The following is a 56,698-nucleotide window of genomic DNA, read 5'->3' as shown; positions in this document are numbered from 1 at the left end:
TGCGCGACCCGACCGGCTCGGAAGCGCTGAACGCGCGCAACCTGATGTGCCGGGCGGTCAGGGCGATCAAGGCCGAGGTGCCGCAGATCGGCATCATCTGCGATGCCGCGCTCGACCCCTACACCTCGCATGGCCATGACGGCGTGATGGACGGCGAGCGCATCCTGAACGACGCCAGCGTCGCGATCCTGGTGCAGCAGGCGCTGGCGCTGGCCGATGCAGGCGCCGACGTGATCGCGCCCTCGGACATGATGGACGGCCGCGTCGGGGCGATCCGCGCCGCACTCGATGCGTTGGGCCATGAAGACGTGCAGATCATGGCCTATGCCGTGAAATACGCCTCGGCCTTCTACGGGCCGTTCCGCGACGCGATCGGCACCAACGCGACGCTGATCGGCGACAAGCGCACCTATCAGATGGACCCGGCCAATTCCGACGAGGCCATCGCCGAAGTCGCGCTCGATCTCGAGGAGGGCGCCGACATGGTGATGATCAAGCCCGGCCTGCCCTATCTCGACATCGTCGCGCGGGTGAAGGACCATTTCCGGGTGCCGACCTTCGCCTACCAGGTGTCAGGCGAATACGCGATGATTGTGGCGGCCGCCCGCAATGGCTGGCTCGACGGCGACCGGGCGATGATGGAAAGCCTGACCGCCTTCAAGCGCGCCGGCGCCGACGGCGTGCTGACCTATTTCGCGCCGCAGGTGGCGCAGTTGCTGAAGGCCGCGGGCTGAGCTCTGCCAAGGCGGCATCCAGGATAACCGTCATGGTCGGGCCTGTTCCGACCATCCACGTCTTGGGGCGTCGAGCGCTTCGACGAAGACGTGGATGCTCGCCACAAGGGCGAGCATGACGAGGCGGAGCGACCTCGTGTTCCATAGCGTGTCCTTGCGCGCTACCGTCGCGCAACATGCGCCCTCTCCTACCGACCATCCTGCTCGTTCTGACACTCGCCTCCTGCGGCGAGAGCTTCGACACAGACCAGACACGGCTCTGCCGGCAAGCGATCCCCGCGCTCAACCCGCCAGCGGCCTCGATTGCGATCGATCGCGTGCAGGACGGCGCACGCCCCAACACCCTGAGCATCGGCTACAGTGTCTCGACACCGGGCGGCCCGGCCAGGCGGCGCAGCGTCGACTGCCTGTTCGCTGGGGAGGGCCAGGCACTGACGCGCGGCGCGCTGATCGGCATCGCCGCCGACGGACGCCCGATGAGCGATGCGAGCTTCTACCTGCTGCGGCGCTTCTACCTGGAGAATCGCGAGGAGCCGCCGCCCGATCCCGGCGCCTCGTCGACCGAGGCCCTGCCGGAGCTTGCGCCGGCGCTGGCCTATGGGCTGCAGCAGGGGCTGAGCGCCCTGCCCTCGGCCGCGATCTACGCCTTGCTCGCCTGTGCCTATGCGCTGATCTACGGGCTGACCGGGCGGATCATCCTGAGCTTCGGCGAGTTTGCCGCGCTGGGGGCGGCGTCGGCGGTGGTCGGCGCGGCGCTGCTGGTTTCGGTTGCGGCCGCGACACCGGCGACCGGCCTCGTCGCCGCCTTCGTCGTGGCGATCCTCGTCTGCGCGCTACATGGCTTCGCCATGGGCCGCTTCGTGCTGCGCCCGCTCGAAAGGCGCTTTCGCGACGATACGCTCGGCCGTCAGGTTCCGGGCCAGCAGGTGCTGATCGCGACGATCGGGCTTGCCATCGCGCTGTCGGAATATCTGCGGTTGATGCAGGGCGCCGATCTGCGCTGGCTGCCGCCGGTCTTCAACGAGCCTCTGGCCGTCGCGCGCGCCGGCAGCTTCATCGTCACCGTCACACCGATAGGGCTTGCGGTCGCGGTGGCGGGGTTTGCGGTGACGCTTGGTCTCGTCCTGCTGATCGCCCGCTCGGCCTATGGCCGCGCCTGGCGCGCGGTCTCCGACGATGCCCGTACCGCCGCGCTGTTCGGCGTCGATGCCCGGGCCGTGCACGACAAGGCCTTGATCCTGGCCTGCGCGGCAAGCGGCATGGCCGGCGTTATCGTCACCGCCGTCTATGGCGGCATGGGCTTTGCCGGCGGCTTCTCGCTCGGGCTGAAGGCGCTGGTGGGCTCGATCCTCGGAGGCATCGGCTCGCCCGCTGGTGCCGCGCTCGGCGGGCTTTGCATCGCGCTGTTCGAAGTGCTCTGGTCGTCGACGATGCCGATCGAACAACGCGACATCGCCGTCTATGCGATCCTGGCCGTGGTGCTGATCCTGCGCCCCGGCGGGTTCTTCGGCGACGGCGCGCTGGCGCCGCGTCAGGTCTGACCTTTACCCAACGAGAGCCCAGCCATGAGCGAGCCCTTCGCGATCACGCCCGAGGATGTCGAGGAGGCGGCGCGGCGCATCGAGGGCCATGTCCTGCGCACCCCGCTGGTACCGGCACCGCGCCTCTCCGAACTGACCGGCGCGACCGTCATGGTCAAGCACGAGAACATGCAGGCCACCGCCTCCTTCAAGGAGCGCGGTGCGGTCAACAAGCTGCTGACGCTCGATGATGACGAGCGCGAGCGCGGCGTCATTGCGATGTCGGCGGGCAACCATGCCCAGGCCGTCGCCTATCACGCCCGACGCTTCGGCATTCCCGCGACGATCGTGATGCCCGAGACGACACCGCTGGTGAAGGTCGAGAATACGCGCAGCCATGGCGCCCGCGTCGTGCTGCATGGCGAGACGCTCTACGAATCGGCGCAGAGGGCGCGCGAACTGGCGCAGGCCGAGGAACTCGCCTTCGTCCACCCTTACGACGACCCCGCCGTGATGGCCGGCCAGGGCACGATCGCCCGGGAGATGCTCGACGACGATCCCGACCTCGACGTGCTGATCATTCCGCTCGGCGGCGGCGGGCTGATGGCCGGCAATGCTGTGGCGGCCAAGGCGCTGAAGCCCGGCATCGAGTTGATCGGTGTGGAGGCGGCGCTCTACCCTTCCTTCTTCAATGCCGTGAACGCGGAGGACCTGGCGATCGGCGGGGCGACGCTGGCGGAGGGCATCGCGGTCAAGACCGTCGGCGTCCAGACGCTGCCGATCGTCTCCAGCCTGGTCTCCGATATCGTGCTCGTCGGCGAGGACCTGATCGAGCGCGCCGTCTACGCCTATGCCAGTCTCCAGCACAGTCTCGCGGAGGGTGCGGGCGCCGCCGGCCTCGCCGCCATGCTGAAGGAGCCGGGGCGCTATGCCGGGCGCAAGGTCGGGCTCGTGCTCTGCGGCGGCAATATCGACACACGGCTGCTGGCGGCGATCATGGTGCGCGAACTCGAACGCGAGGACCGCATCGTCGCCTTCCGCCTGACCACCAGCGACCGGCCGGGCCTGCTCGGCAAGGTGGCCAGTCTGCTCGGCGAGCAGGGCGCCAATATCCTCGAGGTCAGCCATGGCCGGCTCTTCCTCGACGTGCCGGCCAAGGGCGTGACGCTCGACGTCACGGTCGAGACCCGCGGCGGGGCGCATGCGCAGGCGATCGAGACCGCGCTGCGCGACGGCGGATTTTCGCCGCATCGTGTCTTGCCGCGCGGCCTTGCGGAACCGGGGCGCTGACCAGACATTAAGGAGGCGGGCGGCGAAGCCCGATCATGACAGGATCCGACACCCAGATGACCGACCAACGCTACAGCCAGCCTCCGATCGTCGCGGCCGGCAGCCGCCCCGTCCAGGACGTCAGCGGCGTGCTCGGCTCACGCATCTTCGCCTGGATCGGCGACATCGTCGTGCTGTTCATCCTGGGTTCGCTGATCTGGTTCGCGCTGTTCCTGCTCGGCATCGTGACCTTCGGCGCGACCTGGCTGCTGATCCCGATCGCCACCGTCGCGACCGCCCTCGGCTACGCCGCCATCACCATCGGCGGCCCCCGCCAGGCGACGCTCGGCATGCGCATGGCGGGCCTGCGGGTCGAAACCGCGAATGGCGGGCGTCCGGACGGACTGGCCGCAGCGGTGCATGCGCTGCTGTTTTATGTCGCCGCCGGCACGGTCGGCCTGTGGCTGCTCGACATTCTCTGCGGCATCGTCCGCAGCGACCGGCGCCTGGGCCACGATCTGCTGACCGGACTGGTCGTGGTGCGCGCCTGAGCGCGACGGCGCTTGTTGCCGCCGCCGCTGCTGCTACACTGGACGGCGAAGCCGTTTCCGGAGCGAACCGAACGTGACGCGCCCGTTGCGGGATGCCCCGCAATTCTATCTGACGTCGCCGACCACGTGCCCCTATCTGCCGGGGCGCGAGGAGCGCAAGGTGTTCACGCATCTCGTCGGCGGGCGGGCGCGCGACCTGAACGACGTGCTGAGCCAGGGTGGCTTCCGGCGCTCCCAGAGCATCGCCTACCGCCCGGCTTGCGAGACCTGCCGCGCCTGCATCTCGGTGCGCGTCGTGGTCGATGATTTCCGGCCGTCGCGCAGCTTCAGGAAGGTCATGTCGTACAACAGCGACCTGATCGGCGAGACCCTGCCGCCGCGGCCGCGATCCGAGCATTACTCGCTGTTTCGGTCCTATCTCGACGAGCGCCACCCGGAGGGCGGCATGGCGACGATGTCGGCGCTCGATTTCGCGATGATGGTCGAGGACACCCATGTCGAGACGGCGCTGATCGAATACCGCCGGCGCGGGCCCGACAGCGGCTTTACCGGCCGGGGTCAGGGCGATCTCTTCGCGATGGCCCTGACCGACACGCTGAGCGACGGGCTCTCGATGGTCTATTCGGTGTTCGATCCGTCGCTGGAAGCGCGCTCTCTCGGCACCTTCATGGTGCTCGATCACATCGAGCGGGCACGGCGGCTGAGGCTGCCTTACGTCTATCTCGGCTACTGGGTCGAGGGCTCGCCGAAGATGGCCTACAAGGCGCGTTTCCAGCCGCAGGAGCGCCTGCTGCCGCAGGGCTGGGAGCGCGTCGGCTGAAGCCGCCGCCCGAGGCCGATGCCCGGCGGCGCTCATGACGATGCATCATGTGGCATTAGATTTTGTTCACGTCATTGCGGGAGAATGGTTGCAGGGCCACGCTCGTTGGCCACAGTCGATCAGGCCTCGCGCAAGCGAAACCTGCTACAGCAAAGGCTCGGGGGCGTCATGCTGCACTCCTTGTTCAAACTCGCTGCAGAGACCTCGTCGGATGCACGGCGGAGGCTGCTGCATGCCGTTACGGACCTGTTCTTCTACGATCCCGAGCCCACGGGAATGTCGAAGCATCACTATGGCGAGATCGCGCTGCGGGCGCTACCGCATCTCGATGCCGAGGCGCGCCAGGGCTATGCCGACGAGGTCGCAGCCGAGCCGAACCTGCCGCGCAGCGTCGCCAATGCGCTGGCCGGCGACGCCGAGAGCGTGGTCGCGCGCCTGGTGCTGCGCCTGTCGCCGGTGCTGACCGATCGCGACCTCGCCGCCATCGCGCTCAACCAGTCGCAGGAACATCTCGCCGCTATCGCCGAGCGCGTCCGCCTGTCGGAGGGCATCACTGACATCCTGGTCGAACGTGGTGACAACGATGTGCTGAAGACGGTCGGCGGCAATGAAGGCGCGGCCTTCTCCGAGGAGGGCTTCGACCGCCTGCTGGAGCGCGGGCGGGAAGAGCCTGCGATTCCGCGGACCGTCGCCATCCGCTCCGATCTGAGCGAAGGGCGGGCCGAGCGCGTCATGCGCATGCTGGTCGAACTCGGCGAGGACGACGATCTCGCTCTCCGGCCCGAGAGCGAGGCGTCCGCCATTGCGCGGCAGGCACGCCGGCAGCGGCTCGAGGTGAGCCAGCTTCTCCAGGATCTGAAGTCGAAGGCGCGCGTCGTCGACGAGGTCCTGATCATGCTCGCGGAAGAGGACCGCGCATACCATCTCGCCCAGGTTATCGCCCGCGCCTCCGATATCGGCGTCGAACAGGCGCTGCGTGCCCTGCTCCGACGCGATGTCAGCGGCATCGCACTGGCCTGCCGCGCGCTCGATGTCGGGTTTCCGGCTTTTGCCACGATCCTCGGCCTGCGCTCGCGCCGCCTGATGTTCGCCAACAAGGACATCGAGGAGGATCTGCGCCGTTACGCCGAGATCGACATGAGCGCGGCGGAGCGCGGCATGCGTTTCATCCGGATCAAGGCAAAGGTCGCCTGAGGACTTTGCACCCGACCGGATCGGCTGCGCGGCAGATTGGACAGACCCATTCCGTCCCGCACGAATTCGCCGTTCTCCCGGATCACGCACGGTCATCTTAAGGTTCGGGCAAGCGCTGTCGCATAAGCTGCGCAGATACTTTCTGTGTGGACCACATTATGCTCAGTTCATTGACCCGGATGCCCGCAGACATGTCGTCGGATTCCCGCCGGCAATTGCTCAACGCCGTCACCGATCTGTTTCTGCTGGACGAGGCTCCCAGCGAGGCCTCGCAGGCCCATTACGGCGATATCGCCGTGCGCTCGCTACCCCATCTCGAAACCGGCGATCGGCGCGACTATGCCGAACGCGTCTCCGCAACGCCGACGCTTCCGCGCGACGTCGCCGTGACCCTGGCCTCGGACCCGGACTCGGATGTCGCGCGCCTCGTGCTGAAGCTTTCACCGGTCCTGACCGACACCGATCTCGCGGCCATCGCGGTCAGCCAGTCGCAAAACCACCTCATGGCCATCGCCGAGCGCGTGCGGTTGTCCGAAAGCGTGACAGACATCCTCGTCGAGCGCGGCGACCGCAACGTTCTGCAAACGGTCAGCGTCAATGAAGGCGCAAGCCTGTCGGAGAAGGGCTTCGACCGGCTGATGGAGCGCGGCGCTGGCGACGCCGGCATCAACCTCGCGCTCTCGACGCGCTCCGACCTGACGCCCGACCGGGCCGAGCGGGTGATGCGCATCGTCGAACAACTGAGCGACGAGGGCGGCCTCTGGTCCAAGCCCAGCAGCGAAGCCCTAACGCTGGCCCGGCAGGCGCGCCATCAGCGCCTCGAGGTCAAGCTGCTCCTGGCCGATCTGGCCGCCGGAACGCGCCCGCTGGACGAAATCGTCACGATGCTCGCCGAGGAGGACCGCGCCTTCCACCTCGCATTGATCTTCGCGCAGGCCGCCAGCCTGAGCACGGAACAGGCGCTGCGGGTGTTGATGCAGCGCGACGCGAGCGGCATTGCCGTGACCTGCCGAGCGCTGGGCCTGGGCGCGCCCGCCTTCGAGGCGCTCCTGACGCTGCGCGGTCGCCGCCTCATCTTCGCCAAGGACCGGGTCAAGGACGACCTGAAGAGCTATGAAGCGCTCGATCCGGCGACGGCCGAGCGGACGATGCGCTTCCTGAAGCTCAAGACCAAGCTCGCCTGAGCACGGTGCGCGCCACAAATCCGCGACATTCGCACGACCTCATGCTAGCGTGACGGGGTTCGGTGCGTGCATCCCATGTGCGAACCGGCGGCGAGGATGGCTTTCGACGTGAGATTTCCGCTTCTTTCCGGCGCAATCCTGTCCAGCGCATTCTGCGCGGCAGCGCTGTTTGCGGGCGACGCCAGGGCGCAATCCTGGCTGCCCTTCACCGGCTTCGCGCCCCTGCCCTCCTTTGCCTGGTCGGAGCCGACGCTCGCGCCCAAATGGGATGGCTCCTATGCCCGCATCTCGACGGGCTTCCAGGTCAGCAGCTCGCGGCGCATGGGAACCAGCGCCGGCCCGACCTTCGGGCTGGAAGCCGGGACGATGCGGCAGGAAGGCAATGTCGTCTACGGCATCGTCGGGGCGCTTGAATACGCACCGGCCCTGGGCGGCTACGGCACGCCGGGCTTCGGCCAGGCCGGCTATACCCGCGATTTCGCCGGCGCCTTCCAGGTCAAGGCCGGCGTGCTGGTGACGCCCGACGTACTCGTCTACACCAAGCTCGGCATGTCCGCCGCCAACGAGACCATGCGCTTCGGCGCAACACCGTGGTCGACACCGTTCTCGCGCAGCGACATCCGGGTGCGGCCGGAAGCCCGCGCCGGCATCGAATGGGCCGTGACCAACAATCTCACGCTCGGACTGGAAGTCGGCGTCGTCGGCGAGGCGATCCGCTGAGAGGTTGATTCAGGCGGCTGAGGGATTGATTCCGGCGACCCGCCTAAATCGTTGATGACACACGTCATACTCGGGTTTGACCCGAGTATGACGGCGTGCGCCCTACCCTCCGAACTTGTTGTTCTTCGGGAAGCCCTTGGGCGGCAGGCGTCCGGCTTCGCCGCGATGGCCGAGCCATTCCATCAGCTCGCCTTGCGCCACCGTCCAGGTCCGGCCCGAGGTGTCGCGCCAGGTCAGGCCGTCCGCCAGCTTGAAGACCTTGGCGTCGGAGACGCCGCCATCCTTGTAGCGCTGCAGGCGCACACCCTTGCCGCGGCCCATCTCGGCGACTTCCGAGAGAGGGAAGCAGACCAGCTTGCGGTTCTGGCCGATGATCGCGACATGGTCGCCTTCGGCCGGCGTGGCGAGAAGAGCCTCGACCGGCATGTCGACATTCAGCACTTGCCGGCCCTTGCGGGTGTTGGCGACGATATCGTCGGTCGGCGCGACGAAGCCGCGACCGTCGGTCGTCACCATCAGCAGTTTCAGGCCCGGCCGGTAGGGGAACGCGGCGACGATCTCGGCATGCTCTTCCAGCTCGATCATCAGCCGGATCGGATCGCCGAACCCGCGGCCGCCGGGCAGCTTCGCCGCCTCCAGCGTGAAGACCTTGCCGTTCGAGGCGAGCACCAGGACCTTTGCGGTCGTCTCGGTGAAGAAGGCCGTGCGTAGCCCGTCATCTCCCTTGAAGGTCAGCGTCGACTGGTCCTGGACATGGCCCTTGAGCGCCCTGATCCAGCCCTTCTTGGAGATCACCACCGTGACTGGTTCGCGCTCGACCATCGCCTGCGCCAGGTCGATATCGGTCGTGTCGGGCATGTCGGCGAAGGTCGTGCGGCGCTTGCCGATCACCGTTTCCGGGCCAAAGAGCTTCTTCACCTGCCGGATATCGTGCTGGATCAGCTTCCACTGCACCGACTCGGAAGCGAGCAACTCCTCGATCTGGCCCTTCTCGACGGTCAGTTCGTCGAGCTCGGTCTTGAGCGCCATCTCCTCGAGCTTGCGCAGGGCGCGCAGGCGGGTGTCGAGGATGGCATTGGCCTGGATTTCGGTCAGCTCGAAGAAGCGCATCAGCTCGATCTTCGGCTCATCCTCCTCGCGGATGATCTTGATGACCCGGTCGAGGTCGAGATAGACGATCAGCAGGCCGCGCAGAATCTCCAGCCGCTTCTCGATCTGGCCCAGACGGAAGCGCGAGCGGCGCAGCAGCACGTCGCGGCGGTGGTCGAGCCAGGCCCGCAGCGCCTCGTTCAGGCCGAGAACGCGCGGCACCAGCCCGCCGGTCAGCACGTTCATGTTCATCGAGATGCGCGCTTCCAGCTCAGTCAGCCGGAACAGCGATTCCATCATCAGCGTCGCATCGACCGTGCGGGCGCGGGGTTCGATGACGACGCGGATGTCCTCCGCCGATTCGTCGCGGATGTCGGCGACCAGCGGCAGCTTCTTCTCGTTGAAGAGCTCGGCGATCTTCTCGATCAGCCGCCCCTTCTGGACCATGTAGGGAATCTCGGTGACGATCACGACCCAGGTGCCGCGGCCGAGATCCTCGACATGCCAGCGCGCGCGGGTGCGGAAGGCGCCGCGCCCGGTCCGATAGGTCTCGGCCATCGAGGCCCGGCTCTCGACGACGATGCCTCCGGTCGGAAAGTCCGGCCCCTGCACGAAGGTCATCAGTTGCTCGGACGACGTCTCCGGGTGCTGGATCAGGTAGAGCGCCGCGTCGCAGAGTTCGGCGGCGTTGTGGGGCGGGATCGATGTCGCCATGCCGACAGCGATGCCCTGCGAGCCATTGGCCAGCAGGTTCGGGAAGGCGGCGGGAAGAACGATCGGCTCCTCGTCTTCGCCATTATAGGTTTCGCGGAAATCGACCGCGTCCTCGTCGATGCCGTCGAGCAGGAGCCGCGCGACCTCGGTCATCCGGGCTTCGGTGTAGCGGTAGGCGGCGGCGTTATCGCCGTCGATATTGCCGAAATTGCCCTGCCCGTCGACGAGCGGATAGCGCTGGGCGAAATCCTGCGCGAGGCGCACCAGCGCGTCATAGACCGACTGGTCGCCATGGGGATGGAATTTGCCGATCACATCGCCGACGATGCGGGCGCATTTCTTGTGGACCTGGCCGGGATCGAGCCGCAGCAGCCGCATCGCATGCAGGATGCGACGGTGGACGGGCTTCAGCCCGTCGCGCGCATCGGGCAGCGCGCGGTGCATGATCGTGGAGAGCGCATAGGCGAGATAGCGCTCCTCGAGCGCCGATTTCAGATCGATGCGCTCGGATTCGTCCTCCGGTGGCGGATCGACCGGCTTCCCCATGGCTTGCTTACCCCGCTCACGAAATTCTGCGTGCTCTATCGCACGACGCGAATCGCCCCGCTAGAACGATGGCCGGGCCTATCCCCATGTGCAATCGATCCGCACGCGCCCTGGACCGACGGAGAACCGCATGACGAGCCATGATCGCAGCGCGGACCACGCACCCTGCGCCCTGACGGGGCGCTCGCTGCCGAAACGCGAGCTTGTCAGTCTCGACGCGCTGCGCCCGGCGCTGGTCGACGCGATCCGGCAGGATCATCCCGACCTGCCGGCGCATGCGCTGATCGCGCAGGACCAGATCGCGCTCTACCGCTCCCGCTATGTCAACGCCATGCTGGCGAGCGAGCGCGGCGAGCTTGGCGATCTCGACCGGCAGGTGGCGGAAAGCCTCGCCCGCTCCGAGCTGATCACCAGCAACACCGATGACGAGATCGACCGCGACCGCACCTTCGGCCAGCGCCTGGCCGACAAGGTCGCGTCTTTTGGGGGAAGCTGGGCCTTCCTGATCTCGTTTGGCGTCGTCATCGCCTTCTGGATGGCGATCAACATCGCAGGCGCGACCAGCTTCGACCCCTACCCCTTCATCCTGCTCAACCTGCTGTTGTCCTGCCTCGCCGCCGTGCAGGCCCCGGTCATCATGATGAGCCAGCAGCGCCAGGAATCGAAGGACCGCGCCCGCTCGCGCAACGACTACCAGATCAACCTCAAGGCGGAGCTGGAGATCCGGCATCTGCACGAGAAGATGGACCATCTGGTCAACCGGCAATGGCAGCGGCTGGCCGAGATCCAGGAGGTCCAGATCGAGCTGCTGCAGGAACTGCGCAGCGCTCAGACCTCGGACGCCAAGGATGCCCGCGCCGCGATCTCGACCAGCCGCGCCCGCTCGGGCGGCTCGGCCAAGCCGCGCGGCTCGAAGACGTGACGGCGAAGGAAATAGCCTGTGAGGGCGAAGCCTGCCGCGAGATCGGCAGGCGTTGGCTGTCGGGCGCCCTGCCCTTCGCTCAGAAAAGGCGGCAGCGCCAGCAGCCGGTCGCGATAAGGCTCAGCCTCCTTGCGGCTGACCGCCTTGCCCGATTTCGGAGAGACATGGCTGAGATCATCGGGCGAGCCGGTGACGGCGCAGCGCGCGAGGTCCAGCCCGAAGCCGAGTTCGGCCAGCATCGCCACCTCGAAGCGGATCACCAGCGCCGGCGCCAGGCTGGGTTCGTGCAGATGCTCGACCATCACGGCCAGCGCCTCGTGCAGGCCGGGATGCGGATCGCGTTCGGGCAACAGCCGCAGCAGGCCTGAGATGGTCGCGAGCCCATAGAGTGCGACCGGCACCTCGATCAGCCTTGCCGCATGCGAGGCCAAAAGCTCGACCCTGTATTCGCCGAGATGCTCGTCGAGCCTGGCCCGCCAGGTCAGGGAGACGGCGTTGCCCGGCTGGAGCACCGGCTGCTGCTTGGAGGAGCGACCGCCGCGCACCAGGCCGAGATGGCGGCCATGGTCCCGCGTCATTGCTTCCAGGATCACGGCGCTCTCGCCATGCCTGCGGACTCCGATGATCGTGGCCTCGTCGCTCCATTCCATCGGATGGGTTTAGGGCAGGAATTGGCAGGGCGAAACAGCGGGGCACGTCATGATCGGGCTTGACCCGACCATCTCGGAAACCAGTGCCTTCTCGTCATGAGATTCTCGGGTCTGCGTGGAGTTTATCCTTGGGCCGATCGAAGATCGGACCCGAGGGCTTCGCCCGAGAATGACGCCTAAGCCACATACTGCGCGATGCCGCCGCCAAACGACCAGTCCTCGCGCTTGACCTCGACCAGGTTGATGAAGATGTCGTCGGGCTTCAGGCCCGGCTCGCGCTGCAGGTTCTCGGCGATGGCCGCATAGAGCGCCTTCTTCTGGGTGACACCGCGGGTGTTGGCGACGGTGAGCTGGATGATCACCAGCCCGGCCGAACGCTCGAAGCCGAAATAATTGGCATCGAAGACGAACTCGTCGGCGTCGTGCTGGTGAACGACGGCGAAGAGATCATTCTCCGGCACCTCGAAGGTCGTGCGCAGGGCGCGGTAGACACCATCGACAATGGCGGCGGGATGCGAGGCCGGGCGGCCACGACGCATCGAAATCCGGATCAGAGGCATGGTCGGCTCCAAAGACAGGGCAAGGCGTCAGGCCTCGCGAACAGACTCAGACTAGGCCCATTGCATCAATCTGGAAATCGTATCTATGATGATATCAATGATACGGATTTACGATTGATCATGAGCGCCACCCTGGACCTCGATGCCGTTGCCGCCTTTCTGCAGGCAGCGGAACTCAACAGCTTCACCCGCGCCGCCGAGGCGCTGGGAACGGCGCAATCGCTCGTCAGCACGCGGATCAAGCGGCTGGAGGACGGGCTCGGCCAGACGCTGCTGCAGCGGCATCCGCGGCTAGTACGGCTGACAGCGGAGGGCGAGCGCTTTCTGCCGGCAGCGCGCGAACTGATGGCAGCCCATGAACGCGCTCTCGGGGCCTTCCGGCAGCCCAGCGAGCGCATCACGATGGGCATCAGTGAACAGGCTGTCGGCGCCGAGATCCCCGCCGTGCTGGCCAAGCTGACGGCCCAGCATCCGGGTATCGTCATCAATCTCAGGATCGAGGCGTCGCGGGCGCTGGAAGCGGCGTTCGAGCGGGGCGAACTCGATGTCGCGATCGTCCGCCGCCTCGGCGCCGGGCGTACCGGAGAGGTGCTGCGCGAGGACGCATTCGGCTGGTTTGCGGCAGAGAGCCTGCGTCACCGCGCGGGCGAACCGCTGCCGCTGGTCAGCCTGATCCAGGAGTGCTGGCTGCGCCAGCATGGCATCGACGCGCTCAACCGCGCCGGGCTCGCCTGGCGCGAGGCCTTTATCGGCGGCGGCATGGCAGCCGTTCTGGCTGCCGTCTCGGGCGGAATCGGGGTCTCGCCCCTGGCTGCGCGGATCGCGCCACCGGGCGCCGTCGATGTCGGCCCCGGCTGGGGGCTGCCGGCGCTGGGGCGTTCGGCGGTCGTGCTGCGCAGCCAGGTGGCGACGCAGCGCGCGACCGCTTTCGTCAGGACGCTTGCCGCCGCCTTCAGGGCTGCAGGCTGAGCCTCCGCCCTACCCCACCACCCGCTCAACCTTGCTGATCACCCGCTTCTCGCGCAATTCGCTGATGATCGCGCTGAGATGCTTCAGGTCCCAGACCGTCAGGTCGATGATGACGTTGGTGAAGTCCTGGTTCGGGCGGTGCATCGCCACCGCGTCGATGTTGCCGTCATGTTCGGCGATCGTCGTGGTGATCTGCGCCAGCGAGCCGGGCTCGTTGATCGAATGCAGCGAGATGCGCGCCGGGAAGCGCTGCGGCGCCTTGTCGTCGAGATCCCAGCGCACGTCGAGCCAGCGCTCGGGCTCGTTGTCGAAGGCCGCCAGTGCCGAGGACTGGATCGGATAGATCGTGACGCCCTCGCCAGGCGTCAGGATGCCGACGATGCGGTCTCCCGGCACGGCGCCGCCGTCGGGGGCGAAGCGCACCGGCAGATCGCCGCCGAGGCCGCGGATCGGGATGGCGTCGTCGCCGGGTGCCTCGTCGCCGATCGCCTCGCCCGGCAGCTTGAACTTGAGGTTCTCGCCCTTGCGCAGCTCGAACCAGCCCTTGCCGTTGCCGGTGGTCGCGCCGGCGGATTTGGGGTCGGGCGCGCCGCGCTTCTCGGGTTCGAGATCGGGATAGACCGCCTTGACCACGTCGCCGGAATACATCTCGCCGCGCCCGACGGCGGCGAGCACGTCGTCGACGGCGGTGCGGGCGAGGCGCTTGAGCGCAGCCTTGAGCTTCTCGTCGCTGAACGGCCGCTCGGCGCGACTGAAGGCGCGCTCCAGAATCTGGCGCCCGAGCCCGGAATATTGCCGCCGGACGGCGGTGCGGGTGGCGCGGCGGATCGCGGCGCGGGCCTTGCCGGTGACCACCAGGGATTCCCAGGCGGCGGGCGGCGTCTGCCCCTCAGCGCGGGTGATTTCGACCTCGTCGCCATTGGCGAGTTCGGTCAGGAGCGGCGCGATGCGGCCGTTGATCTTGGCGCCGACCGCGCTGTTGCCGACATTGGTGTGGATCGCATAGGCGAAATCGATCGGCGTCGCGCCGCGCGGCAGCGCAATCAGCCGGCCCTTGGGCGTGAAGCAGAAAACCTGGTCGTGGAAGAGTTCGAGCTTGGTGTGCTCGAGGAACTCCTCCGGGCTGTCGCCCTCCGCCAGCAGATCGACGGTGCGCCGCAGCCACTGATAGGCCCGGCTCTCATCGGCATATTGCGCAAGTTCGGTGGTGCGCCCGTCCTTGTAGTGGGCGTGCGCAGCGATGCCGAATTCGGCGATGCGATCCATCGTGTCGGTGCGAATCTGCAATTCGACGCGGCTGTGGCCCGGCCCGACGACGGTCGTATGGATCGAGCGATAGTCGTTCTGCTTGGGCGTCGAGATGTAGTCCTTGTAGCGGCCGGGTACCATCGGCCAGGTCATGTGGACGATACCGAGCACGCGGTAGCAATCCTCGGGCGTCTCGACGATGACGCGGAATCCGAAGATGTCCGAGAGCTGCTCGAAGGAGACCGATTTGCGCTCCATCTTCTTCCAGATCGAATAGGGGCGCTTGCGGCGGCCCAGCACCTCGGCATGAATGCCGCTGGCGGCGAGCTTGTCCTTCAGATCCTTCTCGATCGCGCCGATGACGCGGCCTTCGCGCTCGGTGACCTCCTCCAGCCGCTTGGTGACGGTGGCATGCGCCTCCGGCTTGATGTGGCGGAAGGCGAGTTCCTCAAGCTCCTCGCGGAGTTCCTGCATGCCCATGCGGCCGGCCAGCGGCGCATAGATCTCGGCCGTCTCCTCGGCGATGCGCAGGCGCTTTTCGGGCGCCATGAAATGCAGGGTGCGCATGTTGTGCAGCCGGTCGGCGAGCTTGACCAGCAACACGCGGACATCGTCGACGATGGCGAGCAGCAGCTTGCGGAAATTCTCGCCCTGGGCCGCCTTCTTGGAGACCAGGTCGAGCTTCTTGATCTTGGTCAGCCCGTCCACCAGCCGGCGGATATCGGGCCCGAAGATGCTCTCGATCTCTTCGAGCGTCGCGGCGGTGTCCTCGACGGTGTCGTGCAGCACGGCTGCGACGATCGTCGCATCGTCGAGCTTGAGGTCGGTCAGGAGGGCGGCGACTTCGAGCGGATGGGCGAAGAACGGGTCACCCGAGGCGCGCTTCTGCGTCCCATGCGCCCGCATGGCATAGACATAGGCCCGGTTGAGCAGGTCCTCGTCGGTATTCGGATTGTAGCTGCGAACCCGGTCGACGAGTTCGTATTGCCGCATCATGCCCATGGGGGGCGTCTATCCTGCCTGATCGATCTCAAATCCAAAGCATTGCCTCGCGAAAAAAGCGCCTCCCGCCGTTTCGCGCGATGCTTAGTCCAGAGTCAGTCAATATCGACGCGCGGCGCACGGGCAGCAAGGCTAATCTCATGAGGCAGGCATGAAAAAGCCCGGCATTGCCGGGCTTTAGCGGAACTGGTGAAGAGATTGTGCAAGATCGCCTTGCGAGCAACTACACCCGCGAGGATCAGTCCTCGTCGTCGGCGCTCTCGGTCGGCGGCACGAGGCCGTCAAGGCCGCGCAGCAGGTCGTCCTCGCTCATGCGGTCGAACTGGACCTCCGAATCAGGAGCCGAACTGCCGGGTGTCGAGTGGGTGAGCAGTGGCACGGTCTCGGCCTCCGGCTCGTCGACCTCGACATGCTTCTGCAGCGAGTGGATCAGGTCTTCCTTCAGATCCTCGGGCTTCAGCTTCTCATCGGCAATCTCGCGCAGCGCGACGACGGGGTTCTTGTCGTTGTCGCGGGAGACCAGGATCGACGATCCGGACTGGATCATCCGCGCGCGATGGCTGGCGAGGAGAACCAGTTCGAAGCGGTTGTCGACCTTGTCGATGCAATCCTCAACGGTAACGCGAGCCATGGCGCGGCTCCTTCTGATCTTTAGCGATGCAGGGAAGATGATGTGAGCCGGCCTTACAGCCAAAGTGCGGCAGATGCAAGATTGAGCGTGCCATGCCGAGCGCCTGCGGATCAGCTCCGCATCCGCCTGACCATCTCGTCGAGCCCCGGCTCGCGGCGTCCTTCGACACCGACGACGAGGTCCATCGCCGGCAGCTCGTGCGGGGCGAGTTCGGCGAAACGCATGCGCATCGTCGTCGCGACGCCCTCGCCGAAGGCGATCGCCTCGCGATTGCCCACCGAGGACAGGAATTTGAGCGTGCTCGCGGAGGCATCGGAGATCGCGGCCCGGATGATCTGCTGGTCGACCTCGTTGGCGAGGCGCATCGCGAAGATCGTCGAGCACTGCGACAGGATGGTGGGATCTAGCTCGCCGGGGCGCTGCGTGACCACACCAAGATAGGCGCCGTATTTGCGGCCTTCCTTGGCGATGCGCGCGATGGCCTGGCGGGTCGGAAGGAAGCCGAGCGACTGGTCGGCGGGGACGTAGCGATGCGCCTCCTCGCAGAGCAGCAGAATCTCATAGGTGCCCTGGCTCGCCATGGCGAGATCGAAGGCCAGCCGCGCCAGCACGGAGGCGACCGCGTCGACCACCTCCGAGGGCAGGCCGCCGAGCTGGAACACCGTGATCGGCCGGCCGTGATGCGGCACGCGGAAGATCTGGGCGACGACCGGCGCCATCGTCTCGATCATGTTGGCGCGGGCGAACATGAACTGATAGCGCGGATCGGCATGCAGCGTCTCGAGCCGCACCTTGAGCGAGCGCAGCGACCCGCGCGGCCAGCGGACCTCGTGCAGGCCGATCAGCTCATCGACGATGCGCAGCGCGTCGGTAATGCGATAGGGCGTCGGCATGTCGCTGGCGCTGCCCATTCCCTCCTCGCGACGCCCGAGCCCGGAGTCGAGCGGACGCTTCAACAGGCTGGAGTTGATGTCGCGCATCGGGTTGCGCTCGCTGCCGCCGCGATAGCGCTCGCGTGCCAGGCCCACGACCTCGCGCAGGATGTCCGCCTCCTCCTCGAAGGCCGGGCGACCGCGGAAGACGACCTCGGCGAACTCCTCCAGCTTGAACATCCAGAACGGCAGATCGAGTCCGTCGGCGTCGATCGACAGGGAGCGGTCCGGGAAGGCGCCGGAATATTCGTTGTGCGGATCGAGAATCAGCACGCGCAGGCGCGGCCTTGCAGCGATCGCCCGGCGCAGCAACAGCGCCACGGCGCTCGACTTGCCGACGCCGGTGGTGCCCAGCAGGGCGAAATGGCGCGACAGCATGTCGTCGATGCAGACGGTGGCGGGGATCGTGTCGTCCTGCGTCAGCGTGCCCACGGCGACGCCGTTGCGTGTGCCGAGATCATGCACCATCGCGAGATCGCCGGTGCGGATGCGATGGGCGATGGCGCCGATCGGTGGATAGGTGGAAATGCCGCTCTGGAAGCTGGCGCGGCCGTCCTTGCTCTCGCTGACCTCGCCGAGCAGCTCGACCTGAATATGGATGACGTTGTCTGTCGCCTCGTCCCAGACCGGATTGACGGCGTGCATCTCATAAACAAGGCCGACGATGCGGGTCGTGCCGAGATTGATCGAGATCATCCGGCCGACCGTCCAGGATTCGGGGCCGAGCCGACCCATGCCGGCCACCGTGCTAGCGATGGTCGCGCGCGAGCCGTCGCAGGATACGACGCGCCCGAGGGCGCGTTCGGTATCCTGGCTCAGATCACGCCTGTCCGACGCGATATCGCTCTCGAAGAGCCCCGTCTTCACAGCAAGCTGCACGTTCCGCGTCCCGCCTTCCGGCTTGTTCCCCGATCGGAAAGGTTACCGCCAAGCTCTTTATGATTGCCTTATCCGGGGACAATCGCGTGCCGGCGCTGGCGACGCGGTTACCAAATCGCCAACGGGGCACGGCGGACTCGCGCGATCGATCACGAAAACTGGCCATCGCCATGACAATCCGTGCCTTGAGCCGCTACTGCATCTTCGTCTATGCCGCATCTTCATTGAATTCACGGTATCGACTGCGGGGGAGTGAGCCATGGCGGGCCGGCTGCGACTGGGCGTGAACATCGATCATGTCGCGACGGTGCGGAACGCCCGCGGCGGCGCCCTGCCCGACCCCGTTCGCGCGGCGCATCTCGCCGTTGCCGCCGGAGCCGATGGCATCACCGCGCATCTGCGCGAAGACCGCCGCCATATCCGCGACGTCGACATGGCGCGGCTCGCCGCCGAACTGACCAAGCCGCTCAATTTCGAGATGGCGACGACCGACGAGATGATCGCTCTGGCCGAGCGCCTCAAGCCCCATGCGGCCTGCCTCGTTCCGGAAAAGCGCGAAGAGCGCACCACCGAAGGCGGGCTCGACGTTGTCGGCCAGGAAGCCGCGCTCCTGCCCGCGATCGCGCGTCTCAGTGCCGCCGGCTGTCGCGTCTCGCTGTTCATCGAGGCTGATGCGGCGCCGATCCAAATGGCCGCCAAGCTGCGCGCACCGGTGGTCGAACTGCATACCGGAAGCTGGTGCGAGGCCGTGGTTGCGGGCGAAGACGACAAGGCTGAAAGCGAGTTTCGCCGCCTCGCGGAGGGCGCCGCGCTGGCCGCTTCGCTCGGGCTCGAAGTCCATGCCGGGCACGGTCTCGACTACGACACGGCGCGGCGCCTCGCGGCCGTGCCCGATTTCGTCGAGTTCAACATCGGGCATTTCCTGATCGGCGAGGCGATCTTCATCGGGCTCGACGCCGCGATCGGCCGGATGCGCCAGGCGATGGACGAAGGCCGCGCGGCCAAGTAGACCCTGGCCATGATCCTCGGCATCGGCTCGGACCTCTGCGACATCGACCGCATCGAGAAATCGCTCGCGCGCTTCGGTGAGCGTTTTACCCATCGCGTCTTCACGCAGGGCGAACGCACCAAATCCGACAGGCGCGCGACCCGGGCGGCCTCCTATGCGCGCCGTTTCGCGGCCAAGGAAGCCTGCTCCAAGGCGCTGGGCACGGGCCTGCGCGCCGGCGTGTTCTGGCGCGACATGGAGGTGGTCAACCTGCCCAGCGGTGCGCCGACCATGCGGCTGACCGGCGGCGCAGCCGAACGGCTGAGGGCGATGACGCCGGCCGGCCATGAGGCGATCGTGCATGTCTCGATGACAGACGACCCGCCGATGGCCCAGGCCTTCGTCGTGATCGAGGCGCGCCCGATTTCGACGTAGCTGTCGGAATGACGAATTCCGGGACGACCCTTCGGTCGCCCCGGCATGATGGTTGTAGCAGCCGCTCTCACTCGGCCGGGGCAGTCCCGACGATCGCGCCGCGCGGCTCTTCGCTGAGCCAGCGATAGACGATGCCGCCGAGCGCACCGCCGATCAGCGGCGCCAGCCAGAACAGCCAGAGCTGCTGCAATGCCCAGCCGCCGACGAAGAGCGCCGGGCCGGTGCTGCGCGCAGGATTGACCGAGGTGTTGGTCACCGGGATGCTGACGAGGTGGATCAGGCACAGGCCGAGCCCGATTGCCAACGGGGCGAAGCCTGCCGGCGCCTTGCCGTGGGTCGCACCCATGATGATGAAGAGGAACATCATCGTCATGACGATCTCGGTGAGGAAGCTCGCAAAGAGGCTGTACTTGCCCGGCGAGTGATCGCCATAGCCGTTCGAGGCGAAGCCCTTGGCAAGGTCGAAGCCCGGCGCGCCGCTGGCGATGAGGTAGAGCAGGCCGGCGGCGACGATGCCGCCGATCACCTGCGCCACGACATAGGGCAGGATCTGGTTCGTCGGGAAGCGCCCGCCGGCCGCGAGACCGACCGTGACGGCCGGGTTGAGATGGCAGCCCGAGATATGGCCGATGGCATAGGCCATGGTGACCACGGTCAGGCCGAAGGCGAGCGAGACGCCCAGCAGGCCGATGCCGACCTGGGGAAAGCCCGCAGCGATCACCGCGCTGCCGCACCCCGCAAAGGTTAGCCAGAAGGTTCCGATGGCTTCGGCTGCGTATTTTTTTCCGTTCATGATCGTCCCCCCAAAAGAATCGAAAGGGGATGGTGCGCCCCGCGTCAGACGCGGTCAATTGCCGCATCTCGGCTCCGCCCCGCGTGCAGCGCAGGTGAACTTCCCCATCGCTGCTGCGTTGCAACATAAATGTCCGTTGCCTGACTCAGGGGGGAGAGCATGAACCCAACCGCCATCTGGCTTGGCGAAATGCTGCTGCTCGTGCCGTCATGGCTGGTCAGCCTCGCCATCTTCGCCTGCGCCGTCGCGCTCGCGCTCGTCGCCCACCGGATGGTGTTCGCGGTCGTGACCCGGCTCGTCGCAGGGATGGACCTGTTCTGGCGCTCGCTGGTCTCGCGCACCCATGGGCCGACGCGGTTTGCGGTCATCACGGTCGCGCTGGGCTTCGCCGCCAGCGTCTCGCCGCTGACGAGCGAGCAGGCGACGCTGATCCGGCAGTTGCTGCTGCTCTGCTTCATCGCGCTGATCGGCTGGATCGCGAAGACGGCGCTGCATATCTGGACGACCGTCTATCTGCGGCGCTTCAAGCTCGACGCCGACGACAATCTGATGGCGCGCAAGCACGTCACCCAGACGCGCATCCTGCGCCGCGTCGGCGACATCATGATCGTCGTCGTCGGCGTCTCGGCTATGCTGATGAGCTTCGACGGCGTCCGGCAATACGGCGTCAGTCTCCTGGCCTCGGCGGGAGCAGCCGGCCTCGTCATCGGCCTGGCGCTGCAGCCGGTGCTGAAGAACATCTTCGCCGGCATCCAGCTCGCCGTGACGCAACCGATCCGCATCGACGACGCGCTGCTGGTCGAGGGCGAGTGGGGCAATGTCGAAGAGATCACCTCGACCTATGTGGTCGTGAGGTTGTGGGACTGGCGCCGGATGATCCTGCCGCTGAGCTACTTCATCGAGAAGCCGTTCCAGAACTGGACGCGCGACAACGCCGCGTTGATCGGCACGGTGATGCTCTATCTCGACTACGAGACGCCAATCGAGGCCGTACGTGCCAAGGTCGAGGAGATCGCAGCCGCCTCGCCGCTCTGGGACAAGCGCGTCGTCAATGTGCAGGTTACGGATTTCCGCCAGTCGACCATGGAGGTCCGCATCCTCGTCAGCGCCAGGACTTCGCCGCGCGCCTTCGACCTGCGCTGCGAGGTCCGCGAGAAGCTGATGGCCTTCCTGCAGAAGGAGCATCCGCGTTCCCTGCCCCGGCTGCGCGGAGAAGCCGCCTTCGAGCGCAACGGTGTCCGTCCGCCGGCGCTGGCCGCAACGGAGATCGCGACGCACTGAGCCGGACACGTGATCGTCCCAGGGCCGTGAAAGCGCCCGGCCTGCGCCATGGCTGCCCCTCCGCCGGCGCCGTTGTCTGTGAAGCGACATTCCGCTAGACCGCGCGCTGGACCATCGTCCCAGGAGCGCCCGCGTGGCCAACGACGTCGAAGCCAAGACCAAGAGCAAAGCGGCCAAAGACGAGGGCGGCGTCCTCGAGACGATCAAGGTGGTCGCCCAGGCGCTGCTGATCGCGCTGGTGATCCGGACCCTGCTGTTCCAGCCGTTCAACATCCCCTCGGGATCGCTCATCCCGACGCTGCTGATCGGCGACTATCTCTTCGTCTCGAAATACACCTATGGCTATTCGAAGCACTCGATCCCGCTGAGCCCGCCGCTGTTCTCGGGCCGCGTCTGGGCGGCCGAGCCCAAGCGCGGCGACATCGCGGTGTTCAAGCTGCCGACCGACAACTCGACCGACTACATCAAGCGCGTTATCGGCCTGCCGGGCGAGCGCATCCAGATGATCGACGGCATCCTGCACATCAACAACGTCCCGGTGAAGCGCGAGCGCATCGCCGACTACGTCACCACCGACAATTGGGGCCGCAGCGCACCCGTCATCCACTACCGCGAGACCCTGCCCAACGGCGTCTCCCACGAGATCATCGAGCGCGAGGGCGACACCGGCAGCTTCGACAACACACCGGTCTTCGTCGTGCCGGCCGGGCATTTCTTCATGATGGGCGACAATCGCGACAATTCGCTGGATTCGCGCGACCGCAGCGTCGGCTTCGTGCCGTTCGAGAACTTCGTCGGCCGCGCCGAGATCATCTTCTTCTCGATCGAGGACGGCGCCTCGGCCTGGAAGATCTGGGAATGGCCCTGGACGGTTCGCTGGGACCGCCTGTTCAGCGGCATCAAGTGAGCAAGGCAGGCGACACCGGGCGCAAGGCGCCGGAGACCTCCCGCCTGCAAGAGACGCTCGGGCATGTCTTCGCCGATCAGGGGCTTCTGACCACCGCCCTCACCCATATGAGCGCCGAGGGCTCGCGACTGGAGAGCTATCAGCGGCTGGAATTCCTCGGGGACCGCGTGCTCGGCCTGAGTGTCGCCGACATGCTGTTTGCGCGCTATCCTCAGGCTGAGGAAGGCGACATGTCGCGACGGCTGGCAGACCTCGTCCGCAAGGAGACCTGCGCCGAGGTCGCGCTCGCCTGGAATTTGGGCGCGTTCATGCGGCTGGGCGACGGCGAGATCCTTGCCGGAGCGCGCAAGAACAAGGCGATCCTGGCCGATGCCTGCGAGGCGATCATCGGCGCGGTCTTCATCGACGGCGGCTACGAGGCGGCCCGCGGGCTGGTCGAGCGTGCCTTCGGCGAGCGCCTGCTGAAGCCCGCGCGGCCTTTGCGTGACGCCAAGACGGCGCTGCAGGAATGGGCGCAGGGCCAGGGCTACCAGACGCCGACCTATACCGAGCGCGGCCGCTCGGGGCCCGACCATGCCCCTGTGTTCCGCGTCGCGGCACGCATCAATGGCCTGGCCGACGCCGAGGCGCAGGGCACCTCGAAGCGGCTGGCCGAGCAGGCCGCAGCGGAAGCCTTCCTGCGGCGCGAAGGCCTGTGGAGCGAAACGATGGAGAGCGACCATGGCTGAAGCGGAAAACGCCGGCGAACCGAGGAAGCCAACCCGCTGCGGCTTCGTCGCGCTGATCGGCGCGCCCAATGCCGGCAAGTCGACGCTGCTGAACCAGCTCGTCGGCGCCAAGGTCTCGATCGTCTCGCGCAAGGTGCAGACGACGCGCACGCAGGTGCGCGGCATCGCGCTGTCGGGACCGGCGCAGGTGATCTTCGTCGATACGCCGGGCATCTTCGCGCCCAAGCGCCGGCTCGACCGCGCCATGGTGACGAGTGCCTGGGGCGGCGCCACCGATGCCGACCTGATCGGCGTGCTGATCGATGTCGAGCGCTTCGACAATGAGGAGAACACGCGCCTGCTGGAGAAGCTCGCCGAGCTGAAGCAGCCGAAGTTTCTGATCCTCAACAAGATCGACATTGTCGCGAAGGAGAAGCTGCTCGAGATCACCACCAAGGTGAACGAGCAGGGTACGTTCGAGGCGACCTTCATGATCGCGGCCCTGACCGGCTACGGCGTCAAGGACATCATGACCTGGCTGGAAACCCGCCTGCCCTACGGCCCCTGGCTCTATCCCGAAGACCAGATTTCGGATGCACCGCTGCGCTTCCTCGCCGCCGAGATCACCCGCGAGAAGATCTTCGAGCGGCTGCATGACGAGCTGCCCTATCGCTCGACCGTGGAGACAGAGCAGTGGCAGGAGCGGCCGGACGGTTCCGTCCGGATCGAGCAGACGATCTATGTGGAGCGCGAGGGCCAGCGCAAGATCGTGCTCGGCGAAGGCGGCCAGACGATCAAGTCGATCGGCCAGAAGGCCCGCATCGAGATCGCCGAGGCGGCCGAGGCCAAGGTCCATCTCTTCCTGTTCGTGAAGGTGCGCGAGAACTGGAGCGACGATCCGGAGCGCTATCGCGAGATGGGGCTGGAGTTCCCCAAGGGCTGAAGCCACAGCGAACTGAGCCAACAGCAAGCGAGTTTTCGGACAGATGCGGACCGAGAAGGACAAGATGCTGGCCGGCGAACTCTACCGCGCCGACAGCCCCGAACTCATCGCGGACAATCTCCGGGTGAGCGCCTGGATGGAGCGCTACAACGCCACGACCGCAACGCCGGAACAGCGGCTGCCGCTGATGCGCGAGATCTTTCGCCATGTCGGCAAGGACGTGAACATCCGCCCGCCCTTTCATTGCGACTACGGCTACAACATCAGCCTGGGCGACGGCGTCTTTCTGAACTTCAACTGCGTCATCCTCGACGTGGTGCAGGTAACGATCGGCGATTTCACGCAGATCGGCCCGGCGGTGCAGATCCTGACCGCTGACCATCCGCGCGACCCGGCCCATCGGGCGCAGATGCTGGAGTTCGGGCGGCCGGTCACGATCGGCCGCAATGTCTGGATCGGCGGCGGCGCCATCATCCTGCCCGGCGTGACGATCGGCGACGATGCGATCATCGGCGCCGGCAGCGTGGTCACGCGCGATGTCCCGGCCGGAGCGACCGCCGTGGGCAACCCTGCCCGCCAGCGCGGTTGACCGCGGGACGGCTCCTGCCTGTTGAGCAATGCCCGCCGCGCTACCCAAGGCCTTGCCACGCCGTGCGAATGGCAGCAAAGACGCCGGCGGCTGTTCTGATCCGCGAGGCGCGCCCATGACCGACGACGAGGTTCTTTCCGAATTCCGCGAGGCCGGCGCGCTTCTCGAAGGCCATTTCATCCTGTCCTCGGGCCGGCGCAGCGCCGTCTTCCTGCAGAAGATGTTCGTCTTCCAGGACCCGGTCCGGACCGAGCGGCTCTGCAAGGCGCTCGCGGCCAAGATCGAGGCGAAATACGGCCGGATCGACTATGTCGTGTCGCCGGCCATCGGCGGCATCGTGCCGGGCTACGAGACGGCGCGGCATCTCAAGGCCAAGGCCGTCTTCGTCGAGCGCGAGGGCGGCACGTTCAAGCTGCGCCGCGGCTTCGTGCTGCCGAAGGGCGCGCGCTGCGTCATCATCGAGGATATCATCACGACCGGGCTGTCGCTGCGCGAATGCCGGGATTCTGTGATGGGGGAGCCCGGAACGATCGTCGGCGCCGCCTGCCTGATCGACCGCTCGGCCGGGCGCGCCGAGCTGGGCATGGAGCTGGTCAGCCTGATGGACTACGATGTTCCCGATTACGCGCCTGACGCGCTGCCGCCGGAGTTGGCCGCGATCCCGGCGATCAAGCCGGGCAGCCGGGGCCTGAGCGCCTGATACTGAATTCTTTGCCGGCTGCGGCGAGACGTCACAGCCGGATACCGGCCCTCGCTGAAAATTGATTTAGAACCAACATCGTTAGACCGCGTTTGGATTACATCGCACTTATTCCAAGTTATTCATCCGGAGTGATTTCAATGGCGGCCGACCCGCGCATCGCGCTTTTCATCGATGGCGCCAATCTCTACGCAACCGCGAAGCAACTCGGCTTCGACATGGACTATCGCCGCCTGCTGCGTGAATTCCAGAGTCGCGGCAATCTGATCCGGGCCTTCTATTTCACCACGCTGGTCGAGAGCGAGGAGTATTCCTCGATCCGCCCGCTGGTCGACTGGCTCGACTACAATGGCTACCGCGTCATCACCAAGGCGGCCAAGGAGTTCACCGACGCCACCGGCCGCCGGCGGGTGAAGGGCAATATGGATATCGAGCTCGCCATCGAGATGCTCGAACTCGCGCCCCATCTCGACCAGATCTACCTGTTCTCGGGCGACGGCGATTTCCGGCCGCTGGTCGAGGCCGTGCAGCGCAAGGGCGTCAAGGTCTCGGTCGTCTCGACGATCTCGACCAACCCGCCGATGGTCTCCGACGATCTGCGCCGCCAGTGCGACGACTTCCTCGACCTGGCCCAGCTGATGTCGAAGATCGGGCGCGACCCGGCCGAGCGCGCCGGCCGCAGCGCCGGGGCTGCGCCGGGCACGCCCGGCAATCCGGGGCTGGAGCGGCGCTACGGCATCCGCCAGGGCGACGAGACGGTCGAGGGGTAAGCCGCACCAAAAGCCCCGTCCGGCTGATCGCCGCGGGGTTTCGGGTTCTGCGAATGCGTATCCAAGGGGATGCGCGGGACGAGGCGGCGCCGCAGTCGACGGCTGCGTGCCGATGTCGATGTCGAATGTCTGTCGAAGCAGCGCCAACAGCCGCCGCCCCGTCCCGCACGCGGTTGTCTGGGGGTCCCTCGTCGTCCCTACGTCCCGGCACGGGCTCGAGCCTGCCCAGTTTCGGCCCTGACGATCGACGGCACCTCCATGGTCGAAAGCGCGCGACGGCTCCCTTCCATGAACACCGCACTCCACCCGGCCGCACGACGCCTCGCGACAGCCCCCTTGGTCGGGCGGAGCGAGTGTAGGATAGGGTTAGGTTTGTGGGGCGGGGATAAGATCCATCGCGCGCCGTCATGCTCGGGCTTGACCCGAGCATCTCAGGACCGGAGGTCTCCAGTGCCTCATCCGGCCGGAGATTCTCGGGTCTGCGCTGCGCTCCGCCCGAGAATGACGCGCACTTTCCTTCTCCCCTCGCGGGAGAAGGGAAGGCGTCACGCACCCGCCTTCATGATCCTGGCCTTGTCGCGGTTCCAGTCGCGGTTCTTTTCGGTCTCGCGCTTGTCGTGCAGCTTCTTGCCGCGGCCGAGGCCCAGCTCGACCTTGGCGCGGCCCTTGTCGTTGAAATAGACCTTGAGCGGGATCACCGTGTAGCCGTCGCGCTGGATCGCGCCCATCAGCTTGTTGATCTGGCGGCGATGCAGCAGGAGCTTTCGCGGCCGCTTGACGTTGTGGTTGAAGCGGTTGGCCTCGAGATATTCGGGGATATGAGCGTTGAACAGGAAGAGTTCGGTGCCCATCGGCCCGGCATAGCTCTCGCCGATCGTGGCGCGGCCGCCGCGCAGCGATTTGATCTCGGTGCCCTGGAGGACGATGCCGGCCTCCAGCGTCTCCATGATCTCGTAATTGTAGCGCGCCTTCCGGTTGTCGGCGGCGAGCCTGAAGCGTTCCGGATCGAGCTTGCTCATGCCGTGCCGCCCAGCGCATGCGTCTTGACCAGTTGCGCCATCACCTGCGATCCCGATTCAGAATTTGCGTTCAAGCCATTGAGAACACTGGGCTTGTGGGCCTCGCCTGCCGTCACCAAAATCGCGAGCGGATGCGCCCGCATGACGGCACGCAGCGCGTCGCGATCCTCGACCATGAAGTGACTGGGCTCGTACATCGTCAGTTTCCCTGGCGCCGGCCGGGGCAACCGGACGAACGCAGCATCCCTTATCTAGGCATTCAGCAGGCCGGCGAACACCATGGCGTCGCGAATGACCTTGCCTGTCGAGGCCGTCACCGGCAACAGCGGCAGGCGGACCTCATCCTCGATGCGCCCGAGCAGGCTGAGGCCGTGCTTGGCGCCGGCGAGGCCGGGCTCCTTGAAGATGGCGTCATGTAGCGGCACGAGCCGGTCCTGAACCTTGAGCGCGCCGGCATAATCGCCCTTCAGCGCGGCCGTCATCAACTCGGCGCAAAGCTGCGGGGCAACATTGGCGACGACCGAGATGCAGCCATGGCCGCCAGCCGCCATATAGGCCAGCGCCGTCATGTCCTCACCCGAGAGCTGGATGAAGTCCGCGCCCATGGCGTGGCGCTGCTGCGAGACGCGGGCGAGATTGGCGGTGGCATCCTTGACGCCGGCGATGTTCTTCAGCTCGTAGAGCCGCGCCATGGTCTCGACCGACATGTCCACGACCGAGCGCGGCGGGATGTTGTAGATGATGATCGGAATCCCGATCGCGTCGTTCACCGCCTTGAAGTGCTGGTACATGCCTTCCTGGGTGGGCTTGTTGTAATAGGGCGTGACGACGAGGACCGCCTGCGCTCCGGCCTTCTCCGCATGAACCGCGAGATCGATCGCCTCGGTGGTGTTGTTCGAGCCAGCGCCGGCGATGACCGGCAGGCGCCCCTTGGCCTCGGCGATGACGATCTCGACGACGCGCTTATGCTCGTCATGGGAGACGGTGGGGCTCTCGCCGGTCGTGCCCACGGGAACGAGCCCCGACGAGCCGCTCTCGATGTGCCAGGCCACCAGCCCGCGCAAAGCCGCCTCGTCGATCTTGCCGCCCTTGAACGGCGTCACCAGCGCGGGAAGCGAGCCGGTGAAAGCGGTGTGCTTGGTCATGAGAGCGGCATCCTGACGGGAAACGGCAATTTGAAGGGCGTCACACATAAACCCTCACCCGCCGCAGGCAAAGCCGGCAACCCATCAAAATGCGTGGCCTCATAGTTAAGTCTTCATAAACGCCGATCCCCGACCATCGCAGGCTTACGCATCCGACCGTGGAGCCTGCCATGGCCATGCCTGCCGCCCGCACGGGGCTGATCTGCCTCAGTGCCCTGACCCTGCTCGCGGCGATGCCCGCTCACGCCGCTGATGACGGTGCCCATCCGGCGCAGCAGGCTCGCCGCGATGTCGTCGATGTCGAGACGACGGCTTCGCTGCCGCCCTATCCCGGCGATGCGCTGAATGCCGGAGCGGCCAACCCGGACAGCGTCAAAACTGCGGTTTCCGCCTATCGGCGCGGCGCGCTCAGCGACGGCGACGCCATTGCGGGGGCGATCGACGACCGGGTCGCGCGTGCTTTGCTGGAATGGGTCGCGATCCGCTCCAGTGCGAACCTGGTCCCGTTCACGCGGATCGACGCCTTCCTCAAGGCCTATCCGAACTATCCCGCGACGACGCTGTTCCGGCGCCGCGCCGAGGAGATGCTCATCGCCGAGAAGAAGAGCCCGTTGGCGATCCGGGCCTTCTTCCATGGCCAGCGTCCGGTCAGCCCGGCCGGGCGGATCGCGCTCGCGCTGGCGCTGAAGGCCGAGGGCAAATCCGAAGAAGCCGCCGCACTGGCCCGCCAGAGCTGGCTGCAGGACCAGCTCGGCTTAGCCCTGGAGACGATCGCGCTCGACGCCTTCGGCGACAGGTTGACGACGGCGGACCATCGCCTGCGCGCGGAACGCTACATCTTCCGCGGGAATGACACCGCGGCGCTGCGCAATGCGGCGCGCGTCTCGGCGGATTATGTCGTGCTGGCGAGGGCGCGGCTTGCCAGCGTCAAGGCAAGGCGCCCGATCGCGCCCTCGTTGATCGCCTCGGTTCCGGCCTCTCTGAAAAGCGACCTCTCCTTCTCCTTCCTGCTGGCGCAGCAGGCCAGACGCTCCGACAAACCGGTGGATGCCGCCAGGGCGCTGGCGAACGTGCCGCGCGACCCGACGCTGCTTGGCGATGGCGACGAGTGGTGGACCGAGCGGCGGCTGATCGCGCGCAAGCTGCTCGACGCTGGCGACGCCGCCAAAGCCTATGAGGTCGCGGCCGGACATGGCGCCGAGGATGCAGCCGAGCGCATCGACGCCGAATGGCATGCCGGCTTCATCGCGCTGCGCTTCCGCGACCAGCCCGGCATTGCGCTCGAGCATTTCAGGGAGGCCGCCAGATCTGCCGAGACGCCGATCTCGGTGGCGCGCGCGGCCTATTGGCAGGGGCGCTCCTTTGAGACGATCGGCAAGGCGGAGGACGCCAAGGCAGCCTATGAGCGCGCCGCCGAGCACCCTGTCGCCTATTATGGGCAGCTCGCCCGCGCCCGGCTCGGCCTGCCGGACCTGCCGCTGCGGCGCTCGGCCTCCGCCTCGCTGCTGCATCTACCCGGCCATCAGGGCGTGCGCCTGCTCTACCGCATCGGCGAGCGCGATCTGGCCGTCCAGATGCTGATCGACCTCGCTCAGCGCTTGCACACGACGTCGGCGCTGGAGGCCATCGCGGCCATCGCCCAGCGCGAGGGCGACACGCGCGCCTTGCTAGCACTCGGCAAGACGGCCCTGCAGCGCGGTTTCCCGCTCGACATGGCCGCCTTCCCGATTTCCGGCGTGCCCGAATTCTCCGTTCTGGGCGATCCGATGGAGCGCGCGATCGTCCATGCTATCGCCCGCCAGGAAAGCGCCTTCGACCCGACCGCGATCTCGCATGCGGGTGCGCGCGGCTTGATGCAGATGATGCCGGCGACCGCGCGCGAGACGGCGCGGCGGGCCAACCTGCCCTTCGACTGGCCGAGGCTTGGACGCGACGCGCTCTATTCGGCGCAGATGGGCGCGGCGCATCTCAACGACCTGCTGAAGGAGTGGCGCGGCTCCTACATCCTGACCTTCGCCGCCTACAATGCGGGCTCGGGCAATGTGAAGAAGTGGATCGAGGCCTATGGCGACCCGCGCAAGCCCGAGGTCGATGCCGTCGACTGGGTCGAGCGCATCCCGTTCTACGAGACGCGCAACTATGTGCAGCGCGTGATGGAGAACCTGCAGGTCTACCGCCAGCGCCTGAACCAGCGCACGGCCTATCTGATCGACCACGACTTGAAGCGCGGCGGCCGGCGGGATTAGGGTCGCTGCGACATGAGCCAAGCGCATCTCTCCGTGCCCTCCAACACCGGCTACACCTCCCTCTTCATCAGCGCCCGCGATGGCTTGCGGCTGCATGCGCGCGACTACGGCCCGCTGGCCTCGATTGCGCTGCCCGTGGTCTGCCTGCCGGGCTTTGCCCGGACCGCCGCCGATTTCCACGAACTGGCGTTGGCGCTGTCGGAGGACGAGGCCAGGCCAAGGCGCGTGCTGGCGCTGGATTATCGCGGGCGCGGCCTGTCGGGCTTCGACAAGGACTGGAAGAATTACGACATCCGGGTCGAGCTCGACGATTTGATGCAGGTTCTGGTCGCGGCTGGGATCGAGGCGGCGGTGTTCGTGGGGACCTCGCGCGGCGGGCTGTTGACCATGGCGATGGGCGCTGCCCGGCCGGGTGCGATCCGGGGTGTCGTTCTCAACGATATCGGCCCGGTGATCGACGCGCGCGGCCTGCTGCGGGTCCGGGGCTATGTCGGCAAGCTCCCCATGCCACGTAGCTTTGCCGAGGGCGCCGAAATCCTGAAGCGGCTCTCGGACCAGCAGTTCCCGCTCTTCGGCGACGCGGAATGGGAGATGATGGCGCGCCGGACCTGGACCGACCGCGACGGCAGGCTGAAGCCGGACTACGATACCAATCTGATGAAGGTGTTGGAAGAGCTCGACCTGGAAGCGCCGCTGCCGGTGCTGTGGAGCTATTTCGACGGGCTGAAGGCCGTGCCGATGCTGGCGATCCGCGGCGCGAATTCCGACATGCTGGCGGAGAAGACGCTCGTCGCGATGGGCGAGCGGCATCCCGATTGCGAAACCTTCGTCGCGCCCGGACAGGGCCATGCGCCGATGCTGGGCCCCAAGGACATGGTGCGCCGGATCGGAAAGCTGATCGCCCGCGCCGAGCGCCGGGCCGCCTGAGACGGCTCAGGCGGCCGGCTTACCCTCGGGCTTCCCGGCGGCGCCGCCCGTGGCAAGTTCCGCCACATTGTCCTGCCCGACCGAGCCGTCGTCGCGCGAGGTCTCGACGAGACCGGCCTTGGCCCGCATGGCGAACTCGGTCTCGCCGCCGGTGGCAAGCGTCTTGGCCTGGCCGACCCAGTCCTCGCGCTCGATCCGGCCTGGAAAGGCAAGATAGCTCCCGACCCATTCGATGTTGCGCGGCGTCCAGCCGGCAATCTGCTCGAAATGCCAGATGCCCAGCCCGTGCAGCCGCGCCTCGTTCTGCCGGCCAACGCCCTTGATCAGCTTGAGATCGTCGGGCTTGTCATCCTTCGCGGCAACGAGACCCGCCGGACGCTGGCCGGGAATATCGGCCTCGCCCTCGACCGGCGGCATCGCCGCAGCGGGCGCCGGCTTAACCTCTGCGTCTACGGCAGCCGGAGCGCGCGTGCCGCGCAGCAGCCCCGCCACGACACAGCCCGCGACATAGACACCTGTGAACAGCAGCGCCGATTCGACCCAGGTCGCCGGCTCGCCATTGAGGAACTGAAGCCAGGTCAGCGCGGCGCCCAAGCCCCAGATCGCTGCGAACCAGCCGGCCGTGCGGCCCAGCAGGCGGAACGCGCTGCCGTCATGGCCGATCCAGCCCATGACGAGGCCGAGCGCGAAGGCCGCAGCGAGGAACCAGGCGAACTGGCTGGCGAGATAGAGCATGTCCGCCTCCCCTACTTTGCCACGGTGAACTGGACGCGCCGGTTCATCGGCTTCGCTTCGACGGAACCATGCGGCACCAACGGCCGCTCGACGCCAAAGCCGCGGGTCTCGAGCCTGGCCTGATCGATGCCGCGCCGGACCAGTTCGTCGCGGACGCGCAAGGCGCGGCGGGCCGACAGATCGAGATTGTTGAAGCCGCCACGCTCGCCATCGCTGTTGGCATGGCCTTCGATGGTGATGCGCGCGTCGGGGCATTGCTTGAGAATGGCAGCGGCCTCGCCGATCACCCGTTCCGTCGCCGGATCGAGCGTGACGACGGTCGTCCCCTGCGCGAACAGCACGGTGTTGCGCTTCGTCAGTTCATCGAGATCGTTCTGGCAGGTCGCCGGAGGATCGACGACGCAACCGGTCTGGCGCAGGCCGATCGCCGCATCGACGCGGTAGCCCGGAGGCAGTCCGGAGGACGCGCTGGTCTCGACCTCGCTTTTGATGAGTTCGCGACAGGTCAGGCCCCGCAGCGTGACCAGATCGTCTGCGACCGAGGCCGAGCCGAAATCGAGGCGGAGCAGATTGGTCGCCGCCATCCGGGCCGCGGCCGCAAAGCCGGCCGGCGCTCCGGGCAGGATCTGCGTCTCATCGGTGAGCCTGCCTTTCAAGGGCGAGGCCTCGACGAGCGCGAGCAGGGCGTCGCGGGTCTGCGCGTCCGGCAGATAGCCGGTCAGGGTGATCCCGGTCCGGTCGGCGGCGAGAGACACGACATAGGGCCGAAGCGCGACCATGGCCAAAGCCCCACCGCTGATGCTCAGCCCGGCTGGTAGCGGCTGGCGGCGCAGGGCGGCATCGAGCTCCCGCCAGGCCCGACCGTCGGCGACCTCACCCGACAGCGCGAGCACGGAACCGGCCAATGTGACCGAGCCGCGCTTCAGCTTGCCGAGCAGTTCGAGCGCAAAACCGGTCGCTGCACCGTAATCCGGCTCGGTGCGCAGATTTGGCTCCAGCGTCAACTGATCGGAAACAGTCCCCGATGCGGCGAGCCCTCGCGCAAGCGCCAAAAGGGCCTCGCGGGCCGGCGCATCGCGAACCAGCCCCTTGAGGGTAATCCCGTTCTCGCCGATCGCAGCACTCCAGGCGAGCGCTACCGCCGGTGGCGATGGCGGCGGCGCTGGTGTCACCGATGGCGTCACAGAGGCGGGCGGCGCCACCGGAGCCGCAGACGGAGCCGGCGGGGCCCTTGCCTCGGCTGGTGCGCCAGGCGGCGTGGGCGCCGACGGCAGCTCGGACGGCAAAAAGCGCGGCTCTGGAATATCCGGCAGCGGCGGCATCGGCGGCGGCTCGGGCGGACAGGCGATCGAGGCCTGGGCGACCGAATCGGGACCGTCACCCTGCGCGATCTGCAGCCGCAGCGCCTGACAGGCCTGGAAGCTGGCCGGGCCGTCGCCCGTGAGCGTGTAGGCGTCCCCGGTCAGCTCCGCGCTGCCCTGCCGCAGCCGGGCGAGGTCGGCGATGGCGCGCGTGACCTTCGCAAGGAAGGCCACAGGTGCACCCGCGGCCGGCTTCATCGCGTCCTCGATGCTGATCGGGCCGGGAAAGCTGTGTCGCAGAAGCGCCAGAATCTGTTGGCGCACGGCCTCGGTCGGGTAAAACCCGGTCAGGCGGAGCTGGTCGGCAGTCGGGTGTTCGATGCCCAGGCGATAGGGCGTCACCACCGGCGGCTCGAGGGCGCAGGGCACGGCCTGGAAGCCGTCGCGCGCCAGCGCGGCCGTGGCGGCCTGCAATGCGAGGAAATCATCGGGCGTGGAAGCCGTGCCCTCGATACAGAAGCGCGTGTCGTCGAGGGCGATCTTGCCGCTGGACAGCTTGGGCAACTGCGCCAGGACCGCCTGCGTCATGGCCTGGAAGCCCGGAGGCGCGCCGAAGGCGAGGCGCTGGCGATCATCGACCCGAACGCCCGGAAGGGCCGTGCCGGCTGCCGCGACATTGGCGATGGCGCCGGCTTCGTCCGGCACGAAACCGCTGAGGGCGACGACATTGTCCTGGCGGCTCGCCTGCCAACTATAGGGACGCTGGGCGACGACCTGCGACAGGCCGCCGAGCGCCCGGCGGACGCCGAATTCGGAACGCAGCCGCGCGATGGCCCGTGCCGCGCCGTCAGCCGAGAGCGCCTCGCCGCTGATCGTGACGTCGCGCCCATCGATCTGGGCGGCGATCGGACGTGCGCCCGGCGCCTCGCCGGCCACGGAGGCAGCCGCTTCGACAGCACGCCGGCCGACATCGCGCTCGATCGCCTCGCCGAGGAACAGGTTACCGGCGCCCCAGAGCAGCGCCAGCGGCACCAGCCCCCAAAGCCAACGTCCCGGCTGCGCCATGCTCCGCTCCCCTCCAGTCCCGAACCGACCCTCGCGAGAGGGAACACCGGTTTCGCCTGAAACCGAAAAGCGACGCGGTTTCAGGCGCTTCAACGCTGCTGTTCATGAACGAGCGCATGTCGCCGCCGGGCGCTCGCCGAGGCGGACGCGCACCATCGCGATATGTGTCCAAAACAAGACAGCGTCTTCTAGAAGGGGTTTCGCGAGCCGGCTGTCAACCGCCTTCGGCGGGGCGGCGCATCGATGACGCGGCCCGCCTAGCAAACTCCCGAATTAAGCGTCGCGGACCGGTCCGGCCATCCTATAGCAGCCTCGAGCTATGCCCTAACGCAAAAAGCCCCGGGTTTCCCCGGGGCTTTCCGATCAGATCGCTTGAGGCGATCAGAAGTCGCGCTGGATGCGCAGACGGCCAGCGATGGCGTCGTCGCTCTTGACCAGGCGGCCACCGGCAGCCAGGGCCGGGCGAGCGCCGGCATTGTTGGTGGCCAGGACAGCCTGCTTCAGCTCGGTACGGGTGTAGACGACCTCGACACCGATATCCAGGCCCGAAACCGGCGACCAGATCAGGTTGCCAGCAACGATGAGTTCCTTCGGATCGAGCGGACGCGCAACCACGCCGGGAACAGCCTGGGCGGCCAGCGTGTAGCCGAGGCTCAGCTCAGAGTACGAGCCGTAGATCTCGGTGCGCAGCTGCGGGGTCCAGAAGTGCTTCAGCGCCGCGACGATCGACCAGCCGGTCGCCGAGTTCGTGTTGCCGAGCGCGCTCACGCTGTAATCGGCAACAATCAGCTGGTTGCCAGCAACCGAGCTGGTCTGACGACCGGCGCCGAACTGACCACCCCAGCCGAGATAGCCGAGAGCGCCGTCAGCATAGGCCGCCTGCAGGAACAGGACGTCGCCAGCAGCCAGCATCGGCAGGTTGATCTTGACGCCACCCTGAACGGCGAAGCCGAGCTCATCCTTCGTGTTGGCGAACAGAACGCCGGTGTTCGAGATGTTGCGCTGGGTGATGGCACCCGACAACTGGGCCGAACCCCAACCCTGATCGACGCGCAGCGAGGCGACGATGTCGGGCATGTCCTGGCCGAGGGTCGTCGAGAGCGCAGCCGGGCTGACAACACCGTTTTCACGGGTGCCGGTGCCGGTGTTGCGATCTTCGAGCGACACGGTGGCCGAGAAGCCCGAACCGAAGGTGGCGGTGTAGGCCAACAGGTTCAGACGGCTGTCAGCCGTGCGCAGCGTCGAGAAGCCGAAGTCGTTCGCGTAGAAGTCGAAGAACGACTGAGCGCGACCGGCGGTGATCGGCCCGAACTGAATGAAGGCCAGATCGAGGAGCGAAGCGGTGGCCGAAGCGGTGTTGCGAGCGGTGCCCGGAGCGATGATGCCCTGGTTGCCGTTCGTCGTGCCGGCATAGAAGCCCGAGCTGTTGGTCAGCTCGTAGCGGAAGAAGGTGCGCAGTGTGCCGTAGGCGGTCGCGGTGCGAGCGTCGACGTTCAAGCGACCGCGAGCGCGGGTGCCGTAGGCGTCCTGGCCATCGCCGTAGCGGGTGCCGACAGTGTACTCAGCGCGAACACGGCCACCAACGCGGAGGCAGGTGTCGGTGCCGGGGATGTAGAAGAAGCCAGCGCCGTAAGCAGAGCAGACGCGGACGTATTCAACGGGGGCCGCCTTCCGCGAGGGAAGATCGGCAGCGTGAGCCCCGGCGACCGCGGCGATGCCGGCGGCGGAACCGAGGAGGAGGCTCTTAACGAGCTTCATTGGTAACCTCCAAAAGAGTTTCGAGACCCTCGGGCTTCGGCCTGTTCTGTTGGTGACTGGCCCCAGGAGACCCAACCACCGAACCTGCCTATTCCCGGCCTTTCGCCCGCGTCCCTGACCATTCAGAGGCGAAGACGAAAAACAGCGACCGGGAACGTCCCGACGCAGGACAACCATTACGAATGCCGGGGGGCCGATCAACCTTCATCACGCCGCCGAGAGGCTCCGGGGGGTGCTTTGGACCCCGGTGTTGCAGGCAAGCCACGCTTTGACCGTCGAAATTTACCGACCATTAACCGCGTGACGCCCGAAGGCCTTGTTTCAAGCGGTTCCAGAACAGAATCGCCGGGAGCGACCATCCCGGCCGATTGAGCGCTTGCCGGAATCGATTCTCGGGATCGACGCAGCCGCTCAGTATTCCCACTCGGCGCCGACGCCGACCGAGGCGCTTCCGTCGGCGCCGGTCTCGGCCTGGACCTTGAGGCGGCGCGTCACGTCGATGTTGACCGAGACGCCGCTATCCTCCGGCCTGGCGCCGGCCTTGATGCCGACCGAGACGTTGTCGCCGATATAGCGGGAGACGCCGACGGTCGGGCCGCCGGCGCCGACCTGGATGTCGAGATTGTCGACGCCGAGCGATTTGCGCAGGCGCTCGAACGAATCGTCGCCGCCCCCGCCAGCGAATTGCGCCGCGGTCTGCGCCAGTTGCAGCGCCTGGAAGGGGGATAGAGAACCCGATGCCCGCGCGAAGAGCAGGCGCGAGAGCACCTCGTCCTGCGGCAGGTTGGGATCGGAGGTGAAAGCGAAGGAGGGCTGGTCGGCCGGGCCGGTGACGATGACACGCGCGGTGACATCCGATGCACGGGTCTCGGCGACGAAATCGAGTTCCGGCATCGTGCCGCCGGTGAAGGTCAGGCGGCCGCGGCTGAAGTCGAGACGCTGGCTCAGCACGCTGAGTCGCCCGCGCCGCAGTTCGAAGCCGCCATCGAGCGCCGGGGCCGCCAGGGTTCCGCCCACCCTCAGCTGACCGCCGAGTTCGGCGTCGATGCCGCGTCCGCGGACGAAGACCCGGTTCGGCGCCGAGACCGTGAGCGCAAGCACAGCGTCGAAGGCGGGCGCCGGCCGGGCGCCGCGTGCCGCCGGTCGCGCCTGCTTCTTCTGGGCTGCTAGCCGGGCGGCAGCCGTGCCTGTCGGCCGGACATGCTTGATTCCATCGACCGGGCGCAGCGAGGCCGGCAGACGGTCAGGCACTGCGACGTCAAGCGAGAGCACATCGACGCGTCCGCTCAGGCGCGGCCGCTGCGCCAGCGGCCCCGAAATCTCGAGCCCGAGATCAGCGACGGCGGTGACGATGCCGCTCGACAGCAACTGCGCGCGGTTGCCCTGGATGCGGATCGCGCCCGGAAAGCCGGCCGCAGCATCGAGCGAAAGCCGGCCGCTGGCCGAAAGCGTGCCGCCATTGGGCGTCTGGGCGCTGGCGCGCTCGATCACGAGATTCTCGCCATTGGCCGCGAGGCGCGCCTCGATGGCAGTGAGGCGCACGCCCTGGAGCGCGTCGGTGAAGCTGCCGCCCGAGAGGGTAGCCGATCCGCTCAGACGCGGCGTCGCGAGCGTGCCGGCGGCGCGCATATCGAGCGCGACCGCGCCGGTGACCCGCCTGCCCTGCGCGCCGATCAGCGGATTGACCAGCCCCGCATCGAGTCGCCCTTGGGCCGCGAGGTCGAGCGCGCCCGCCGCGCCGAGCGGCGCCGTGCCGCGAATCGTCAGGCTGGCGCCGCGGCCTGCATTCAGCGTGGCGTTGACGCTGGTCTCGCTGCCCTTGAAGGCGCCCTCGCCCGAAATCTCGATCGGCGGCAGGCCGGCCTGCCGGGTCTCCGGCGTGGTCAGCCGGGCGACCCGGACGTTCCACGGTCCCGTCAACGCGTCAGGCTTGCCCGCCACCTTGGCCTGCGCGTTGAGCGTGCCGCCGATGTCGATGCTCGGGGCCAGGATGCGGGCGGCCGAGAGCGGAATGTCGCGGGCCGTCAGGTTGAGGTCCAGCGTCTCGCCGGCGCGGCCGTCCAGCGTCAGCCGGCCATTGTCGATCGCGACGGCAAGACCGGCGATCTCGATGCCGGCGGCCGGGAAGCTGAAGATGGCGGGGTTGGCGAGCGCGATGCGGCGGCCGTCGCGGCGAGCCTCGAAGGAGGCGAGTTCGAGCTTCAGCGGCTCGCCCGGCACGAGCCGGCCGGCGCCGTTTAGCGCAAAGCCGCGCGCGGCGGCGCTGAGCGTAAAGGCGCTGGCCTCAGGCGCGCCCTTCGAATCGAAGCGGATCGCGCTGATCGCCTCGCCGGCCGCGACGGCGCGGTCGATGGCGAGCGCGGCGTCGAGGCTGGGCCGGCCATAGATGTCGGTCGCGGCGGCAGTGGCGTCGAGCTTGTCGATCGTGATCGAGGGACCGGCGAGGCGCGTGCCCTTGGCGGTCAAATTGAGGTTTTGCCGGCCTTCGACCACAGCGAGCGTGATGTCGGCATCGAGCTGGCCGCCGAGCTTGGTCAATGCCAGCGCCGAGAGGTCGTCGAGATTGCGGGCGGCGAGCGTCAGATGGCCGGCGGCGCGGCTGGCGGGGTCGAGCGTCAGCCCGCCATTCAACCGCGCGGAGCCGACGGTGAGATCGAGCGTCGACAGGTTCCAGCCGTCGCCGGGCGAGCGCGCGAGCGCGACCGTGCCCGTCGCGGGCTTTGAATCGATCTCGCCGTTCAGCGTCAGGCGGGAAGCGAGCGCGCCCTGGAGATCGCGAACGACGGCGTCGATGGCGAGGCGCGGGATCGGGCGGGCCAGCGCCGTGGCATTGGCGACCGCGATGCGGGCGGTGGCGTCGAGCTTGTCTCGCGGGCCGGTGATCTGCGCGGTGATATCGCCCCTGCCCGACAGGCGCGCATCGGCGCGCTTCAGATCGGGCAAGGCAAGTGCAAGCTTCAGGTCGGAGGCCTGCCGGCCGATGCTGCCATCGGCGGTGAAGGCAGCGTGCTGGCCGGCGAGCCGCAGGCCCGTGACGGTCAGGTCTCCCGCGAGGGAGCGCACCTGCCCGGCCAGCGTGAGGTTGCCTGCGAGCAGCCGGTCCAGCACGGCATCGCCGGTGGCGAGCCTGTCGCCGCGGCCGCTCAGCGTTGCGCCATAATCGTTGAGGCGCGGCGTCGCATCGATCTCGGCTCCGATCTCGGCCCGGCCGCCGAGCGTGCGCCCGGCAAGGCCGCTGAGGCGCGCGAGATCGGGCAGTACGGCCTGGAGACGGCCGAGCACGCGGGCATTGCCGGCCTTGCCCTTGTAGTCGAGCTCGACGCCGGACATGGCGAGCCGCAGCGTCTCGAAATCGGCGGTGCCGTCATCCTGTCCGGTGCCGCGCAGGGTGAAGCTGACGCGCTCGCCCACGGCGCGGGCGAGCGCGCGGTCCGTCAGCGCGATGCCCGACGCCTCGCCATCGGCCGTCAGGGTGATACGGGTGCCGGGCTCGCCGATGATGCCGGTCGGCGTGGCGTTGAAGCGCATGCCTAGGCTGGCGAACGAGCCGGCAGGCAGCCTGGCATCCTGCGCGTCGAGCGTGGCGACGATGGTCGGCCCCGCGACCGGCCCCTTGATCGTGGACTCGAAAGCGAGCTTGGCGATCTCGGTGCCCGAGGCGACGGTCTTGCCCTCCGCATTGGGGCGGGCGGCCGCGGTAACGCGGATGTCGAGCGTCCTGTCGGCCCTGTAGCGGCCGAGCACGTCGAGGCGGGCAAGAGCGGAGACCAGGGCAAGATTGCGGATGTCGATGTCGCCGCCATCGGCGAAGCCGACCAACCCATCGAGCCGGGTCGAGCCTGCAAAGACGGGCGCGACCGGCGGCGGCATCAGGCCTTCGATGCGGGCATCGAGCGCAAGATTGAGCTGGCGCTCGCCGCCGCTGCGGTCCAGCCGGGCCTGCCCCTGCGCACCGATGGTCGGGCCGGCGGTGAAGACCAGGGTCGAACCGAAGGAATCGAGCGGGCCGTCACCGCCGAGATCGAGCTTGACCGGCGGTTCGCCGGGCAGGCCTGCGACCTTCGAGATCAGGCCACCAGCCGGCTCTTCGAGCTTGACCGCGAGTTGCAGTCGGGTCGTCTGCGGAACGAAGGCAAGGTTGACGCTGAAGGTCCCGGCCGCATCGAGCCGGCGCGCATCGAGCTTGAGGTCGAGGCCTTCGTTCGGCGGGCCGAGCGTCGCCGACCCGGTGGCACCGAGCCGCGCGGCCACGCCGAGCACCGGCTCGCCCAGCGCGAGTTCGTTCAGCTGGAAGGCGCGGACGATCACCTTCAGCGGCAATTCCGGCAGGATCGGCTGGTCGCTCGGCGGGGCTGCCCCGGCCGGCTGAGGCGCCTGCTTGCGCAGGAATTCGAGCTTGCCGATCTCGAGGCGGTCGATATCGAGGCGCCGCAGCAGCAGCGCGCTGCGCGTCCAGATCAGGCGGGCGCGGTCGAGCTTGAGCCAGGGGCCGTCACGATCGGAGAGGACGATGTCGCGAATCTCGACATCCGAGGAGAGCGCGCCGTTGACCTGCCCGATCGAGACCTGGCTGGTGTCGCTCGACAGCGCCTTCGAGATCAGGTCGGCGACGACGCCGCGATCGGTCTGGGCATTCTGGGCGAAGCCGCCGAGATGCGCGGAGGCGAGGAGGCCCGCGACGAGGAGGACCACGAAGAGCGCGAGGCGCGGCAGACTCGGCCAGGACAGGGAGCGCGCGCGGCGCATCAGAAGGCCTGCCCGATGCTGACATAGAGCGCGACCGGCTTGTCGCCCTTGCGGGGATTGAGCGGGGCCGCGACATCGACGCGGATCGGGCCGATCGCGGTGTAATAGCGCAGGCCGAGGCCGGCAGCCATCTGGAGGCGCTGCTTGAAATCGGGAACGCTGCCTTCGAAGGCGGTTCCGGCATCGAAGAAGGGCACGAGGCCGATCGTGTCGGTGATCTTGATGCGGGCCTCGACCGAGCCTTCGAACAGGCTGCGGCCGCCTGTCAGCCGGCCGAGCGGGCCGAGCGGCGAGAGCGTGCGGTAGGCATAGCCGCGCACCGAGCCGCCACCGCCAGCATAGAAGCGCCGCGTCGCCGGGACCTCGTCGAGATCGGCTCCCGCGATCGAGCCCAGGCCGATGCGTCCGGCCAGGACATAGCGGGCGTCCTCGTCGAGCGCGTAATAGGCGGACAGTGCCGCCTTGCTCTGAAACAGTCCGACGGTGGAGCCCAGGAAGGTCGGATAGGGCGTCACCGAGGCCGTTGCGCGGATGCCTCGCGTCGGATCGAGCAGGCTGTCGGTCGAATCGTATTTCACCGAGAGCGGGATGCCGACGAGGGTGTAGTCGACCTGGCCGAGCACGTCGCTGGTCTGGCCGCGTTCGACCTCGATGCCGGCCTGGACCGAGAAGGTGTCGCTGAACCGGCGCTGGATCGCGGTGGTGACATTGCCGTAGCGGGCGGTGTAGCCGCCATAGCGGTTGGTGCCGATGCGCTGGCGCGTCGCCGTACCATCGAGCAGCCAGTCATAGCGGCTGCCGCCAAGCGCGGGCTTCAGGAAGCTGAAGGAGAAGCGGCCGCCGAGGTCCGAGCGCTCGAAATCGCCAATCGACTTGATCTTGGTGCCGTCGATGCGCGGCGCCAGGAAGATATCGCCTTCGAGGCGGAGCCGCTCGGCACCGCCGAACAGGTTGCGATGCTCCCAATAGGTCTTCACTGCCGGGCCATCGATGGTCGAGTAGCGTGCCGAGAAGCCAATCAGGCGCTTGGGCCGCTCGGTGACATCGACGAAGATCGGCAGGTTGCCAGCGCCGTCGAGCTTGTCGGCCTCGCGTATGCGAACCGAGGCAACGGCGGGGATGGTGGCGATCGATTTGCGGGTGTCGGTCAGCGCCTTCGGCGTATAGGGATCGCCCGGTTCGAGATAGATGAAGGAGCGCACGACGGCGGGCGGAATCTCGGCGGTCTCGCCGATCGTCACGTCGCCGAAGCCCGCCACCGGGCCGGGCTCGACCACATAGGTCACGTCCATGATGCGCGCGGCGTGATCGACGACAGGGCGAAGCTCGACCACCTTCGCAAGCGGCCGCGACTGGGCGCGGAGACTATCGACCAGCGCGGCCTGCGCCGCTCGCAGCGCCGAGGCCGTCGCGGGATCGCCTGGCTTCAGCCGCGTGACCTTCTCCGGGTTGACGATGGCCGGCGTGCCGGTGATGCCGCGCTCGCTGACGGCGACGTTGCGCAGGCCGAAGACGGGGCCGGGTGCGACTTTGACGGTGATCGGCACGGCATCGCGGTTGCGATGGGCTTCGAGGGCGCGGACGAGCCTTGCATCGGGCTCGGCCCCGACCTTCAGCGTCGCGCCATCGACGGTGAGCGCGACCTCGGCATTGAAATAGCCCTGCGACCAGAGCGCATCGACGAGCGGGTTGAGATCGGCGGCCATGCGGCGCGCCAGCGTCTCGCCATCGGGCGGCGCATCCTGGCGCAAACGGTAGAGCAGCGAGGCGTCCTGCAGGGTGCGCGTCAGCGCCTTGGCGTCATCGGCTTGGCCGAGATCGAAGTCGAGGCGATAGGGCAGCGTCGCCGCGCTCACGTCCGGCGGCGCGTCCTTTTTCGTGAACAAACCGAAGATGTCGAGCGACGACAGGTCGAAAGCGTGTGCGGGCGCGGACTGGACACCGAGCATCGCAGCGAAAGCGCAACCGCCTCCGCCCACAACAGCGCGGGCCGCCCTCCGCCACAACCGCATCCCGCCTCCAGACAACGCCACCCGCACGCGACGATTAAGGTCTAACTGTGTTCAGAGCGTGATCAAGTGTTAACGTCGCTGATCTTGGGCTCATCGACAAGGCAGCGCGGCAGTTCCTAACGCAGGGTCAGCGTTACTGTTCCAAGCGGGCTGAGTTTCGTCACGATCTCGCCCTTGCCCGGCGAGAGAACGCCGCCGCAGAGGCTGCCCGTGGTGACGATCTGGCCGGCGCGCAGGCCGTCCATCAGCTCGTCCTTGCGGTTCGCCCAAGCGAGGAAGGGCGTCATCGGATCGCCGTTTCCATGCACCGCCGGCTGGTCGTAGATCGTGACGCCGTTCAGCGAGATGAAGCAGCCGAGCCCGGTCAGATCGTCGAGAACCTTGATGTCGAGTTCGGGGCCGAGATAGTAGCCGCCATGGCCTAGCGCGTCGGCGAGCCAGAGCGCGAAGGGCACACCCTGCCAGTTGGCGAGACGGCTTTCGACGATCTCGATGCCGAGATAGGCCTTGTCGCAATACCCCAGCAGTTCGGCGCGTGAATAGGGCTGGTTGGGCCGCATCGGCACGTCCCTGGACAGCCGCAGCGCGATCTCGATCTCGACGCGCAGCTCGGCCCCGATCGCGCCGTCATAGACATCACCCAGCGCCAGCCAGGGCCCCGGCATCAGCCCGGCGACCGGCAATCCGCCCTCGGCGATGGCGACCTTCCAGCCGGCCTTGTCATGGCCGAGACGCTCGGCGATCTCGCCCTGCACGGCCAATCCCTCGAGGAAAGACGCGGGAACCGGCTGCTCCGTCATCTCGATCAGGGCCTTCTCGCGGCGGGCGGCGACCAGCGCATCGCGTAGGGTCTCGTTGGTGGTCGGCATGCGTTTCGTCCCTGTCGTTCTTGCGGATCGTCTGGTCGGGTCGCCCCGGTCTGCAGTGCCTCGGGCACTGCTTCCATCCCGCCCCTTCGATAGACGCGTGGGCCGGGTTGAACAAGGCGCGGCGTGCCTGACATCGCTGCCAACCAGGGAACCTCGCCTCCCCTGCCGGGTTGCTCGACCATCCCGTATCCAACATGAGGCACCGCCGCGATGAGACCGCTTCTGCCGATCCTCACGGCGCTCGCCCTGACCGCCTCACCCGCCTTCGCCCAAACATCGCCGCCACAGGATTTCGCGGCGCAGACCACTGTGGCAACCATGTTCGGGGTGGAATCGGCGACGCTGGCGCTGCACAAGACGAGCTCGCCCGAGATCAAGAGCTTTGCCCATCGCCTCGCCAACGACCTTGGCACGACGGGCAGCAGCCTGCGGCAGATCACGGCGCGGCGCTCCGACATCGCGCTGCCGGAGCGTCCCGACGGCCGCCATCTCGACATGTTGCGCGATCTCGCCGCGATGCAGGGGCGCGATTTCGACAAGGCCTATGTGACGGCGCAGCGGGCGGCGCAGGAAGAGGCCGTGACGCTGGTCTCGGCCTATGCGCAGAGCGGCTCCGATCCCGAACTGAAGGCCTTCGCCGCAAAGACCCTGCCGAGGCTGCAGGACCTGGACCGCCAGGCGAAGGCGCTGCCGACGCCGGACTGAGCCGCCCTGCCCCGCGCTCGCCGGCTTGACAGCCGGGCGCGGCTTGCCTCCGTTTGCCCGCCTTGACGGGGGACGCGTGGCCGATGCTCACCTTGCGACAGATCGAGGTGATCCGCGCCATCATGATCACCGGGACGATCAGCGGCGCGGCGAAGCTGCTCGCGGTCTCGGCGCCGGGCATCAGCCGGCTGATGAAGCACACCGAACGGACACTGCGGCTGAAGCTGTTCGAGCGCCGTCATGGCCGTTATGTGCCGACGCCGGAAGCCAACGATATCTTCGAGCAGATCAACGGCGTCTACAAGAAGGTCGACGACCTGCACTACACGCTGGCGCGGATCGAGCGCGGCGGCGGCATCGAATTGCGCATCGGCTCGGTGCCGAGCATCTGCCATGTCATGGTGCCGCGCGCGATCGAGCGGCTGAAGCGCAAGCACCCCGACCTGCGGCTCGACATCAACATCCTCAAGATCGAGGAGGCACTCGACTATCTCCTGCTCGGCAAGGGCGAGATCGCGGCAATGAGCTACAAGCTCGACCATCCCGGCATCGATTTCGTGCCGCTCTCGATGGGCGAACTGCTCTGCATCGTCCCCGACGGGCATGAACTGGCCGGGCGCGAGATGATCTCGGCCGCCGAGATCGTGCGTCATCCGCTGATCGGCATCGACCCCAACGATCCCTATGGGCGGGTGATGGCCGAGATCTTCAGCCGGCAGGGCCTGGACTACGACATCGTCATCAAGGCGCGCTTCGGCACGACCGTGTGCTCGCTGGTGCGGGCCGGGCTCGGCATCGCGGTGATCGACCAGTTCACCGTGGCGCATGGTTCGATGCAGGGCATCACCACGATCCCGATCGCCGAACCGACGCAGTTCCAGACCTATGTCGCGATCAAGAACGACAAGGCCCTCTCGCTCTATGCCGAGACCTTCGTGACCTTGCTGCGCGAGGAGATGAATGCGGTGGTCAGGCCGCGTCAATCCACGCCGGCAGAGCGTGCTGGAAAGATAACATCAGGTTAGGTAATCCGATCGAATTGGTTATCGCGTTATCGCCCGCGATCGGCTTATCTGACGGCGGCAACGCCTGCTGAGACGACGGGCGAGCCACACAGGGATGAGATGATGCCGGACTTTCCCATCGCCAGCCGGACGAAGCGCGTGCTGCTCGGCCTGATCGGTACGCCGATCGCGCATTCGGCCGCGCCGGCGATGCATGAGGCGGCAGCACGGGCCGCCGGGTTCGAGCTGCACTACCATCTGATGGACGTGGCGGGAGCGGGCCGCACCGACCTCGTGGCGATGCTCGACGGCGTGCGCCGGATGGGCTTTTCCGGCATCAACGTGACCTTTCCCTACAAGGAGGCGGTCGTGCCGCTGCTCGACGCGTTGTCGCCGGAAGCGGCCGCGATGGGCGCGGTCAACACGGTCGTCGCACGCGACGGCAGGCTGACCGGCCACAACACCGACGCGACCGGCTTTGCCACCGCCTATCGCGCGCTCGGCCGCGCTGACGGCGACGCCCCCGTCGCGATCATCGGCACGGGCGGCGTCGGCAAGGCGATCGGCTTCGCGCTGGCCGGCTGCGGCGTGCGCCATCTCAAGCTGTTCGACAGCGACCGCGCCAAAGCCGAGGCGCTGGCAAGCCAGATCGGCCAGCGCGCCAAGGTCGAGATTTCCGCCAGCGTCGAGGAGGCGGTTTCGGGCGCGGCCGGCATCGTCAACGGCACGCCGATCGGGATGCTGCCCAATCGCGACAGTCCCGTGCCGGCTGAGCTTATCCAAAAGTCTCACTGGGTTGCGGACGCGGTCTATCATCCGCTCTGGACTCCGCTGCTCAAAGCCGCGCAGAAGGCCGGCGCCATGGTGATGACGGGACGCGAGCTCAGCATCAACCAGGCGATCGACGGCTTCGCATTGTTCACCGGGACGCACCCCCCGGCGGGCGCGATCGCCGAGGCCTTCGACAAAGCCCTGGCGGCGCAGGAGGCGAGCCACGCAGCCTGAGATCACGACGATCACCAACGACCCGCGACAGCCGGGCGGGCAAGAACGCCAAAAAGAACACCACCAACAAGAACCCTGGAGGAGACACCGATGAAGACCCAATGGATCATTGCCGCCGCGCTGAGCGCCGGCCTCACCCTGCCCGCTTTGGCGCAGGACAAGGTCAAGCTCGTCGACGTCGTCGAGCTTTCCGGAGCGGGCGCCACGGCCGGCACCAACTGGAAGAACGGCATCGACCTCGCCGTCGCCGACATCAACGCCAAGGGCGGGATTCTCGGCAAGCAGATCGAGATCACCCACTACGACACGCAGACCAACCCTGGAAACACGCGCGCCGCCGTGCAGCGCGCCATCGACGAGGGCACCTATGCCGTGCTTGGCCCGGTCTTCTCCGGCCCGATCGGCGCCTCCATGCAGATCGCCCAGCGCGCCGAGATCGCCCAGTTGGTCGGCGGCGAGGCGGCCGGCCTGACCAAGCAGGGCAATCAGTATCTGTTCCGCACCTCGCTCAGCCAGGCGGCAGCGATGCCCAAGATCGCCAAATACCTCAAGGACACGGTCAAGGCCGGGTCGGTCGCGGTGGTCTGGGTCAACAACGACTTCGGCAAGGGTGGGCGCGACGCGATCATCCCCGAGCTGGAAAAGGCCGGCATCAAGGTCGCGGCCGATGTCGCCACCGAGCAGGGCCAGGCCGATTTCGCCGCCGACGCGATCAAGATCAAGAACTCCAATGCCGACGCCGTCTTCGTCTATCTGAACGAGGAGGAGAGCGCCCGCTTCCTGCGCGCCGCCAAGCAGCAGGGCATCACCAAGCCGATGGTCGGCGAGACCACGCTGCTTGGCGCCAAGGTGATCGAACTCGCGGGCGAGGCCGCCAACGGCGTCAAGGGCCATGTCGGCCTGTCGATCGACGCGCCGATCCCGGCCTTCCAGGAGTTCGGCAAGAAGTTCCAGGCGAAGTACAACTACGCCTCCGACCATAACGGCCTGAAGGGCTACATGGCCGTCTACATGATCAAATGGGCGACCGAGAAGCAGAAGAAGTTCGACAAGAAGGGCGTCGCCGACACGCTTCGCGGCGCGACGATCAAGCCTTCCGACGAGCCCGGCATCCTGATCGAGACCACCATCGAACAGAACGGCGACCTCGACCGCGAGAGCTTCCTCGCCGAGGTGATCAACGGCAAGCAGGTGATCAACGCCACCCTGCCGAAGATCAAGCCCTGACGACTGCTTCCACCGTCGACGTCATCCCGGGCGAGCAGCGCTCGACCCGGGATCCATCGAAGGGCGTCACGGCTGCATGGATCCCGGATCTCCGCTTCGCTACGTCCGGGATGACACGCGCCTTTTAGTCAACGCAACGCTCATCAGAAGAGCGAGACCGCCATGGCCGAATTCATCGCCTACCTCATCGCCGGCATTGCCACGGGAGCGATCTACGCGCTTGCCGCGATCGGCTTCACGCTGGTCTGGCAGACCTCGCAGACGATCAACTTCGCCCAGGGCGAGTTCGTGATGCTGCCGGCCGTGCTGGTGCTGCTTGCGATCAAGCTGTTCGGCGCGCCGATCTGGCTCGGTGCGCTGATCGGGATCGCCGCCTTCATCCTGATCTTCGGCGTCGGCTTCAAGCTCGCGGTGGTCGATCCGATGATCCGGCATGGCGTGCTGCCGCTCGCCATCGCCACCATGGCGCTGTCGATCATCATGAAGGAAGGCGCCAAGGACGGCTTTTCGGCCGAGGCGCAGAACTTCCCCTCCTTCGTGCCGACGCAGACGATCGAGGTCTTCGGCGCGGCGATCTCGCTGCAGCACATCGCGATCATCGCCTGCGCTTTTGCCGTGATCGGGCTGCTGCAATGGTTCGTCGGCGGCACCAAACTCGGCCGCCAGATGCAGGCCACCGCGCAGAACCCGATGGTGGCGCGCATCCTCGGCATCCCGGTCGAACGGATGGTGCTGCTGACCTTCGTGATCAATGCCGCGCTGGCCATCGTCGCCTCGGTGCTGATCTCGCCGATCTATCTGGCGAAGTTCTCGAATGGCGAGGTGATCGGCCTGTTCGCCTTCATCGCGGCGATCGTGGGCGGCTTCAACCAGGTGCGGGGCGCGCTCGTCGGCGGGCTCGTCGTCGGCATCGTCGACAGCATGGCCGCCGCCTATATCTCGACGCAGTATCGGCTGGCCGTGCCGCTAGTGCTGCTCGTCGTGATCATCCTGCTCAAGCCCGAAGGGCTGATGGGCCGCAAAGAGGAGCGCCGCGTATGACCGCGCCCGCAACCCGTAGCGACCTGAGCCCGTCCCCTCGCCTCACCCGGCTGCCCGGTCTCGGCATGATCGACGGCACCTTTCTCACGCTGGTGATCGGCGCCGCGATCCTCTGGTTCGCGCCGGTCGGGATGGGGCGCTACGGCACCTATGTGCTCTCGCTCTGGCTGGTGATGAGCATCGCCGTGATGGGACTGAACCTGACGCTCGGCTATGCCGGTCTCAAATCGCTGGCGCAGGCTGCCTTCATGGGGCTTGGCGCCTACACCACGGCGATCCTGACGACGAAATTCGGCGTCTCCTGGTATGCCGCCTTCGCATTGTCGGGCCTGCTGACCTTCGCCGTCGGCATCGTGCTCGGCTTTCCGGCTCTGCGGGTGAAGGCGCATTACCTCGCTTTCGTGACGCTCGCCTTCTCGACGCTGATCTGGCTGGCCCTCCGCAACGAGCAATGGCTGACCGGTGGCGTCTTTGGCATCTCCAACATCAACCGGCCGGATTTCTTTGGGATCAAGCTGTTCGGCGCGCTCGAATTCCACCGCTTCGTCGTGGTCGTCACCCTCATCCTGGCGGTGGCGCTGTGGTGGCTGATCCGCAGCCCTTGGGGCCGTGCCTTCACGGCGCTGCGCGAGAACCCGATCCGGGCGGCGAGCCTGGGCATCGACACCCGCGCCTATACGCTGCTCGCCTTCGCCATCGGCTCGGCCTATGCGGGCTTTGCGGGCGCGCTCTATGCCCCGCTGGTCGAGTTCATCGACCCCTCGCCCTTCTCGCTGTCGCAGAGCTTCTTCCTGCTGCTGATGGTGGTGGCGGGCGGGGCAGGCTACCTGCTCGGACCATTCGTCGGCGCGCTGCTCGGCGTCGTGCTGCCGGAATGGCTTCGCTTTGCCGGCTCGCTCTACCTGATCATCTTCGCGGGAATCGTGATGCTGCTGCTGATCGCCTGCCCGCAGGGCGTCAGCGGCCTGATGGAGCGCGGCTGGGCCAAGCTCACCGGCAAGCGGGGAGACGCTCGATGAACCAGGTTCTGGAAGTCAGCAATCTCCACAAGGCTTTTGGGGGCATCAAAGCCGTCAACGGCGTCTCCTTCTCCGTCAATGAGGGAGAGATCCTTGGCATCATCGGCCCCAACGGCTGCGGCAAGTCGACCCTGTTCAACTGCATCCTCGGCCAGTTGGAGCCGACCGAGGGCAGCGTGAAGCTCGACGGCCGCGAGGTCACCAATATGCGGCCTTCAGAGCTGAACCGGCTTGGCGTCAGCCGCACCTTCCAGCTCCTGCAGGTTTTCCCGGAGCTGTCGGTGCGGGAGAACCTGATCCTCGCCGGGCAGGAGCATGAGGGCTCGATGCTGTCGCGGCTGTTCGGGGCGCGCGATGCCGGGCTGACGGAGAAGGCGCAGCAGATGATCGGCTTCTTCAAGCTCGGCCATCTCGCGGATGCCAAGGCGGGCGGGCTTTCCTATGGCCAGCAAAAGCTGCTCGACGCCGCCATGGCCTTCATGGCGGGCCCGCGCCTCGTGCTGCTCGACGAACCGGCCGGCGGCGTCAACCTGACCATGCTCGGCGATTTGAAGGAGCGGCTGCGCGCGATCAATGCCGAGCAGGGCGCGACCTTCGTCGTGATCGAGCACAACATGGATTTCGTGATGAGCCTGTGCTCGCGGGTGATCGTGCTGGCCGAGGGCAAGGTTCTGGCGGAAGGCACGCCAGCGGAGGTCAGGGCCGACCCGGCCGTGATCGAAGCGTATCTCGGGCATTGAGGAGCGACGCCATGAGCACCCCCATCCTCGAACTCGACGGCGTGGTCGGCGGCTATGGCGCCATGACCATCTTGAACGGCACGAGCTTCAAGGTGCCGCGCGCCGCAATCACCACCGTGATCGGCCCCAACGGTGCCGGCAAATCGACCGTGTTCAAGGCGATCTTCGGCCTGCTCAAGGTGCGCGAGGGCCATATCCGGCTTGAGGGCTCCGACATCACCAATTGGAGCCAGCGCAAGCTGCTGGAAGCCGGGATCTGCTATGTACCGCAGGGCCGCAACATCTTCCCCGAGCTGTCGGTGCGCCACAATATCGAGTTGGGCGCGGTCGCCGCCGGCTCTGCCATCACCGACATGCCCAAGCGGATCGAGGCGGCGCTCGATCGCTTCCCGGCACTGCGCGCCAAGGCCGATGTGCAGGCTTCGACGCTGTCGGGCGGGCAACAGAAGCAGCTCGAGATCGTGCGCGGTCTGCTGCTCGATCCCAAGCTCGTCCTGATCGACGAGCCCTCGATCGGGCTTTCGCCGATGCTGGTGCAGGAGACCTTCGCGATCCTGATGGAGCTTCGCGCCAGGGGCGTCACCATCCTGATGATCGAGCAGAATGCCCGCTCGGCGCTGGAGATTTCCGATGAAGGCCTCGTGCTCGAACTCGGACAGACGCGGATGCAAGGGCCGGCCGCGGACATCTTGGCCGACCCGCGCGTCGCGCAGCTGTTCCTGGGTGGCGCACTGACGGAGGCGGCGTGACCGCCCGCCTCGCCATCGCTCTTGTCGGCGCGGGGCTGATCGGCCGGGCACATCTCGCCCGGCTCGACGCCTCGGCCGATTGCGATTGCGCGGCGATCTGCGACCCGAGCGATGGCGCGAAGGCGCTGGCGGCCGAGCGCGGCAAGCCCTGGTTCCCGTCCCAGCGCGAGATGCTGGCAGCGATGACGCCGGATGGTGCGATCATCGCGACGCCCAACGCGCTGCATGTACCGGGCGCGATCGATTGCCTGGAAGCCGGCGTTCCCGTGCTGGTCGAGAAACCGCTGGCGGAGAGCGTCGCGTCAGCGCAACGGCTGGTCGAGGCGCAGGCGCGCACCGGCGTTCCGGTGCTTGGCGGCCATCACCGCCGCCACAACCCCATCGTCAAGGCAGCGCGCAAACTGGTGCAGGAGGGCGGCATTGGCCGGCTGGTCGCGGTCAATGCGCTGTTCCTGATCCGGAAGCCCGACGATTATTTCGACGTCGCCTGGCGGCGTGAGGCGGGCGGCGGCCCGGTGCTGATCAACCTGATCCACGACATCGACAACCTCCGCTTCATTTGCGGCGAGATCGGCAGCGTGCAGGCGATGACCTCGAACGCGACGCGCGGCTTCGCGGTCGAGGATACCGCCGCGTTGATCTTCCGCTTCGCCGATGGCGCGCTGGGAACGGCGACCGTCTCTGACACAACACCCTCGCCCTGGAGCTGGGAATTATCCTCCGGCGAGAACCCGGCCTATCCGCAGCGCGACGGGCATTGCTACCTGATCGCGGGCAGCGAAGGCTCGCTGTCGCTGCCGAAGCTTGAACACTGGCGCTATGAAGGCCGACAGGGCTGGTGGGAGCCGTTGCTGCGCGAAAGTCTTGCGGTCACGCCCGTCGAGCCGCTGGCCGAGCAGCTCCGGCATTTCTGTGCCGTCATCCGTGGGACGGAGACGCCGATCACCACCGCTACGGACGCCGCCCGCACGCTTGCCGTGGTCGAGGCCGTGGGTGAAGCTGCGCGGCGTGGCGGCCCCGTCAGCGTCGCGCAACAGGCAAGGGACGAGGCCGCATGAAAGCGAGCGCGATGAACCCGACCTCGATCGCCACCGTCTCGCTCAGCGGCGACCTGCCCGAGAAGCTGCAGGCGATCGCAGCCGCCGGCTTCGACGCCGTCGAGGTCTTCGAGAACGACTTCCTGACCTTCGACGGCGGGCCGCGCGAAGTCGGGCGCATGGTCGCCGATCTCGGCATGACGATCTCGGCCTTCCAGCCCTTCCGCGATTTCGAGGGCATGCCGGAACCGCTGCGGGCGCGCGGCTTCGCCCGGGCCGAACGCAAATTCGCGATCATGAACGAGCTTGGCGCCGAGCTGATGCTGATCTGCTCGAACGTCTCGCCGCAGGCGCTGGGCGGCATCGACCGGGCGGCGGCGGATCTGCGCGAACTCGGCGATCTCGCGGCGCGATACGGCGTGCGCGTCGGCTATGAGGCGCTGGCCTGGGGCCGCCACGTCAACGACTACCGCGACGCCTGGGAGATCGTGCGCCGGGCCGACCACGAGCGCATCGGGGTGATCCTCGATTCCTTCCACACGCTGGCGCGCCAGTCCCCGCTGGGGCCGATCGCCTCGATTCCGGGCGACCGCATCTTCCTCGTCCAGCTCGCCGATGCACCCAGGCTCGACATGGACGTGCTGAGCTGGAGCCGGCATTTCCGCTGCTTTCCCGGCCAGGGCGACCTCGCCGTCGCCGATTTCGTCAAGGCGATCGCGCAGACCGGCTACTCCGGGCCGCTCTCGCACGAGATCTTCAACGACCAGTTCCGGGCCGGCTCGGCACGCCGGCTGGCGACCGACGGCATGCGCTCGCTGATCGCGCTGTCCGACCAGGCCACGCCGCATCTGCCGCCGCGCGCGCAGGTTCTGGGCGTCGAGTTCATCGAATTCGCGCTCGACGAGGACACGGCAGCTGAGCTGTCGGACCTGTTCTCGGCCCTCGGATTTCGGCAGACCAGCATGCATGTCAGCAAATCCGTGGCGCGCTGGAGCCAGGGCGACATCAACCTCCTGCTCAACACCGAAAAGGACGGGTTCGCACAGTCGCATGCGATCATGCACGGCCCCGGCGTCTGCGCGATTGCCTTGCGGGTCGACGATGTCGGGCAAGCTATGGCGCGCGCAGGCGCGTTGAAGATCCCGAGCTTCGAGCAGCCGGTGGGACCGGGCGAGCTGCAAATCCCCGCCATTCGCGGCGTTGGCGGTTCGCTGATCTATTTCACCCAGCCCGAGGGCGAACTCGGGCATATCTGGGAGAAGGATTTCGCGCCCGTCGCCGGGGCGAAGACGCTCGCGGCGGCCGCGCTGCTGCAGAGCGTCGATCACATCTCCCAGTCGATGGACTATGAGGAGATGCTGTCCTGGCTCTTGTTCTATAGCTCGCTGTTCCAGCTCGACCGCATTCCTCAGCTGGCCATCGCCGATCCCGGCGGGCTGGTCGAAAGCCGCCCGCTGGTCAGCGCGAGCGGCTCCCTGCGCTTCGTCCTGAACGGCTCGCAGGCGACGCGGACGTTGTCCTCGCGCTTCGTCTCGGAGCATTTCGGCTCGGGCGTGCAGCACATCGCCTTCGACGCGCCCGACATCTTCGCGGCGGTCACTGCGATGCGCGCGGCCGGGCTGTCCTTCCTCGACATCCCCGAGAACTACTACGAGGATCTGGAGGCACGGCACGGGCTGGAGCCCGCCTTCATCAACGCTCTGCGCGACCACCACATCCTTTACGACCGCGACGGCGAGGCCGAGTTCCTGCAGGTCTACACCCATGTCTTCGCGCAGCGCTTCTTCTTCGAGATCGTCGAGCGGCGCGGCGGCTATGCCGGCTTCGGCGCGGTCAACGCGCCGGTGAGGCTGGCGGCTCAAGCCCGGGAAGCGCGCCCTGTGACGATGCCGCGCTCGCTGTGGGAGCGGTAGTCGCCAGAGCACGCCCACCTTGATCGACAACGCGTACTTTAATTGACACCGCACAGCTCGACCGTGTATCAAGATACACATGATCAGGGTCGTCGAGACCGCCGTGTTCGCAGACTGGCTTCAGGACCTGCGCGATGTGTCGGCACGGGCGCGGATCGTTGCCAGGATCAGGCGGGCGCAAGGCGGCAATCTCGGCGATGTGAAGCATTTCGACGGCATCGGCGAGATGCGGATCGACTATGGCCCGGGCTATCGGTTGTATTTCGTCCAGCGCGGCGCCGAACTGGTGATCCTGCTGTGCGGTGGCGACAAGCGTCGGCAGGCAGCCGACATCGCCAGAGCAAAACAGATGGCGAAGGATCTTTAGGATGCCCATCGAAACCCGGGACTTCGATGTCCGGAACTATCTCAAGACGCCCGAGGATCAGGCCGCCTATGTCGAGGCTGCGCTGGAGCATGGTGATCCCTCCTTCATCGCCGCCGCGCTCGGCGACATCGCCCGGGTGCGCGGCGTGACGGCGTTCGCCGCCGAGACGGGGCTGAGCCGAGAGGCGATCTACAAAGCGTTCAAACCGGGCGGGAACCCGACGCTCGACACGCTCTCGAAAGCAACGAAGGCCTTGGGATTGAGGCTTTCAGTCGTGCCTGCTGCCTGAGATCGGACGCGCTGCCTCACGGCACAATTCCGAACGCATCCAGTCACGATCTTCGCGTGTCACGGCGCTGCCGCAATGCTAGCTTCCGTATCGCGGCATCACCATCAGGAGCAGGCCATGGCACGCGAACCCCGTTTCAACCGCCGTGACACGCTGAAGGCCGCAGCCGTAATGGGGGCCGCAGCCGCCCTGCCCTCGGGTCTGGCCGCTCAGACGCCCGCCCGGCTGAAGCTGCGGGTGCTGGAGACCACCGATCTGCACGTCAATGTCGTGCCTTACGACTATTTCCGCGACGCGGCCGACGACACGGTCGGCCTCGCCAAGACCGCGAGCCTGATCAAGGCGGCTCAGGCCGAGGTCAAGAACAGCCTGCTCTTCGACAATGGCGACTTCCTGCAGGGCTCGTCGCTCGGCGACTACATCGCCTACAAGAAGGGGCTCAAGGCCGGCGAGACGCATCCCATGCTGGCTGCGATGAACGCGCTGCCTTATGTCTGCGGCACGCTCGGCAATCACGAGTTCAATTACGGACTCGATTTCCTCGACAACGGGCTGACCCGGGCCGAGTTCCCGCTGGTCTGCGCCAATGTCGAGAAGATCGGCGGCTATCCGCTGGTCGATCCCTGGCGACTGTTCGAACACAGCCTGGAGGACGAAGCCGGGCAGCAACATGTCCTCAAGATCGGGGTGATCGGCTTCGTGCCGCCGCAGATCATGCAGTGGGACAAGGCCAATCTCGAGGGCAAGGTCACCGCTTCCGACATCGTCAACGCCGCCCACAAGCATCTGCCGGAGCTTCTGAAGGCCGGCCCCGACCTCGTCATCGCGCTCTGTCATTCCGGCATAGCGGGCGGCGAGCGCAAGGGCATGGAGGAGAACGCGGCGCTGCACCTCGCCGCGCTCGACGGCATCGACGTCATCCTGACCGGCCACCAGCATCTGGTCTTCCCCGGCGGCAAGGCCTTCGACGGCATCGCCGGCGTCGATAACGTCAAGGGCACGCTGCACGGCAAGCCGGCCTGCCAGCCCGGCTTCTGGGGCTCGCATCTCGGCATCGTCGACCTTGAACTCGAGAAGCGCGGCGAACGCTGGCAGGTCGCGTCGTTCAAGGTCGAGCCGAAGCCGATCTTCGAGCGCACGCCCGACCGTAAGATCGTGCCGAAGGCCTCAGCCGAGCCCGCCGTGCTCGCCGCGGTCAAGGCCGACCACGAGGCGACGCTGCTCTATATGCGCGAGCCGGTCGGCAAGACCGCATCGCCGATCAACTCGTTCTTCGCGCTGGTTGCCGACGACCCGTCCGTGCAGATCGTCGCCGAGGCGCAGATCGCCTATGCCAAGGGGCTGATGGCGCAGACGCAGTGGAAGGCGCTGCCGATCCTGTCGGCGGCCGCGCCGTTCAAATCCGGCGGGCGGGCGGGGCCTGCTTTCTTCACCGACATTCCGGCGGGACCGATCGCCATCAAGAACGTCGCGGACATCTATCTCTATCCGAACACGGTCCAGATCGTGAAGGTCACGGGCGCGCAGGTCGC

Annotated in this window: 50 protein-coding genes (2 of these 50 only partly in view); 34 read left to right on the top strand and 16 right to left on the bottom strand. The window is 67.2% G+C overall.

Annotated elements, in window-relative coordinates; genetic code table 11:
- From hemB to AC1DYU_RS16470, 8 genes are all read left to right on the top strand, one after another.
- Positions 1-734 carry the 3' portion of a porphobilinogen synthase gene (gene hemB / locus AC1DYU_RS16505; RefSeq protein ID WP_476792572.1) on the top strand. 319 nt of this gene lie to the left of the window's left edge, so 734 of the gene's 1,053 nt are visible here — the last part of the coding sequence; its start codon lies beyond the left edge, outside the window; its stop codon occupies positions 732-734.
- Positions 735-910: 176 nt separating this feature from the next.
- A complete protein-coding gene (locus AC1DYU_RS16500; RefSeq protein WP_476792571.1) occupies positions 911-2,275 on the top strand; it encodes a branched-chain amino acid ABC transporter permease in 1,365 nt (454 codons plus the stop codon).
- Between the two features lie 24 nt (positions 2,276-2,299).
- Positions 2,300-3,544, top strand: coding sequence for a threonine ammonia-lyase (locus AC1DYU_RS16495; protein WP_476792570.1), 1,245 nt, complete (start codon positions 2,300-2,302; stop codon positions 3,542-3,544).
- A 35-nt stretch (positions 3,545-3,579) separates the two neighbouring features.
- On the top strand, positions 3,580-4,074 hold the full coding sequence (locus AC1DYU_RS16490; RefSeq protein WP_476792569.1) for an RDD family protein: 495 nt from the start codon (positions 3,580-3,582) through the stop codon (positions 4,072-4,074).
- 73 nt (positions 4,075-4,147) lie between these two features.
- Positions 4,148-4,894: an arginyltransferase gene (locus AC1DYU_RS16485; RefSeq protein WP_158485115.1), complete on the top strand. Its 747-nt coding sequence runs from the start codon at positions 4,148-4,150 to the stop codon at positions 4,892-4,894.
- A gap of 168 nt (positions 4,895-5,062) precedes the next feature.
- Positions 5,063-6,088: a DUF2336 domain-containing protein gene (locus AC1DYU_RS16480; protein WP_476792568.1), complete on the top strand. Its 1,026-nt coding sequence runs from the start codon at positions 5,063-5,065 to the stop codon at positions 6,086-6,088.
- Between the two features lie 191 nt (positions 6,089-6,279).
- The gene (locus tag AC1DYU_RS16475; protein ID WP_476792567.1) at positions 6,280-7,272 is read left to right on the top strand and encodes a DUF2336 domain-containing protein; all 993 of its coding nucleotides are present in this window, start codon (positions 6,280-6,282) and stop codon (positions 7,270-7,272) included.
- A gap of 108 nt (positions 7,273-7,380) precedes the next feature.
- On the top strand, positions 7,381-7,992 hold the full coding sequence (locus tag AC1DYU_RS16470; protein ID WP_476792566.1) for an outer membrane protein: 612 nt from the start codon (positions 7,381-7,383) through the stop codon (positions 7,990-7,992).
- Between the two features lie 102 nt (positions 7,993-8,094).
- Here the strand turns inward: AC1DYU_RS16470 and parC are convergent, their stop codons facing one another.
- Entirely contained in the window at positions 8,095-10,341 is a 2,247-nt protein-coding gene (gene parC / locus AC1DYU_RS16465; protein WP_476792565.1) for a DNA topoisomerase IV subunit A, read from the bottom strand.
- Positions 10,342-10,471: 130 nt separating this feature from the next.
- Between parC and AC1DYU_RS16460 the strand changes: the two genes are divergently transcribed.
- Positions 10,472-11,263 carry a DUF1003 domain-containing protein gene (locus AC1DYU_RS16460; RefSeq protein ID WP_476792564.1) on the top strand — a complete coding sequence of 264 codons (792 nt, stop codon included), beginning with the start codon at positions 10,472-10,474 and terminating at the stop codon, positions 11,261-11,263.
- Here the strand turns inward: AC1DYU_RS16460 and recO are convergent.
- Complete coding sequence (gene recO / locus AC1DYU_RS16455) at positions 11,170-11,913, bottom strand: DNA repair protein RecO (RefSeq protein WP_476792563.1); 744 nt, start codon at positions 11,911-11,913, stop codon at positions 11,170-11,172. The genes AC1DYU_RS16460 and recO overlap by 94 nt on opposite strands.
- Before the next feature lie 176 nt (positions 11,914-12,089).
- The gene (locus AC1DYU_RS16450) at positions 12,090-12,473 is read right to left on the bottom strand and encodes a tautomerase family protein (protein ID WP_158485122.1); all 384 of its coding nucleotides are present in this window, start codon (positions 12,471-12,473) and stop codon (positions 12,090-12,092) included.
- A 120-nt stretch (positions 12,474-12,593) separates the two neighbouring features.
- Here AC1DYU_RS16450 and AC1DYU_RS16445 point away from each other — a divergent pair, with 120 nt between their 5' ends.
- Positions 12,594-13,442 carry a LysR family transcriptional regulator gene (locus tag AC1DYU_RS16445; RefSeq protein ID WP_476792562.1) on the top strand — a complete coding sequence of 283 codons (849 nt, stop codon included), beginning with the start codon at positions 12,594-12,596 and terminating at the stop codon, positions 13,440-13,442.
- A 9-nt stretch (positions 13,443-13,451) separates the two neighbouring features.
- Here AC1DYU_RS16445 and AC1DYU_RS16440 read toward each other — a convergent pair whose 3' ends face one another.
- From AC1DYU_RS16440 to AC1DYU_RS16430, 3 genes are all read right to left on the bottom strand, one after another.
- Positions 13,452-15,686: a RelA/SpoT family protein gene (locus AC1DYU_RS16440; RefSeq protein ID WP_158485145.1), complete on the bottom strand. Its 2,235-nt coding sequence runs from the start codon at positions 15,684-15,686 to the stop codon at positions 13,452-13,454.
- A gap of 244 nt (positions 15,687-15,930) precedes the next feature.
- Positions 15,931-16,323, bottom strand: coding sequence for a DNA-directed RNA polymerase subunit omega (rpoZ, locus tag AC1DYU_RS16435; RefSeq protein ID WP_476792561.1), 393 nt, complete (start codon positions 16,321-16,323; stop codon positions 15,931-15,933).
- Between the two features lie 110 nt (positions 16,324-16,433).
- A complete protein-coding gene (locus AC1DYU_RS16430; protein WP_158485125.1) occupies positions 16,434-18,134 on the bottom strand; it encodes a helicase HerA domain-containing protein in 1,701 nt (566 codons plus the stop codon).
- Positions 18,135-18,393: 259 nt separating this feature from the next.
- On the opposite strand from AC1DYU_RS16430, the gene AC1DYU_RS16425 reads away from it, so the two are divergent.
- Together AC1DYU_RS16425 and acpS are read left to right on the top strand one after the other, a co-directional pair.
- A complete protein-coding gene (locus AC1DYU_RS16425) occupies positions 18,394-19,143 on the top strand; it encodes a pyridoxine 5'-phosphate synthase (protein WP_476792560.1) in 750 nt (249 codons plus the stop codon).
- Between the two features lie 9 nt (positions 19,144-19,152).
- Entirely contained in the window at positions 19,153-19,557 is a 405-nt protein-coding gene (gene acpS / locus AC1DYU_RS16420; protein WP_158485127.1) for a holo-ACP synthase, read from the top strand.
- Between the two features lie 67 nt (positions 19,558-19,624).
- On the opposite strand, the gene aqpZ is transcribed toward acpS, so the two are convergent.
- Positions 19,625-20,350 (bottom strand): aquaporin Z, encoded by a 726-nt coding sequence (aqpZ, locus tag AC1DYU_RS16415; RefSeq protein WP_158485128.1) that lies wholly within the window; start codon positions 20,348-20,350, stop codon positions 19,625-19,627.
- Between the two features lie 159 nt (positions 20,351-20,509).
- Here aqpZ and AC1DYU_RS16410 point away from each other — a divergent pair, with 159 nt between their 5' ends.
- The 7 genes from AC1DYU_RS16410 to AC1DYU_RS16380 all read left to right on the top strand — a co-directional run bounded on the left by AC1DYU_RS16410 (position 20,510) and on the right by AC1DYU_RS16380 (position 26,247).
- Positions 20,510-21,631 (top strand): mechanosensitive ion channel family protein, encoded by a 1,122-nt coding sequence (locus AC1DYU_RS16410; RefSeq protein ID WP_476792559.1) that lies wholly within the window; start codon positions 20,510-20,512, stop codon positions 21,629-21,631.
- Between the two features lie 133 nt (positions 21,632-21,764).
- A complete protein-coding gene (gene lepB, locus AC1DYU_RS16405; protein ID WP_476792558.1) occupies positions 21,765-22,538 on the top strand; it encodes a signal peptidase I in 774 nt (257 codons plus the stop codon).
- Positions 22,535-23,266 carry a ribonuclease III gene (gene rnc / locus AC1DYU_RS16400; RefSeq protein WP_476792557.1) on the top strand — a complete coding sequence of 244 codons (732 nt, stop codon included), beginning with the start codon at positions 22,535-22,537 and terminating at the stop codon, positions 23,264-23,266. The genes lepB and rnc overlap by 4 nt, the downstream gene beginning before the upstream one ends.
- On the top strand, positions 23,259-24,188 hold the full coding sequence (gene era, locus AC1DYU_RS16395) for a GTPase Era (RefSeq protein WP_476792556.1): 930 nt from the start codon (positions 23,259-23,261) through the stop codon (positions 24,186-24,188). The genes rnc and era overlap by 8 nt, the downstream gene beginning before the upstream one ends.
- A gap of 43 nt (positions 24,189-24,231) precedes the next feature.
- Positions 24,232-24,777, top strand: a complete 546-nt coding sequence (locus tag AC1DYU_RS16390; protein WP_476792555.1) for a sugar O-acetyltransferase — start codon at positions 24,232-24,234, stop codon at positions 24,775-24,777.
- Between the two features lie 115 nt (positions 24,778-24,892).
- Complete coding sequence (gene pyrE / locus AC1DYU_RS16385) at positions 24,893-25,477, top strand: orotate phosphoribosyltransferase (protein WP_476792554.1); 585 nt, start codon at positions 24,893-24,895, stop codon at positions 25,475-25,477.
- Positions 25,478-25,617: 140 nt separating this feature from the next.
- Positions 25,618-26,247 (top strand): LabA-like NYN domain-containing protein, encoded by a 630-nt coding sequence (locus AC1DYU_RS16380; RefSeq protein WP_158485135.1) that lies wholly within the window; start codon positions 25,618-25,620, stop codon positions 26,245-26,247.
- Between the two features lie 545 nt (positions 26,248-26,792).
- Here AC1DYU_RS16380 and smpB read toward each other — a convergent pair.
- The 3 genes from smpB to dapA are packed head-to-tail and all read right to left on the bottom strand — an operon-like array spanning position 26,793 to position 28,411.
- Complete coding sequence (gene smpB, locus AC1DYU_RS16375) at positions 26,793-27,266, bottom strand: SsrA-binding protein SmpB (RefSeq protein WP_158485136.1); 474 nt, start codon at positions 27,264-27,266, stop codon at positions 26,793-26,795.
- A complete protein-coding gene (locus AC1DYU_RS16370) occupies positions 27,263-27,463 on the bottom strand; it encodes an FMN-binding negative transcriptional regulator (protein ID WP_158485137.1) in 201 nt (66 codons plus the stop codon). Before AC1DYU_RS16370 ends, smpB begins: the two co-directional genes overlap by 4 nt.
- 54 nt (positions 27,464-27,517) lie before the next feature.
- Positions 27,518-28,411, bottom strand: coding sequence for a 4-hydroxy-tetrahydrodipicolinate synthase (gene dapA, locus AC1DYU_RS16365; RefSeq protein WP_476792553.1), 894 nt, complete (start codon positions 28,409-28,411; stop codon positions 27,518-27,520).
- Positions 28,412-28,581: 170 nt separating this feature from the next.
- On the opposite strand from dapA, the gene AC1DYU_RS16360 reads away from it, so the two are divergent.
- Both AC1DYU_RS16360 and AC1DYU_RS16355 read left to right on the top strand, forming a co-directional pair.
- Positions 28,582-30,657, top strand: a complete 2,076-nt coding sequence (locus AC1DYU_RS16360) for a transglycosylase SLT domain-containing protein (protein WP_476792552.1) — start codon at positions 28,582-28,584, stop codon at positions 30,655-30,657.
- Between the two features lie 12 nt (positions 30,658-30,669).
- Positions 30,670-31,584, top strand: a complete 915-nt coding sequence (locus AC1DYU_RS16355; RefSeq protein ID WP_476792551.1) for an alpha/beta fold hydrolase — start codon at positions 30,670-30,672, stop codon at positions 31,582-31,584.
- 6 nt (positions 31,585-31,590) lie between these two features.
- Here the strand turns inward: AC1DYU_RS16355 and AC1DYU_RS16350 are convergent, their stop codons facing one another.
- From AC1DYU_RS16350 to AC1DYU_RS16325, 6 genes are all read right to left on the bottom strand, one after another.
- The gene (locus AC1DYU_RS16350) at positions 31,591-32,319 is read right to left on the bottom strand and encodes a hypothetical protein (protein WP_476792550.1); all 729 of its coding nucleotides are present in this window, start codon (positions 32,317-32,319) and stop codon (positions 31,591-31,593) included.
- An 11-nt stretch (positions 32,320-32,330) separates the two neighbouring features.
- The gene (locus AC1DYU_RS16345) at positions 32,331-34,685 is read right to left on the bottom strand and encodes an OmpA family protein (RefSeq protein WP_476792549.1); all 2,355 of its coding nucleotides are present in this window, start codon (positions 34,683-34,685) and stop codon (positions 32,331-32,333) included.
- A 381-nt stretch (positions 34,686-35,066) separates the two neighbouring features.
- On the bottom strand, positions 35,067-36,443 hold the full coding sequence (locus AC1DYU_RS16340; RefSeq protein WP_476792548.1) for a porin: 1,377 nt from the start codon (positions 36,441-36,443) through the stop codon (positions 35,067-35,069).
- A gap of 411 nt (positions 36,444-36,854) precedes the next feature.
- Positions 36,855-41,189 (bottom strand): translocation/assembly module TamB domain-containing protein, encoded by a 4,335-nt coding sequence (locus tag AC1DYU_RS16335; protein ID WP_476792547.1) that lies wholly within the window; start codon positions 41,187-41,189, stop codon positions 36,855-36,857.
- Positions 41,189-43,045, bottom strand: a complete 1,857-nt coding sequence (locus AC1DYU_RS16330; RefSeq protein WP_476792546.1) for an autotransporter assembly complex protein TamA — start codon at positions 43,043-43,045, stop codon at positions 41,189-41,191. The genes AC1DYU_RS16335 and AC1DYU_RS16330 overlap by 1 nt, the downstream gene beginning before the upstream one ends.
- A gap of 272 nt (positions 43,046-43,317) precedes the next feature.
- A complete protein-coding gene (locus AC1DYU_RS16325; RefSeq protein ID WP_476792545.1) occupies positions 43,318-44,070 on the bottom strand; it encodes a hypothetical protein in 753 nt (250 codons plus the stop codon).
- A 210-nt stretch (positions 44,071-44,280) separates the two neighbouring features.
- Here AC1DYU_RS16325 and AC1DYU_RS16320 point away from each other — a divergent pair, with 210 nt between their 5' ends.
- The 13 genes from AC1DYU_RS16320 to AC1DYU_RS16260 form a co-directional block, all read left to right on the top strand.
- Positions 44,281-44,775, top strand: coding sequence for a DUF4142 domain-containing protein (locus AC1DYU_RS16320; protein WP_476792544.1), 495 nt, complete (start codon positions 44,281-44,283; stop codon positions 44,773-44,775).
- Positions 44,776-44,858: 83 nt separating this feature from the next.
- Positions 44,859-45,800, top strand: coding sequence for a LysR family transcriptional regulator (locus tag AC1DYU_RS16315; protein WP_476792543.1), 942 nt, complete (start codon positions 44,859-44,861; stop codon positions 45,798-45,800).
- A 102-nt stretch (positions 45,801-45,902) separates the two neighbouring features.
- The gene (locus AC1DYU_RS16310) at positions 45,903-46,784 is read left to right on the top strand and encodes a shikimate dehydrogenase (RefSeq protein WP_476792542.1); all 882 of its coding nucleotides are present in this window, start codon (positions 45,903-45,905) and stop codon (positions 46,782-46,784) included.
- Positions 46,785-46,874: 90 nt separating this feature from the next.
- Positions 46,875-48,011 carry an ABC transporter substrate-binding protein gene (locus AC1DYU_RS16305; protein WP_476792541.1) on the top strand — a complete coding sequence of 379 codons (1,137 nt, stop codon included), beginning with the start codon at positions 46,875-46,877 and terminating at the stop codon, positions 48,009-48,011.
- A gap of 162 nt (positions 48,012-48,173) precedes the next feature.
- On the top strand, positions 48,174-49,052 hold the full coding sequence (locus AC1DYU_RS16300) for a branched-chain amino acid ABC transporter permease (RefSeq protein WP_476792540.1): 879 nt from the start codon (positions 48,174-48,176) through the stop codon (positions 49,050-49,052).
- 65 nt (positions 49,053-49,117) lie between these two features.
- Positions 49,118-50,071, top strand: coding sequence for a branched-chain amino acid ABC transporter permease (locus AC1DYU_RS16295; protein WP_476792704.1), 954 nt, complete (start codon positions 49,118-49,120; stop codon positions 50,069-50,071).
- Entirely contained in the window at positions 50,068-50,811 is a 744-nt protein-coding gene (locus tag AC1DYU_RS16290; protein WP_476792539.1) for an ABC transporter ATP-binding protein, read from the top strand. The genes AC1DYU_RS16295 and AC1DYU_RS16290 overlap by 4 nt, the downstream gene beginning before the upstream one ends.
- 11 nt (positions 50,812-50,822) lie before the next feature.
- Positions 50,823-51,560, top strand: coding sequence for an ABC transporter ATP-binding protein (locus AC1DYU_RS16285; RefSeq protein WP_476792538.1), 738 nt, complete (start codon positions 50,823-50,825; stop codon positions 51,558-51,560).
- Positions 51,557-52,618, top strand: coding sequence for a Gfo/Idh/MocA family protein (locus AC1DYU_RS16280; protein ID WP_476792537.1), 1,062 nt, complete (start codon positions 51,557-51,559; stop codon positions 52,616-52,618). Before AC1DYU_RS16285 ends, AC1DYU_RS16280 begins: the two co-directional genes overlap by 4 nt.
- An 11-nt stretch (positions 52,619-52,629) precedes the next feature.
- A complete protein-coding gene (locus AC1DYU_RS16275; protein WP_476792703.1) occupies positions 52,630-54,510 on the top strand; it encodes a bifunctional sugar phosphate isomerase/epimerase/4-hydroxyphenylpyruvate dioxygenase family protein in 1,881 nt (626 codons plus the stop codon).
- Positions 54,511-54,589: 79 nt separating this feature from the next.
- Complete coding sequence (locus tag AC1DYU_RS16270) at positions 54,590-54,877, top strand: type II toxin-antitoxin system RelE/ParE family toxin (RefSeq protein ID WP_158487099.1); 288 nt, start codon at positions 54,590-54,592, stop codon at positions 54,875-54,877.
- A 1-nt stretch (position 54,878) separates the two neighbouring features.
- A complete protein-coding gene (locus tag AC1DYU_RS16265; RefSeq protein ID WP_158487100.1) occupies positions 54,879-55,166 on the top strand; it encodes an addiction module antidote protein in 288 nt (95 codons plus the stop codon).
- Between the two features lie 117 nt (positions 55,167-55,283).
- Positions 55,284-56,698, top strand: the 5' portion of a protein-coding gene (locus AC1DYU_RS16260) for a bifunctional 2',3'-cyclic-nucleotide 2'-phosphodiesterase/3'-nucleotidase (protein WP_476792536.1). Its footprint extends 541 nt past the window's final position; only the first 1,415 of its 1,956 coding nucleotides appear in the window; it begins with the start codon at positions 55,284-55,286; its stop codon lies beyond the right edge, outside the window.

The organism is Allobosea sp. P2_B12 (assembly GCF_056404835.1).
This window is presented reverse-complemented; position numbering and strand designations above follow the sequence as displayed.

What these genes read in the sequence shown, in the direction of transcription:
- AC1DYU_RS16490 (WP_476792569.1), top strand. Translation starts at nt 3,580, where the DNA reads ATGACAGGATCCGACACCCAGATGACCGACCAACGCTACAGCCAGCCT.
- AC1DYU_RS16270 (WP_158487099.1), top strand. Translation starts at nt 54,590, where the DNA reads ATGATCAGGGTCGTCGAGACCGCCGTGTTCGCAGACTGGCTTCAGGAC.
- AC1DYU_RS16320 (WP_476792544.1), top strand. Translation starts at nt 44,281, where the DNA reads ATGAGACCGCTTCTGCCGATCCTCACGGCGCTCGCCCTGACCGCCTCA.
- AC1DYU_RS16355 (WP_476792551.1), top strand. Translation starts at nt 30,670, where the DNA reads ATGAGCCAAGCGCATCTCTCCGTGCCCTCCAACACCGGCTACACCTCC.
- AC1DYU_RS16390 (WP_476792555.1), top strand. Translation starts at nt 24,232, where the DNA reads ATGCGGACCGAGAAGGACAAGATGCTGGCCGGCGAACTCTACCGCGCC.
- AC1DYU_RS16295 (WP_476792704.1), top strand. Translation starts at nt 49,118, where the DNA reads ATGATCGACGGCACCTTTCTCACGCTGGTGATCGGCGCCGCGATCCTC.
- AC1DYU_RS16350 (WP_476792550.1), bottom strand. Translation starts at nt 32,319, where the DNA reads ATGCTCTATCTCGCCAGCCAGTTCGCCTGGTTCCTCGCTGCGGCCTTC.
- AC1DYU_RS16340 (WP_476792548.1), bottom strand. Translation starts at nt 36,443, where the DNA reads ATGAAGCTCGTTAAGAGCCTCCTCCTCGGTTCCGCCGCCGGCATCGCC.
- aqpZ (WP_158485128.1), bottom strand. Translation starts at nt 20,350, where the DNA reads ATGAACGGAAAAAAATACGCAGCCGAAGCCATCGGAACCTTCTGGCTA.
- rpoZ (WP_476792561.1), bottom strand. Translation starts at nt 16,323, where the DNA reads ATGGCTCGCGTTACCGTTGAGGATTGCATCGACAAGGTCGACAACCGC.
- AC1DYU_RS16300 (WP_476792540.1), top strand. Translation starts at nt 48,174, where the DNA reads ATGGCCGAATTCATCGCCTACCTCATCGCCGGCATTGCCACGGGAGCG.
- AC1DYU_RS16495 (WP_476792570.1), top strand. Translation starts at nt 2,300, where the DNA reads ATGAGCGAGCCCTTCGCGATCACGCCCGAGGATGTCGAGGAGGCGGCG.
- AC1DYU_RS16275 (WP_476792703.1), top strand. Translation starts at nt 52,630, where the DNA reads ATGAACCCGACCTCGATCGCCACCGTCTCGCTCAGCGGCGACCTGCCC.
- AC1DYU_RS16410 (WP_476792559.1), top strand. Translation starts at nt 20,510, where the DNA reads ATGAACCCAACCGCCATCTGGCTTGGCGAAATGCTGCTGCTCGTGCCG.
- acpS (WP_158485127.1), top strand. Translation starts at nt 19,153, where the DNA reads ATGATCCTCGGCATCGGCTCGGACCTCTGCGACATCGACCGCATCGAG.
- AC1DYU_RS16425 (WP_476792560.1), top strand. Translation starts at nt 18,394, where the DNA reads ATGGCGGGCCGGCTGCGACTGGGCGTGAACATCGATCATGTCGCGACG.
- AC1DYU_RS16285 (WP_476792538.1), top strand. Translation starts at nt 50,823, where the DNA reads ATGAGCACCCCCATCCTCGAACTCGACGGCGTGGTCGGCGGCTATGGC.
- AC1DYU_RS16450 (WP_158485122.1), bottom strand. Translation starts at nt 12,473, where the DNA reads ATGCCTCTGATCCGGATTTCGATGCGTCGTGGCCGCCCGGCCTCGCAT.
- AC1DYU_RS16290 (WP_476792539.1), top strand. Translation starts at nt 50,068, where the DNA reads ATGAACCAGGTTCTGGAAGTCAGCAATCTCCACAAGGCTTTTGGGGGC.
- AC1DYU_RS16500 (WP_476792571.1), top strand. Translation starts at nt 911, where the DNA reads ATGCGCCCTCTCCTACCGACCATCCTGCTCGTTCTGACACTCGCCTCC.
- AC1DYU_RS16335 (WP_476792547.1), bottom strand. Translation starts at nt 41,189, where the DNA reads ATGCGCCGCGCGCGCTCCCTGTCCTGGCCGAGTCTGCCGCGCCTCGCG.
- AC1DYU_RS16475 (WP_476792567.1), top strand. Translation starts at nt 6,280, where the DNA reads ATGTCGTCGGATTCCCGCCGGCAATTGCTCAACGCCGTCACCGATCTG.
- AC1DYU_RS16370 (WP_158485137.1), bottom strand. Translation starts at nt 27,463, where the DNA reads ATGTACGAGCCCAGTCACTTCATGGTCGAGGATCGCGACGCGCTGCGT.
- AC1DYU_RS16305 (WP_476792541.1), top strand. Translation starts at nt 46,875, where the DNA reads ATGAAGACCCAATGGATCATTGCCGCCGCGCTGAGCGCCGGCCTCACC.
- AC1DYU_RS16480 (WP_476792568.1), top strand. Translation starts at nt 5,063, where the DNA reads ATGCTGCACTCCTTGTTCAAACTCGCTGCAGAGACCTCGTCGGATGCA.
- AC1DYU_RS16445 (WP_476792562.1), top strand. Translation starts at nt 12,594, where the DNA reads ATGAGCGCCACCCTGGACCTCGATGCCGTTGCCGCCTTTCTGCAGGCA.
- AC1DYU_RS16380 (WP_158485135.1), top strand. Translation starts at nt 25,618, where the DNA reads ATGGCGGCCGACCCGCGCATCGCGCTTTTCATCGATGGCGCCAATCTC.
- dapA (WP_476792553.1), bottom strand. Translation starts at nt 28,411, where the DNA reads ATGACCAAGCACACCGCTTTCACCGGCTCGCTTCCCGCGCTGGTGACG.
- AC1DYU_RS16345 (WP_476792549.1), bottom strand. Translation starts at nt 34,685, where the DNA reads ATGGCGCAGCCGGGACGTTGGCTTTGGGGGCTGGTGCCGCTGGCGCTG.
- AC1DYU_RS16315 (WP_476792543.1), top strand. Translation starts at nt 44,859, where the DNA reads ATGCTCACCTTGCGACAGATCGAGGTGATCCGCGCCATCATGATCACC.
- pyrE (WP_476792554.1), top strand. Translation starts at nt 24,893, where the DNA reads ATGACCGACGACGAGGTTCTTTCCGAATTCCGCGAGGCCGGCGCGCTT.
- parC (WP_476792565.1), bottom strand. Translation starts at nt 10,341, where the DNA reads ATGGGGAAGCCGGTCGATCCGCCACCGGAGGACGAATCCGAGCGCATC.
- AC1DYU_RS16325 (WP_476792545.1), bottom strand. Translation starts at nt 44,070, where the DNA reads ATGCCGACCACCAACGAGACCCTACGCGATGCGCTGGTCGCCGCCCGC.
- AC1DYU_RS16460 (WP_476792564.1), top strand. Translation starts at nt 10,472, where the DNA reads ATGACGAGCCATGATCGCAGCGCGGACCACGCACCCTGCGCCCTGACG.
- AC1DYU_RS16310 (WP_476792542.1), top strand. Translation starts at nt 45,903, where the DNA reads ATGCCGGACTTTCCCATCGCCAGCCGGACGAAGCGCGTGCTGCTCGGC.
- AC1DYU_RS16440 (WP_158485145.1), bottom strand. Translation starts at nt 15,686, where the DNA reads ATGATGCGGCAATACGAACTCGTCGACCGGGTTCGCAGCTACAATCCG.
- era (WP_476792556.1), top strand. Translation starts at nt 23,259, where the DNA reads ATGGCTGAAGCGGAAAACGCCGGCGAACCGAGGAAGCCAACCCGCTGC.
- AC1DYU_RS16265 (WP_158487100.1), top strand. Translation starts at nt 54,879, where the DNA reads ATGCCCATCGAAACCCGGGACTTCGATGTCCGGAACTATCTCAAGACG.
- smpB (WP_158485136.1), bottom strand. Translation starts at nt 27,266, where the DNA reads ATGAGCAAGCTCGATCCGGAACGCTTCAGGCTCGCCGCCGACAACCGG.
- AC1DYU_RS16360 (WP_476792552.1), top strand. Translation starts at nt 28,582, where the DNA reads ATGGCCATGCCTGCCGCCCGCACGGGGCTGATCTGCCTCAGTGCCCTG.
- recO (WP_476792563.1), bottom strand. Translation starts at nt 11,913, where the DNA reads ATGGAATGGAGCGACGAGGCCACGATCATCGGAGTCCGCAGGCATGGC.